This window comes from Actinopolymorpha rutila (genome assembly GCF_013407855.1).
Lineage (GTDB): Bacteria > Actinomycetota > Actinomycetes > Propionibacteriales > Actinopolymorphaceae > Actinopolymorpha > Actinopolymorpha rutila.
Window position 1 is genome coordinate 1,663,053 of record NZ_JACBZH010000001.1, and the last position, 55,819, is coordinate 1,718,871.

General features: G+C 72.0%; 58 protein-coding genes (2 of these 58 only partly in view). 32 read left to right on the forward strand and 26 right to left on the reverse strand.

The annotated features are described in order from the left end of the window. Positions 1-1,640: the 5' portion of a prolyl oligopeptidase family serine peptidase gene (locus tag F4554_RS07375; RefSeq protein WP_337795917.1), read on the reverse strand. It extends 505 nt beyond the left edge of the window; 1,640 of the gene's 2,145 nt are visible here — the first part of the coding sequence; its start codon is at positions 1,638-1,640; the stop codon falls past the left edge of the window. A 64-nt stretch (positions 1,641-1,704) separates the two neighbouring features. Here F4554_RS07375 and mshB point away from each other — a divergent pair, with 64 nt between their 5' ends. The 4 genes from mshB (at position 1,705) to F4554_RS07395 (ending at position 5,798) form a co-directional block, all read left to right on the forward strand. After that, positions 1,705-2,592 (forward strand): N-acetyl-1-D-myo-inositol-2-amino-2-deoxy-alpha-D-glucopyranoside deacetylase, encoded by an 888-nt coding sequence (mshB, locus tag F4554_RS07380; protein ID WP_179786698.1) that lies wholly within the window; start codon positions 1,705-1,707, stop codon positions 2,590-2,592. A 73-nt stretch (positions 2,593-2,665) separates the two neighbouring features. Continuing rightward, the gene (locus tag F4554_RS07385; protein WP_179786699.1) at positions 2,666-3,100 is read left to right on the forward strand and encodes a DUF6113 family protein; all 435 of its coding nucleotides are present in this window, start codon (positions 2,666-2,668) and stop codon (positions 3,098-3,100) included. Continuing rightward, positions 3,090-3,683 (forward strand): flavin reductase family protein, encoded by a 594-nt coding sequence (locus F4554_RS07390; RefSeq protein ID WP_337795918.1) that lies wholly within the window; start codon positions 3,090-3,092, stop codon positions 3,681-3,683. Before F4554_RS07385 ends, F4554_RS07390 begins: the two co-directional genes overlap by 11 nt. Before the next feature lie 369 nt (positions 3,684-4,052). After that, positions 4,053-5,798: a VanW family protein gene (locus F4554_RS07395; protein ID WP_179786700.1), complete on the forward strand. Its 1,746-nt coding sequence runs from the start codon at positions 4,053-4,055 to the stop codon at positions 5,796-5,798. Between the two features lie 37 nt (positions 5,799-5,835). Here the strand turns inward: F4554_RS07395 and F4554_RS07400 are convergent, their stop codons facing one another. Next, a complete protein-coding gene (locus F4554_RS07400) occupies positions 5,836-6,888 on the reverse strand; it encodes a GNAT family N-acetyltransferase (RefSeq protein ID WP_337795919.1) in 1,053 nt (350 codons plus the stop codon). A 79-nt stretch (positions 6,889-6,967) separates the two neighbouring features. On the opposite strand from F4554_RS07400, the gene fdxA reads away from it, so the two are divergent. The 3 genes from fdxA (at position 6,968) to F4554_RS07415 (ending at position 10,000) form a co-directional block, all read left to right on the forward strand. Continuing rightward, positions 6,968-7,294 (forward strand): ferredoxin, encoded by a 327-nt coding sequence (fdxA, locus tag F4554_RS07405; protein WP_092886814.1) that lies wholly within the window; start codon positions 6,968-6,970, stop codon positions 7,292-7,294. Positions 7,295-7,355: 61 nt separating this feature from the next. After that, positions 7,356-8,459 (forward strand): succinyldiaminopimelate transaminase, encoded by a 1,104-nt coding sequence (gene dapC, locus F4554_RS07410; RefSeq protein WP_179786702.1) that lies wholly within the window; start codon positions 7,356-7,358, stop codon positions 8,457-8,459. A 251-nt stretch (positions 8,460-8,710) separates the two neighbouring features. Next, positions 8,711-10,000, forward strand: coding sequence for a citrate synthase (locus tag F4554_RS07415; RefSeq protein WP_337795920.1), 1,290 nt, complete (start codon positions 8,711-8,713; stop codon positions 9,998-10,000). A 45-nt stretch (positions 10,001-10,045) separates the two neighbouring features. Here the strand turns inward: F4554_RS07415 and F4554_RS07420 are convergent, their stop codons facing one another. Continuing rightward, on the reverse strand, positions 10,046-11,248 hold the full coding sequence (locus F4554_RS07420) for a PrsW family intramembrane metalloprotease (protein WP_179786703.1): 1,203 nt from the start codon (positions 11,246-11,248) through the stop codon (positions 10,046-10,048). Between the two features lie 265 nt (positions 11,249-11,513). Here F4554_RS07420 and F4554_RS07425 point away from each other — a divergent pair, with 265 nt between their 5' ends. After that, positions 11,514-12,275, forward strand: a complete 762-nt coding sequence (locus F4554_RS07425) for a DUF308 domain-containing protein (protein ID WP_179786704.1) — start codon at positions 11,514-11,516, stop codon at positions 12,273-12,275. On the opposite strand, the gene F4554_RS07430 is transcribed toward F4554_RS07425, so the two are convergent. After that, a complete protein-coding gene (locus tag F4554_RS07430) occupies positions 12,255-13,181 on the reverse strand; it encodes a hypothetical protein (protein WP_179786705.1) in 927 nt (308 codons plus the stop codon). The genes F4554_RS07425 and F4554_RS07430 overlap by 21 nt on opposite strands. After that, positions 13,181-14,122, reverse strand: coding sequence for a 2,3,4,5-tetrahydropyridine-2,6-dicarboxylate N-succinyltransferase (gene dapD, locus F4554_RS07435; RefSeq protein WP_179786706.1), 942 nt, complete (start codon positions 14,120-14,122; stop codon positions 13,181-13,183). The genes F4554_RS07430 and dapD overlap by 1 nt, the downstream gene beginning before the upstream one ends. Positions 14,123-14,271: 149 nt before the next feature. Between dapD and dapE the strand changes: the two genes are divergently transcribed. Further along, complete coding sequence (gene dapE / locus F4554_RS07440) at positions 14,272-15,333, forward strand: succinyl-diaminopimelate desuccinylase (protein WP_179786707.1); 1,062 nt, start codon at positions 14,272-14,274, stop codon at positions 15,331-15,333. 177 nt (positions 15,334-15,510) lie between these two features. Then, on the forward strand, positions 15,511-16,398 hold the full coding sequence (locus F4554_RS07445) for an LOG family protein (protein ID WP_420360715.1): 888 nt from the start codon (positions 15,511-15,513) through the stop codon (positions 16,396-16,398). Positions 16,399-16,425: 27 nt separating this feature from the next. Here F4554_RS07445 and folP read toward each other — a convergent pair whose 3' ends face one another. Next, a complete protein-coding gene (gene folP, locus F4554_RS07450) occupies positions 16,426-17,298 on the reverse strand; it encodes a dihydropteroate synthase (RefSeq protein ID WP_238341236.1) in 873 nt (290 codons plus the stop codon). 178 nt (positions 17,299-17,476) lie between these two features. On the opposite strand from folP, the gene F4554_RS31455 reads away from it, so the two are divergent. From F4554_RS31455 to F4554_RS07470, 4 genes are read left to right on the forward strand one after another with little or no spacing between them, the layout of a single operon-like run. After that, a complete protein-coding gene (locus F4554_RS31455; RefSeq protein WP_202889185.1) occupies positions 17,477-17,932 on the forward strand; it encodes a DivIVA domain-containing protein in 456 nt (151 codons plus the stop codon). Between the two features lie 5 nt (positions 17,933-17,937). Then, positions 17,938-18,576 carry a DNA-3-methyladenine glycosylase I gene (locus F4554_RS07460; RefSeq protein ID WP_337795921.1) on the forward strand — a complete coding sequence of 213 codons (639 nt, stop codon included), beginning with the start codon at positions 17,938-17,940 and terminating at the stop codon, positions 18,574-18,576. 1 nt (position 18,577) lies between these two features. Next, the gene (locus tag F4554_RS07465; RefSeq protein ID WP_179786710.1) at positions 18,578-18,997 is read left to right on the forward strand and encodes a Rid family hydrolase; all 420 of its coding nucleotides are present in this window, start codon (positions 18,578-18,580) and stop codon (positions 18,995-18,997) included. Between the two features lie 2 nt (positions 18,998-18,999). Next, a complete protein-coding gene (locus F4554_RS07470) occupies positions 19,000-19,818 on the forward strand; it encodes a GNAT family N-acetyltransferase (protein WP_179786711.1) in 819 nt (272 codons plus the stop codon). Positions 19,819-19,872: 54 nt separating this feature from the next. Here the strand turns inward: F4554_RS07470 and F4554_RS07475 are convergent, their stop codons facing one another. Beyond that, positions 19,873-20,721 (reverse strand): enoyl-CoA hydratase-related protein, encoded by an 849-nt coding sequence (locus F4554_RS07475; protein ID WP_238341237.1) that lies wholly within the window; start codon positions 20,719-20,721, stop codon positions 19,873-19,875. Beyond that, a complete protein-coding gene (locus F4554_RS07480; RefSeq protein ID WP_179786712.1) occupies positions 20,718-21,557 on the reverse strand; it encodes a PaaX family transcriptional regulator in 840 nt (279 codons plus the stop codon). The genes F4554_RS07475 and F4554_RS07480 overlap by 4 nt, the downstream gene beginning before the upstream one ends. Before the next feature lie 278 nt (positions 21,558-21,835). Here F4554_RS07480 and F4554_RS07485 point away from each other — a divergent pair, with 278 nt between their 5' ends. After that, positions 21,836-22,003 (forward strand): DUF3117 domain-containing protein, encoded by a 168-nt coding sequence (locus F4554_RS07485; RefSeq protein WP_092656719.1) that lies wholly within the window; start codon positions 21,836-21,838, stop codon positions 22,001-22,003. A 326-nt stretch (positions 22,004-22,329) separates the two neighbouring features. Continuing rightward, positions 22,330-25,731 (forward strand): S8 family serine peptidase, encoded by a 3,402-nt coding sequence (locus tag F4554_RS07490; RefSeq protein ID WP_179786713.1) that lies wholly within the window; start codon positions 22,330-22,332, stop codon positions 25,729-25,731. Positions 25,732-26,005: 274 nt separating this feature from the next. Here F4554_RS07490 and glgA read toward each other — a convergent pair whose 3' ends face one another. Then, positions 26,006-27,163, reverse strand: coding sequence for a glycogen synthase (glgA, locus tag F4554_RS07495; RefSeq protein WP_179786714.1), 1,158 nt, complete (start codon positions 27,161-27,163; stop codon positions 26,006-26,008). 82 nt (positions 27,164-27,245) lie between these two features. Here glgA and F4554_RS07500 point away from each other — a divergent pair, with 82 nt between their 5' ends. Beyond that, positions 27,246-27,722 carry an MmcQ/YjbR family DNA-binding protein gene (locus F4554_RS07500; RefSeq protein ID WP_179786715.1) on the forward strand — a complete coding sequence of 159 codons (477 nt, stop codon included), beginning with the start codon at positions 27,246-27,248 and terminating at the stop codon, positions 27,720-27,722. Here F4554_RS07500 and F4554_RS07505 read toward each other — a convergent pair. Next, on the reverse strand, positions 27,695-28,240 hold the full coding sequence (locus F4554_RS07505) for a GNAT family N-acetyltransferase (RefSeq protein ID WP_179786716.1): 546 nt from the start codon (positions 28,238-28,240) through the stop codon (positions 27,695-27,697). The two genes, F4554_RS07500 and F4554_RS07505, sit on opposite strands and share 28 nt — an antisense overlap. A gap of 48 nt (positions 28,241-28,288) precedes the next feature. Here F4554_RS07505 and glgC point away from each other — a divergent pair, with 48 nt between their 5' ends. Beyond that, the gene (glgC, locus tag F4554_RS07510; protein ID WP_179786717.1) at positions 28,289-29,521 is read left to right on the forward strand and encodes a glucose-1-phosphate adenylyltransferase; all 1,233 of its coding nucleotides are present in this window, start codon (positions 28,289-28,291) and stop codon (positions 29,519-29,521) included. 17 nt (positions 29,522-29,538) lie between these two features. Here the strand turns inward: glgC and F4554_RS07515 are convergent, their stop codons facing one another. Continuing rightward, complete coding sequence (locus F4554_RS07515) at positions 29,539-30,165, reverse strand: O-methyltransferase (RefSeq protein WP_179786718.1); 627 nt, start codon at positions 30,163-30,165, stop codon at positions 29,539-29,541. Positions 30,166-30,634: 469 nt separating this feature from the next. Between F4554_RS07515 and sigE the strand changes: the two genes are divergently transcribed. From sigE to F4554_RS07540, 5 genes are all read left to right on the forward strand, one after another. Next, positions 30,635-31,330, forward strand: coding sequence for an RNA polymerase sigma factor SigE (sigE, locus tag F4554_RS07520; protein WP_238341238.1), 696 nt, complete (start codon positions 30,635-30,637; stop codon positions 31,328-31,330). After that, on the forward strand, positions 31,327-31,977 hold the full coding sequence (locus F4554_RS07525; RefSeq protein WP_202889187.1) for a zf-HC2 domain-containing protein: 651 nt from the start codon (positions 31,327-31,329) through the stop codon (positions 31,975-31,977). The genes sigE and F4554_RS07525 overlap by 4 nt, the downstream gene beginning before the upstream one ends. Before the next feature lie 4 nt (positions 31,978-31,981). After that, positions 31,982-33,148 (forward strand): sigma-E factor regulatory protein RseB domain-containing protein, encoded by a 1,167-nt coding sequence (locus F4554_RS07530; RefSeq protein WP_179786719.1) that lies wholly within the window; start codon positions 31,982-31,984, stop codon positions 33,146-33,148. A 58-nt stretch (positions 33,149-33,206) separates the two neighbouring features. After that, positions 33,207-34,766 (forward strand): S1C family serine protease, encoded by a 1,560-nt coding sequence (locus F4554_RS07535; RefSeq protein ID WP_202889188.1) that lies wholly within the window; start codon positions 33,207-33,209, stop codon positions 34,764-34,766. 128 nt (positions 34,767-34,894) lie between these two features. Next, positions 34,895-35,473, forward strand: a complete 579-nt coding sequence (locus tag F4554_RS07540) for a sec-independent translocase (RefSeq protein ID WP_179786720.1) — start codon at positions 34,895-34,897, stop codon at positions 35,471-35,473. A gap of 12 nt (positions 35,474-35,485) precedes the next feature. On the opposite strand, the gene F4554_RS07545 is transcribed toward F4554_RS07540, so the two are convergent. The 4 genes from F4554_RS07545 to F4554_RS07560 form a co-directional block, all read right to left on the reverse strand. Further along, a complete protein-coding gene (locus tag F4554_RS07545; RefSeq protein WP_179786721.1) occupies positions 35,486-36,640 on the reverse strand; it encodes an Mrp/NBP35 family ATP-binding protein in 1,155 nt (384 codons plus the stop codon). A gap of 9 nt (positions 36,641-36,649) precedes the next feature. Further along, entirely contained in the window at positions 36,650-37,282 is a 633-nt protein-coding gene (locus tag F4554_RS07550) for a DUF1003 domain-containing protein (RefSeq protein ID WP_202889731.1), read from the reverse strand. Between the two features lie 196 nt (positions 37,283-37,478). Next, positions 37,479-38,735 carry a magnesium transporter MgtE N-terminal domain-containing protein gene (locus F4554_RS07555; RefSeq protein ID WP_179786722.1) on the reverse strand — a complete coding sequence of 419 codons (1,257 nt, stop codon included), beginning with the start codon at positions 38,733-38,735 and terminating at the stop codon, positions 37,479-37,481. 82 nt (positions 38,736-38,817) lie between these two features. Continuing rightward, on the reverse strand, positions 38,818-39,471 hold the full coding sequence (locus tag F4554_RS07560) for a hypothetical protein (RefSeq protein WP_179786723.1): 654 nt from the start codon (positions 39,469-39,471) through the stop codon (positions 38,818-38,820). Positions 39,472-39,582: 111 nt separating this feature from the next. Between F4554_RS07560 and F4554_RS07565 the strand changes: the two genes are divergently transcribed. Further along, a complete protein-coding gene (locus tag F4554_RS07565) occupies positions 39,583-39,729 on the forward strand; it encodes a hypothetical protein (RefSeq protein ID WP_179786724.1) in 147 nt (48 codons plus the stop codon). A gap of 19 nt (positions 39,730-39,748) precedes the next feature. On the opposite strand, the gene corA is transcribed toward F4554_RS07565, so the two are convergent. Continuing rightward, on the reverse strand, positions 39,749-40,882 hold the full coding sequence (gene corA / locus F4554_RS07570) for a magnesium/cobalt transporter CorA (RefSeq protein WP_179786725.1): 1,134 nt from the start codon (positions 40,880-40,882) through the stop codon (positions 39,749-39,751). A gap of 501 nt (positions 40,883-41,383) precedes the next feature. Here corA and F4554_RS07575 point away from each other — a divergent pair. Both F4554_RS07575 and F4554_RS07580 read left to right on the forward strand, forming a co-directional pair. After that, positions 41,384-41,875: a YflT domain-containing protein gene (locus F4554_RS07575; RefSeq protein WP_179786726.1), complete on the forward strand. Its 492-nt coding sequence runs from the start codon at positions 41,384-41,386 to the stop codon at positions 41,873-41,875. Positions 41,876-41,882: 7 nt separating this feature from the next. Further along, positions 41,883-42,458 (forward strand): histidine phosphatase family protein, encoded by a 576-nt coding sequence (locus tag F4554_RS07580; protein ID WP_337795922.1) that lies wholly within the window; start codon positions 41,883-41,885, stop codon positions 42,456-42,458. A gap of 30 nt (positions 42,459-42,488) precedes the next feature. Here F4554_RS07580 and F4554_RS07585 read toward each other — a convergent pair whose 3' ends face one another. Together F4554_RS07585 and F4554_RS07590 are read right to left on the reverse strand one after the other, a co-directional pair. Beyond that, entirely contained in the window at positions 42,489-43,367 is an 879-nt protein-coding gene (locus tag F4554_RS07585) for an alpha/beta hydrolase (RefSeq protein WP_179786728.1), read from the reverse strand. 69 nt (positions 43,368-43,436) lie between these two features. Further along, the gene (locus F4554_RS07590; protein WP_179786729.1) at positions 43,437-43,844 is read right to left on the reverse strand and encodes an NUDIX hydrolase; all 408 of its coding nucleotides are present in this window, start codon (positions 43,842-43,844) and stop codon (positions 43,437-43,439) included. An 81-nt stretch (positions 43,845-43,925) separates the two neighbouring features. On the opposite strand from F4554_RS07590, the gene F4554_RS07595 reads away from it, so the two are divergent. The 4 genes from F4554_RS07595 to F4554_RS07610 all read left to right on the forward strand — a co-directional run bounded on the left by F4554_RS07595 (position 43,926) and on the right by F4554_RS07610 (position 47,045). Continuing rightward, the gene (locus tag F4554_RS07595; protein ID WP_179786730.1) at positions 43,926-44,561 is read left to right on the forward strand and encodes a DUF6758 family protein; all 636 of its coding nucleotides are present in this window, start codon (positions 43,926-43,928) and stop codon (positions 44,559-44,561) included. Positions 44,562-44,708: 147 nt separating this feature from the next. Beyond that, positions 44,709-45,590, forward strand: coding sequence for a PHP domain-containing protein (locus tag F4554_RS07600; protein WP_337795923.1), 882 nt, complete (start codon positions 44,709-44,711; stop codon positions 45,588-45,590). 74 nt (positions 45,591-45,664) lie between these two features. Further along, positions 45,665-46,660, forward strand: a complete 996-nt coding sequence (locus tag F4554_RS07605) for a RecB family exonuclease (protein ID WP_202889189.1) — start codon at positions 45,665-45,667, stop codon at positions 46,658-46,660. A 112-nt stretch (positions 46,661-46,772) separates the two neighbouring features. Further along, complete coding sequence (locus tag F4554_RS07610; RefSeq protein WP_179786731.1) at positions 46,773-47,045, forward strand: hypothetical protein; 273 nt, start codon at positions 46,773-46,775, stop codon at positions 47,043-47,045. Here F4554_RS07610 and F4554_RS07615 read toward each other — a convergent pair. Beyond that, entirely contained in the window at positions 47,034-47,924 is an 891-nt protein-coding gene (locus F4554_RS07615) for an alpha/beta fold hydrolase (RefSeq protein ID WP_179786732.1), read from the reverse strand. The two genes, F4554_RS07610 and F4554_RS07615, sit on opposite strands and share 12 nt — an antisense overlap. Before the next feature lie 131 nt (positions 47,925-48,055). Between F4554_RS07615 and F4554_RS07620 the strand changes: the two genes are divergently transcribed. Beyond that, positions 48,056-48,817 carry a L,D-transpeptidase gene (locus F4554_RS07620; RefSeq protein ID WP_179786733.1) on the forward strand — a complete coding sequence of 254 codons (762 nt, stop codon included), beginning with the start codon at positions 48,056-48,058 and terminating at the stop codon, positions 48,815-48,817. A gap of 7 nt (positions 48,818-48,824) precedes the next feature. Here the strand turns inward: F4554_RS07620 and F4554_RS07625 are convergent, their stop codons facing one another. Continuing rightward, positions 48,825-50,387: a DEAD/DEAH box helicase gene (locus F4554_RS07625; protein ID WP_179786734.1), complete on the reverse strand. Its 1,563-nt coding sequence runs from the start codon at positions 50,385-50,387 to the stop codon at positions 48,825-48,827. 378 nt (positions 50,388-50,765) lie between these two features. On the opposite strand from F4554_RS07625, the gene F4554_RS07630 reads away from it, so the two are divergent. Further along, positions 50,766-51,488, forward strand: a complete 723-nt coding sequence (locus F4554_RS07630; protein WP_179786735.1) for a ferritin-like fold-containing protein — start codon at positions 50,766-50,768, stop codon at positions 51,486-51,488. Between the two features lie 196 nt (positions 51,489-51,684). On the opposite strand, the gene F4554_RS07635 is transcribed toward F4554_RS07630, so the two are convergent. From F4554_RS07635 to F4554_RS07660, 6 genes are all read right to left on the reverse strand, one after another. Further along, entirely contained in the window at positions 51,685-51,948 is a 264-nt protein-coding gene (locus F4554_RS07635; RefSeq protein WP_179786736.1) for a GlsB/YeaQ/YmgE family stress response membrane protein, read from the reverse strand. 116 nt (positions 51,949-52,064) lie between these two features. Beyond that, the gene (locus F4554_RS07640) at positions 52,065-52,292 is read right to left on the reverse strand and encodes a DUF3107 family protein (RefSeq protein ID WP_179786737.1); all 228 of its coding nucleotides are present in this window, start codon (positions 52,290-52,292) and stop codon (positions 52,065-52,067) included. A 228-nt stretch (positions 52,293-52,520) separates the two neighbouring features. Then, positions 52,521-53,138: a TetR family transcriptional regulator gene (locus F4554_RS07645; protein WP_179786738.1), complete on the reverse strand. Its 618-nt coding sequence runs from the start codon at positions 53,136-53,138 to the stop codon at positions 52,521-52,523. A gap of 22 nt (positions 53,139-53,160) precedes the next feature. Beyond that, positions 53,161-53,337 (reverse strand): hypothetical protein, encoded by a 177-nt coding sequence (locus F4554_RS07650; protein WP_179786739.1) that lies wholly within the window; start codon positions 53,335-53,337, stop codon positions 53,161-53,163. 197 nt (positions 53,338-53,534) lie between these two features. Beyond that, positions 53,535-54,446 (reverse strand): non-homologous end-joining DNA ligase, encoded by a 912-nt coding sequence (gene ligD, locus F4554_RS07655; RefSeq protein ID WP_238341239.1) that lies wholly within the window; start codon positions 54,444-54,446, stop codon positions 53,535-53,537. Positions 54,447-54,640: 194 nt separating this feature from the next. Next, on the reverse strand, positions 54,641-55,819 hold the 3' portion of the coding sequence (locus F4554_RS07660) for an immune inhibitor A domain-containing protein (protein WP_179786741.1). It continues 1,134 nt past the right edge of the window; 1,179 of the gene's 2,313 nt are visible here — the last part of the coding sequence; its start codon lies beyond the right edge, outside the window; the stop codon is at positions 54,641-54,643.

Sequence of the window (55,819 nt, forward strand, 5' to 3'; positions counted from 1 at the left end):
AGCACCTCGCGTTCCCAGGCCGGCCCGCGGTTGGGTGTGCCGCGCCCGTCCGCGACGACGACACAGAACCCCTGGTCGGCGAGCCACTGGCTGGCGAGGAACGCAGCCCGAGCCGAGCGGACCCGCAACGCGTGCGGTCCGCCGTACGGGTCCAGCAGCAGCGGCAGCCGGCGCGAGCCCGGCGTGTGGTCGCGGGGGAAGAGGATGGCGGTCCGCAGCTCGCGGGGGCCCAGTCGGAGCAGTGTGGCGCCGGGGGTGAACGGCGGCCGCTCCTGCCGGGACTCGATCCGTCCCGCCTCGGCGCCGCCGCGCAGCACCCGGACGAGCGACCCGTCGTGGTCCAGCGACTGCGACACCAGCAGCACCGTGCCGCCGGACGCCCGGCCGAGGTGCACGCCCGGCTCGCGGGTCAGCGGCGTGACCGTGCCGTCCGGCCCGACCCGCACCACGTGCTGCTCGGTGGGTTCGGTGGTGGCCGAGACCAGGACCCCGTCGGTGTCGACGTCGAGCACCCCGCCCACCTGCAGGCCGGGCGGCGTCACCGGCTCGCCGTCGAACGCCAGCTGTCGGGTCTCGCCCGTGTCGACCGTGGTGAGCAGGCGCCCGTCGGGCAGCCAGCGCGGCGTACCGGAGACGATCTCGACCCACGCCGGGTCGCTGTCCTCGCGGATGGCGGCGGTCGCGCCGGTGGCCAGGTCGACGGTCAGCACCTGCGCGGACTTCTGGTCCCGGCTGAGCACGCGCAGCAGAGGCGGGCCGTACGACGTCCAGCTCACGTCGACGAGGTAGGGGTGGGCGGCGGCGTCCCAGCGGATCTCGCGGCGCTCGCCGGCGAGGTCGACCAGCCACAGCGAGACGTCGGCGTTGCCGGTGCCGGCCGCGGGGTACCGCACCGGGACCGGCGGCTGGTCCGGCTGGGCGGGGTTCGCGATGTGCCACTGCGGGACCGGCGCCTCGTCGTAGCGTTCGACCAGCAGCGACGTGCCGTCCGGTGCCCACCAGTAGCCGCGTACGCGGTCCATCTCCTCCGCTGCGACGAACTCCGCCACTCCCCAGGAGACGGTGGTCTCACCCGGCTCGGGCCCCACCAGCACACGCTCGGCCGGTGTCCCGCCTGTCGACGCGTGGGTGTCGACCAGCCGCAGACCTGCGTTGGAGGCGTACGCGACGTAGCGGCCGGTCGGGTCCGGGCGCGGGTCGACGACCGGCGCGACCGACGGGAGCTCGCGGACCTCCCCGCCGTCGAGGTCGGCCAGCCACAGCCGGGACGACAGCGCGAACGCGGCGTACCTGGCGTCGCGGTCGCAGGCGTACCCCACGATGCCCGCGGCGCCCTCCCGGGAACGCTCGCGGCGGGCGCGCTCGGCGGGCGAGAGGTCCTCCTGGCCGTCGGTGAGCAGGGCCGCGGGGTCGGCGACCCGGTGTTCGGCGCCGGAGGCGACGTCGTACGTCCACAGCTCGATGCCCCGGTCGGTGCCCGAGGGTGCGCGCAGGAACACGATCCGGCTGCCGTCCGGAGCGATCGTGAACGTACGCGGCGCGCCCAGGCTGAAGCGGAGGGTCCGGGCGTTCAGCCGGGGATAGGTCGGGGCGGAGGTGGCGCCCGCGGACTCGGCGGGGCGCGGCTGCGGTGTGGTCACGAAGGTCGATCCTGGCATGCCCGGACCTCGCGGCGCTGGGGGAGCCGGTCCGTATTGTTGCCCCATGGCAGACCGCAGAATCCTGCTCGTGCACGCGCATCCGGACGACGAGACCATCGGCAACGGCGTGACGATGGCGAAGTACGTCGCCGAGGGTGCTCAGGTCACCCTCGTCACCTGCACCAGGGGCGAGGAGGGGGAAGTACTCGTCCCCGAGCTCGCTCACCTGGCCGCCGACCGCGACGACACCCTCGGTGACCACCGGGAGAAGGAGATGGCCGCGGCCCTGGCCGAACTCGGCGTCACCGACCACCGCTGGCTCGGCGGCGTCGGCCGCTACCGCGACTCCGGCATGATCGGAACCTCCGCCAACGAGCGGCCAGAGTGCTTCTGGCGGGCCGACCTGTGCGAGGCCGCCGACCATCTGGTGGCGGTGATCCGCGAGGTTCGTCCGCAGGTCCTGGTCACCTACGACGAGTTCGGCGGGTACGGCCACCCCGACCACATCCAGGCCCATCGGGTGGCGACCTACGCGCACTTCCTGGCCGGGGCGCCGTCGTACCGTCGCGACCTCGGCGAGGCGTGGAGCATCCCGAAGGTCTACTGGGGAGCGATGCCGGAGTCGATGATGCGCGAGGGGCTGCGCCGGCTGCGCGACATGGGGGAGACGGCGTTCGAGGGCACGGACCCCGACGGTGAGCTGCCGCGGTCGTTCGTCCCCGACGAGCAGATCTCGGCCCGCATCGACGGCAACCACCACGTCGAGCGCAAGCTCGCCGCGATGCGGGCACACGCCACCCAGATCGCGGTCGACGGGCCGTTCTTCGCGCTGTCCAACAACCTCGGCAACCAGGTCTGGGGCACCGAGTGCTACCGCCTGGTGCACGGCCGCCCGGGCCCGTCCGACCCGGCCACCGGTCAGGAGAACGACCTGTTCGCCGGGGTGGCCTGATCCATCCGGCCGGCGCGATGCGGGGAGCCACGAGTCAGGCTTCCCACCTTGAGACATGGCCTAGGCTCCCCGCGTGACAGCACTTTCGCGGGCGGCCGGACTCGTCGCCGCCGCGGTCCTCGGCCTGGTGGCCGGCACCTGTGGCGTCGTCGTCTCCCGGGCGAACCTCACCGTGCTCGGGGTCCGGCTGCCCTACGGCATCGTGCTCGCGCTCGTGGTGGCCGCGCTGCTGTTCGCCCAGTGCAGGCTCCTCTTCGGCAAGGGCGGCGGCGTGGCCGCCGCCCTGGGCTGGGCCGTGCCGGTCGTGGCGGCGCTGTGGCCCCGGCCGGAGGGCGACGTCGTGCTCGCCGGCGACTGGTACGGCCTCGGTTTCGTCGTCGCCGGGTTGTTCCTGGTGGGTTGGCAGGTCCTGCGCAGGGGTGACCGCCGCGCCCGGACCGGCCAGGGCGGGCCGCGCAGCACGGGGACTACCGGGGGTTCGACGAGAAGAGGGGACCGTGACAGCTGACCATCAGTCCGTCCACCACGACCAGTCCGCCCACGACCAGCCTCACGACCACCCCGACGACCATCCGCTCGCGCCCGTCGCCGAGGCCGACTACCGGGCCGCGATGGCCAGGTTCGCCAGTGGCGTCACGATCGTCACCACCTGTCTGGACGGGGTGGACCACGCGATGACCGCCAGCGCGTTCACCTCCGTCTCGCTGTCCCCGCCACTGGTTCTCGTCTGCGTGGAGAAGATCGCCAGGTTCCACTCGGCCGTGCTGTCCGCCGGCACCTGGGGCGTGTCCGTGCTGACCGACGACCACCACCACGTGGCCACCCGGCTGGCGCACCGCGGACGTCCGCTGCGGGGCCAGCTCGACGGCATCCCCGTGCACCGCGGGCTCACCGGAGCGGCCCTGCTGTCGGCCGCCGCGGCCCGGCTGGAGTGCCGTACCGTCGCCGTCCACGACGGCGGTGACCACTCGATCGTGGTCGGTGAGGTCGTCGGCAGCGACACCCCGCCCGATCCCGCACCGGCGCTCGTCTACTACGCCGGTGGCTATCACGCCGTCAGCACCCGGACCGACCCAGATCTACAGGTCTGACTCCAGGTCTGGACCGACCGCGCGGAGCCGGACACCCGGACACACCGCCGCGAATCCCCTCGTTCCGCCCAGCTGTTACCCACCTCAATCGCCGCATCGCGGGCAACCCGTGCAAGGCACACGGACCGGAAACGCGCGGGGTCCGGTCCCGGCGGAGCGGGTCCACAGCCTCTACCCTTGGCGGAATTGTCACCGAGGGGCCCGTCTGCCGCGGGCCTTGGCCACGCATCACAGCAACGCGGAGGAGCCGTGCGAGACCCGGGCCAACCCGGTCAGCCGACGCCTGAGCCGACCCCCGAGCCGAATCCTGAGCCGACGGAGTACCCGTCGGCTGAGTCCGATACGCAGGCCGCACCGAGCCGCGGGCGCGTGATCGTGCTGGCGGCGGTAGGCGTCCTGGCCGTGCTCCTGGGCGGCTACGCCATCCTCGCGGTCACCCTCGGCGGCAGTGTCCCGCGCGGCACCTCCGTGGGCGGTGTCGACGTCAGCGGGCTCAGCCGCGACCAGGCCGGTCAGCGCCTGCGCGACCGCCTGGTTCCGAGGGCGGACGAGTCCTTCCGGGTCAGCGTGCGAGGGAAGACGTACTCCCTCAAGCCGGCCGAGGCGGGGCTCGGCCTCGACGTGCCCGCGACCGTGGACGCCGTCTACGTACCCCGGAGCCTGAACCCCGTCGAGGTCTCGAAGGCGCTCCGGGGTGGCGGTGAGGTCGCCCCCGTGCTCACCGTCGACCACACCAAGCTGTTCGCCGCGGTCGGCAGGCTCGCCAAGGAGGTCCGCAAGAACGGGAGCCCGGGCGGCATCACGTTCGCCGGCGGCACCGCGAAGGCTGCCGACCCGGTGGTGGGCTACCGGCTGGACATTGCCGCGGCGTCCGGCCGCATCGAGCAGGAGTTCCTGCGTACGAACGCACCGATCGAGCTGCCCGTGGCGGAGCAGAAGCCCAAGGTCGACCAGGCGGAGGTGCGGCGCGCCATGCGGGAGTTCGCCACCCCCGCGATGTCCGGTCCGGTGCGGGTGCGGGTCAACGGCAAGTCGTTCGAGGTGACGCCGGCCGAGGTCGGCGCCGCCCTGACGATGGTGCCCGACGGGGCCGGCCGGCTGACGCCCAGGCTCGACGCGGCTGCGTTCGAACGCGCGGTCGCCGACCGGCTGAAGATCGTGCAGATCGAGCCGAAGGACGCCTCGGTACGCATGTTCGCCGGCCGGCCGGCCGTCGTGCCCTCCACCCAGGGCCAGACCGTTCCGCCGGCCAGCCTCGCGCGTGCCGTGCTGGCCGCGCTGCCCAAGTCCGGGGCGGAGCGGGTCGCGACCGTCCGGACCAAGCCGGCCGACGCGAAGTTCACCACCAAGGCGGCGCAGGACCTCGGGGTGAAGCAGGTCGTCGGCGAGTTCACGACCTACTACCCGCACGCCGCCTACCGCAACACCAACATCGGCCAGGCCGGTCGGCTGATCGACAACCGGCTGATCAAGCCCGGTGAGACCTTCAGCCTGAACGGCATCCTCGGTGAGCGCACCGAGGCCAACGGCTTCGCCAAGGGGTTCGTGATCGTGGGCGGCCGGCTGCGTGAGGAACTCGGCGGCGGTGTCTCGCAGGTGGCCACCACGACGTACAACGCCGCCTTCTTCGCCGGCATGGAGGACGTCGAACACCGCCCGCACGCCTTCTACATAGACCGCTACCCGGTCGGTCGCGAGGCCACCGTCTACTGGGGCTACCTCGACCTGAAGTGGCGCAACAACACCCCGTACGGCGTGCTGGTCCAGGCGGTCAACAAGCAGAGCTCGCCCGGCACGAAGGGCAGCATCACTGTCCGGCTGTGGAGTACGAAGTACTGGACGGTGAAGGGGCAGACCTCGGCCCGGCACAACTTCCGCGAGCCGAAGGTCATCTTCGACGAGAAGAAGGGCTGCGTGCCCCAGGACGGCGTGCGTGGGTTCGACGTCGACGTCGTCCGCAAGCTCTACCGCGGCAGCACGCTGGAGAAGACCGAGACGGACCACGTGCGGTACAGCCCCGAGGACCGGGTCACCTGTGGACCCGCGCCGACCCCGACTCCAACACCGACGCCGAAACCGAAACCCAATTCGAAGCCGCCGGCCGCGGGCAACTGACCGGGCGGGCCGAACCGGCGGGGCTGCTCGCCCGCGGCTACTCCGCCGGCCCGTAGTAGCGGTACTGGTGGTCCAGCCGGAAGCCGAGCCGGTCGTACAGCCTCAGCGCGTCCGTGTTGTCGGCGGACACCTGGAGGTACGCCCAGTCCGCACCCAGGTCGCGGCCCCACGTGCCGAGCGCGGCCATCACGGCGCGGGCCAGGCCGCGGCGGCGGTACGCGGGGACGACCTCCACCGCGCTGACGCCGAGCCACCGGCCGGTCACGACACCGCGCCCGATCCCCACCAGGTCCTGCCCGGTCTCGCCGGGGTCGTTGGTCTCGCCCGCCATGCTCGCGGTGAGCCGGGCCAGGGCGACGTGGTGACCGCCGCCGAGCACCTTGCGGGCGGCCGGGCCCGAACGCCCGTACAGGTCCAGCCAGGCCTGGTCCGGTTCGCCGCCGAGCGTGACCTCCACCGCCGGCGCACCGGTGCGGGAGAGCACGTCGGCCAACGGCGCGACCCGTACGTCGGTGGTGTCGAAGCCGCGCTTGCCGCTGGCCCTGGGCTGCCAGCCCCGGGCGAGCAGCTCGCCCTCCAACGGCGTACCCACCACCACCTGGATCCGGGGCGGCAGGCCGGCGGCGGCGTAGAAGCCGGCCACCCTGCGCAGCGCGTCGTCCAGCGGGCAGCCCGGGTCGCCCGCGGGCACCACGGAGTTGGCCCGGCCGGTGAAGCCGCCCGCCTCCTGCAGCAGCCAGCCGCCGAGCCGCTCGGTCACGGTCGCGGGCCAGCCCCGCGCGGCGACCAGCGCCAGGGCCGCCCCGCTCTCGGGCGCGTCCTCGGCCGGCTCGGCCGGCTCGGCCGGCTGGGCGTTCGCAGGACCGCGCCGGGGGCGACGTGCGGGCGCGGCCGGGACCGGCTTGCCCGCCACCACGTCGTCCTCGGCCACCTCGACCAGTTCGCCGTCCCGGCGCCGCAGGGCCAGCCGCCCGCCGGCCCAGGACTCGAGCACACCCAGGACGTCGCCGTAGACCGTGCGGCCGTGCTCGACCCCGAGCCGGCGGCGGACGACGACCCGGTGGCCGACGTCAGCGGGGGACAGTGGCACCGTAAATGGACCCTTCGTTGTCACTGGTTGTACCGACCTGGCGATACTAGGAGGGTCAGTTCGACAGAGGAGGAACCCGGTGACCTACGTCATCGCACAGCCGTGTGTGGATCTCAAGGACAGGGCGTGTGTGGACGAATGCCCCGTCGACTGCATTTACGAGGGCAAGCGCATGCTCTACATCCACCCGGACGAGTGTGTCGACTGCGGCGCGTGTGAGCCGGTCTGCCCGGTCGAGGCGATCTTCTACGAGGACGACGTGCCCGACCAGTGGAAGGACTACTACGCCGCAAACGTCGACTTCTTCGACGATCTCGGCTCGCCTGGCGGCGCCGCCAAGACCGGGGTGATCGAGAAGGACCACCCGCTCGTCGCGGCCCTGCCGCCGCAGAGCACCGAGGAGTGACGACCGCGGGGGCTCCGCCAGGTGTGGTGGGGCCCCCGACGAGGCGAGCGAGAGGGGCACCGTGCGAAGTCCGCTCCCGGACTTTCCCTGGGATCGACTGATTCCCGACAAAGAACGCGCCGCCGCCCATCGGGACGGCATCGTCGACCTTTCCGTCGGCACTCCGGTCGATCCCACCCCGGAGGTCGTCCGCGCCGCCCTGAGCGACGCCGCCGACGCTCCGGGCTATCCGCAGACCTACGGCACTCCCAGGCTCCGGGAGGCCGCGGTCGGCTATCTGGAACGCCGCTTCGGCCTGTCCGGCCTCGACCCGGACGCCGTGCTGCCCACCGTGGGCTCGAAGGAGTTCGTCGCCTGGCTGCCGACCATGCTCGGCCTGGGCCCCGGCGACGTGGTGGTGATCCCGGCGACGGCCTACCCGACGTACGCCGTGGGTGCCCAGATCGCCGGCTGCACTGTCGTTCCGGCCGACTCGACGTTCGCGTTGGGGCCGGAGCAGGTCAAACTCGTGTGGCTCAACTCACCTTCCAACCCCACTGGGCGCATCCTGCCCGCCGCCCACCTGGCCAAGGTGGTCGCCTGGGCGCGGGAGCGCGACGTGCTCGTCGCCTCCGACGAGTGCTACGCGGAGTTCGGCTGGGAGGAACAGCCGGTGTCGGTCCTCGACCCGGAGGTGTGCGGCGGCAGCCACGCCAACCTGCTGGCCGTGCACTCGCTGTCCAAGCGGTCCAACCTCGCCGGCTACCGCGCGGGCTTCGTGACGGGCGATTCCGCTTGTGTGCAAGAGCTTCTGGGTGTCCGCAAGCATGCCGGGATGATGGTGCCGGCCCCTGTCCAGGCGGCGATGATCGCGGCCCTTTCCGACGACACCCACGTCGACGAGCAGCGGGCGAGGTACGCCGCCAGGCGCGAGGTGCTGCGGGAGGCGTTCACTGCCGCGGGGTTCGAGGTCGACCACTCCGAGGGGTCGTTGTACCTCTGGGCCACGCGTGGGGAGCCCTGCATGGACACCGTACGGTGGTGTGCGGAACTGGGCATTCTGGTCACCCCCGGTGATTTCTACGGAACGGCGGGTGTCCGGCATGTCCGGGTAGCGTTCACCGCGACTGACGAAAGGGTCACCGCCGCGGCGAGCCGTCTGCGGGGCACGCGCGATCGCGGGTGACCCGAGGTTTACCTCCCTCCCCAGCACCCTGGGAAGGGAGTCTGACAGCAAATGCGGAGGATGCCGACACGTGAGCCGAGCCGATCGGTGGCGGCTCGCGAGTCGTGGAGATGTGGGACGGGCGTCGTTCGTTGGGACGACAGTTGAGACGGGCGGCTTCGGGCGTCCCGTCGGGACGGCACGACCCGACTCCCTCCACGGCCGGTGTCGTCCCGAGCCGGGCCGAAAAGGGCAGGACGGAGGACACGAGCGTGACCGACAAACAATTCACGCTGAAGCACGCGAACGGTGAGGTCGAACTCCCGGTCGTGGCCGCGAGCGAAGGTGCTTCGGGCGTGGACATCTCGGCGCTGCTGAAGCAGACCGGGCATGTCACTCTCGACCCGGGTTATGTGAACACCGGGGCCTGCACGTCGGCCATCACCTACATCGACGGCGACGCCGGGATTCTGCGTTACCGCGGCTATCCGATCGCCGAGCTCGCGGAGAAGAGCAACTTCCTGGAGGTGTCGTACCTCCTCATCTACGGCGAACTCCCCACGCAGGCGCAGCACGACGAGTTCGCCGAGCAGATCCGCCGGCACACCCTGCTGGACGAGGACCTCAAGCGGTTCTTCGACGGCTTCCCCCGCGACGCGCACCCGATGCCGGTCCTGTCCTCGGCCGTGAGCGCGCTGTCGACCTTCTACCAGGACAACCTCGACCCCGCGGACGCCGAGTCGGTCGAGATCTCCACCGTCCGCCTGCTGGCCAAGCTGCCGACCATCGCGGCGTACGCGTACAAGAAGACCGTCGGGCAGCCGTACCTCTACCCCGACAACTCCCTCGGCTACGTCGAGAACTTCCTCCGGATGACCTTCGGGCTGCCGGCCGAGCCGTACGAGGTCGACCCCGCGGTGGCGGAGGCCCTCGACCTGCTGTTCATCCTGCACGCCGACCACGAGCAGAACTGCTCCACCTCGACCGTGCGGCTGGTGGGCTCCAGCGAGGCCAACCTGTTCGCGTCCATCTCCTCCGGCATCCACGCGCTGTCCGGCCCGCGGCACGGCGGTGCCAACTCCGCCGTCCTGTCGATGCTGGAGCAGATCGTCGCCGAGGGTGGTGACGTCTCGAAGTTCGTCGAACGCGTGAAGAGCCGGGAGAAGGGCGTCCGGCTGATGGGCTTCGGGCACCGGGTCTACAAGAACTACGACCCGCGCGCGGCGATCGTGAAGAAGACCGCCGACGACGTGCTCGACCGGCTGGGGAAGTCCGACCAGCTGCTGGAGATCGCCAAGCAGCTGGAGGAGGTCGCGCTCAACGACGACTACTTCGTCCAGCGCAAGCTCTACCCCAACGTCGACTTCTACACCGGCCTGATCTACCGCGCGATGGGCTTCCCGACCCAGATGTTCACGGTGCTGTTCGCGCTCGGCCGGCTGCCCGGCTGGATCGCCCAGTGGCGGGAGATGGTCATCGACCCGGCGAACAAGATCGGCCGGCCCCGGCAGGTCTACACCGGCGAGCGGGAGCGGTCCTTCGTCGGAATGCAGCAGCGGTAGGCGAGTCGGGCCACCCACTGGTCACGATCGACCGTCGAGCCACCATCAGGCGTCGGTCCGGTCCGGAGTCCGTTCCTCGGGCGACGGCGGGACCGGCGCCTGCGTGTTCGTGGAGCCGCCGGCGCGCAGGGACTGGTCCGGGGTCACGGTGACCGGTTCGGGGCCGGGCCGCTCGGGCTTCGCGGGGCCGGTGGGGCGACGGCGCAGGATGCCCAGCCAGATCACGCCGACCGCCACGAGCAGGACCAACCCCACCGCGCAGGTCACGGCGTACAGCTGGATCTGCACCGCCGACGGCCGGGGGACGAAACCCAGCGAGAGCAGCCGCGGCTGCCAGGTGGTTCCGGTGACGAGCAGGGCGAAGACGATCGCGACGCTGCGCAAGGAGTCCCACAACGCGTGCAGCAGGCCCACGCCGAGCAGCGTGAAGAGGATGCCGGTGGTCGGCCGCAGGCGGCGGCCGTGGGCGGCGGCGAAGATCGTCCCACCCAGCAGGGCGGTCCACAGCGCCTGGCCGACAGGCCCGACCGGGCCGCGGAGCAGTTCGGTCTCCACCACGGTGCGCACGGAGAGTCCGCTCACGTTCAGCAGCGCCTGCAGGCCGTAGCCGGCCGTCTCGCAGGCGCCGAAACCGAACCCGACCACGGCACCGAGCACCAGGCCGGACCGCAGCGTCCGGGTGGGCAGCCTGCGGGCGAGGTACAGCAGAACGAGAGCCTTGACGATCTCCTCGCCGAGCGCCACCCCGACGTACCCGAAGGCGTCCGGCGCCCGGAAGTAGCCGGCCAGGACGGACGCGCAGAGCAGGCCGAGCACTCCGCTGAGGACGTACGCCCGGACCAGCAGGGACAGGTCGAGACCTGGCACGGGCCTGCGTTCGTGCACCCATCGGGCATAGGTGAGCGGCCCGACGAACGCGCCCAGTATCACCACGACGGGCAACATCGGCGTGTCCCCGCTGCCCAGGGTGACGATGGCGGCGACCAGCCACAGGGCCAGCCCGAACAGCAGGAACCGTCCCCAGGCGTACGACGTCAGCCCGCGCCGCTGGCCCGGGGGCCGGCCGGGCAGCGCGGGCATCGGGCCGGGCGCGGTACCGGTGGTCGCGGGGGCGCCGGTGCCGGTGGGCGCGGTGGCGCCGCCGGGCACGGCAGGTTCGGTGGCTTCGACGGTGCCGGTGGGCTCGTCGGTACCGGATGGCTCGTCCGGCCCGGCCTGGCGCGGGGCCTGCCCGGTGACGTCGCTCATGGTGAGGTCTTCTCCATCGTGCCCGTCATCTATGCCTGGGCAGGCGCGGCGGACGGCCCCTCCGGGGGCTGCGCCGCCGCCGGCCGCCGGCACCCGCGCGAGTCCGGCCGAAGTGCCGGGAGTGCGGACTTCGGGTCGGCTGGGTACGACGCAGTCCAGATTCGTTCGGAGTCCATCCGGCGTCATCCGTCCGCGCCACCGCCCCCTGGTGTCGGCACGGTGCCGGTGCCCCGCACCGGCAGTCCGCTACCCAGGGAGGCGACCGATGTCCGGCAACCCGGCCAATCCCGGCACCGACGTCGTGGAGGAGGGGCCGCGGCCCCGACGGCCCCGACGGCCCGGCTCTGACAACGGCGCTGACAACGGTGCTGACTCCGGCTCGGACTCGCCGAGCGTGGCCCAGCCGTCCCGGAGGGCGCCGCGCCCCGGCGTGGAGACCTGGGCGCAGCTTGCCGCCCTCGGCGGTTGGACGCTGGTCTTCGGCGTGTTGGTGCTGGCGTGGCCGCGGCTACCGGTGGTGGATTTCCAGACGCTCGTCGGCGGCTGGTTCTTCGCCGTGGGCACCACCCGGCTGGCCGCGGCCATGCTGGCGACCAGGCGGGCCCGCCTGTCGGGGGAGACGGTGTACTCCGCTCTGCTCGGCGTACTTCTCGTCGCGTCCTCGGCTCTGTGCCTGCGCGGCCTGGTGACCACCGTGGTCCTGCTCGTCGTCCTGGTCGCGCTGCACTGGCTGCTGAGCGGCTTCGGCGAACTGATGGCGGCATTGGCCGGCCCGCCCGGCGGGCGCGGCTGGCAGTTCGTCGCCGGGCTGGTCGCGGTGGGCGTGGGGGTGGCGTTCCTGCTACTGCCGGACCTGTCGCTCTCGACCGTGGTGCCGATGACGGCGGTGAGTTCGCTCGGGGCGGCCTGGGTGCAGGTGGTGGCGGCGATCGCGATGCGACCGGTCACCGAGCGCGCGGGACCGGATCGGCAGGATGGGCCGGACGGGCCGCCCCGGTCGGCTCGGTCAGCCCGGTCGGCTCGGTGACCCCACGACGATGCGGACCCGGGTGGGTGCGGCTGCCTGGTCGGTGCGCCACCCGTCCTTGGAGCGGTCCGCAGTCCACGTGCGGCCGCCGTAGGAGATCGACGCGATCCCGAACCGCTTGGCGTAGGCGACCGACCATTGCGCGACCGACCAGCCGAACCTGCCTTCGCCGGTGCGTACAGGCACGTCCAGGACCAGCGCCGCGGTGTTCTTGACCGACAGGCCGTCGTTGCCGCCCTGGCCCACGGTCGCGCCGGTGACCCGCCCACGCTCGTTGCCGTAGGCCTTGGCGAGCTCGGCGGACAGGTCGGCGGTGGTGGTCGCGCCGCGCTGCTCGGTGGGCTGGAAGTCACACGAGAACGCGGCCGGTTTCTGGCCGGTCAGGGCGGAGGCCAGCACCCGGGCATTGGACTCGTGCTGGGAGTACGCACTGCCGTCGGCCGACAACTGGACCCGTTGTGCCGCCGCCGCGATGTCCATGCCGGTGTAGCCGGGCACCTTGACCAGCGCGGTGTAGAACCGCCCGGTGGCGTAGTAGGGGTCCTGGATCTGTTCGACCGTGCCCCAGCCCTGGCTCGGCCGCTGCTGGAACAGGCCCACCGAGTCCAGGTGGCCGTAGTCGATGTTGCGCAGGCCGGACTCCTGGTAGGCGGTGGCCAGTGCGATGCTCGCCGCCCGCGGCGGGAGGCCGCGGCGTACCGACACCGCGGAGATCAGCGCGGCGTTCTGCGCCTCCTCCAGCGGGAGCTCGGTCCGGATGCCGTTGGCGGTGGCGTGGCACGCCTCCACCAACGGCTGCCGGAAGAGGAACTCCGAGGCCAGCATCGCGCCGGCGACGACCAGGCCGCAGGCGATCGCCACGATGGCGGCGACCCTGGCGACCCGCTTCCGCCCGGTCGCGGGCATCAGCCGTTGGAGTGCAGCGCGGCGTTGAGCTCGACCCCTCCGGTGGTACGGGGGAGGGCCTCGAGCGCACCGGAGATGCTGTTGCGCCAGAAGAGCAGGCCCGGCGTACCGGACAGCTCCCGCGCCTTGACGATCTCGCCGTCGGGCATCTTCACCTTCGACCCGGTGGTGACGTAGCAGCCGGCCTCGACCACGCAGTCGTCACCGAGGGAGATGGCGACGCCGGCGTTCGCGCCCACCAGGCACCGCTTGCCGATGGAGACGACCTCGGTGCCGCCACCGGACAGCGTGCCCATGATCGACGCGCCGCCGCCGATGTCCGAGCCGTCCTCGACGATCACGCCCGCCGAGATGCGGCCCTCGACCATGGAGGCGCCGAGCGTGCCGGCGTTGTAGTTGACGAAGCCCTCGTGCATCACCGTGGTGCCCTCGGCCAGGTGGGCGCCCAGGCGTACCCGGTCGGCGTCGGCGATGCGCACCCCCGCCGGCAGCACGTAGTCGACCATCCGGGGGAACTTGTCCACGCCGTACACCGTGACCTCGCGCCCGGTGGCCCGCAGCCGCAGCCGGGTCTGCTCGAAGTCGTCCACCGCGCAGGGGCCCGCACTGGTCCACACCACGTTGGTCAGGACGCCGAAGATGCCGTCCAGGTTGGCCTCGCGTGGGCGGACCAGCCGGTGGGACAGCAGGTGCAGCCGGAGGTAGGCGTCGGCCGCGTCGGCGGGTGGGGAGTCGAGGTCGGGGAGGACGGTGCGGACGACGGTCCGGCGTACGCGCCGCGCGTCGTCCTCGTCCGCAAGGGCCGCGAGTTCGGCCGGTGGCTGGTCGTCACCGGGCCCCGGCGCGCCCAGGGCGGGCGCGGGGTACCAGGTGTCGAGGACCTTGCCGTCGTGGGTCGTCGTCGCGAGTCCGAAGCCCCAGGCACCAGGTGTGTTGGTCATGTGGTTCAGCCTGCCAGAGCCGGGCAAGCGGGCGAGCCCGGGTCCGACAAGTGCCGGACGGCTGGATTCGGGCATTTTCGTCGTACGACGGCACCTGTTGCGCCCCACCTCACCGGACGCGAGGCGCCTCTGCTGGCAGACTGCGGGCCATGCCGAGCCTGGATCTCCACAGCGACGTCGTCAGCCTCACCCGCGCCCTGGTCGACGTCGAGTCCGTGAGCGGGAACGAACGCACGCTCGCCGACGCGGTGGAGGCGGCGTTGTCCGGTCTGCCCCATCTGCAGACCCGGAGATTCGGCAACACCGTGGTCGCGCGGACATCGCTGTCCCGGGCCGAACGCGTCGTCGTCGCAGGTCACCTGGACACCGTGCCGGAGGCGGGCAACCTACCGTCCCGGCTCGTCGACGACCGCATCTACGGGCTCGGCGCCTGCGACATGAAGGGCGGGGTCGCGGTGGCGCTGCGGCTGGCCGCCACGGTGGCCGAGCCGGTGCGTGACGTGACGTACGTGTTCTACGACTGCGAGGAGATCGAGGCGGAGAAGAACGGCCTCGGCCAACTGGCGCGGACGCGGCCGGAGGAGCTGACCGCCGACTTCGCCGTCCTGATGGAGCCGTCCAGCGCGCAGGTGGAGGGCGGCTGCCAGGGGACGCTGCGGGCCGAGATCGTGCTGCCCGGCAAGCGCGCGCACAGCGCCCGGGCGTGGATGGGCGCCAACGCCATCCACGCGGCCGCGCCGGTGCTCGCCCGGCTGGCGGAGTACAAACCGCGCCAGGTCCCGGTCGACGGCCTCGTCTACCGCGAGGGGCTGAACGCCGTCGGGATCACCGGAGGCGTCGCCGGCAACGTGATCCCGGACGAGTGCCGGGTCACCGTCAACTACCGCTTCGCGCCGGACCGTTCGGAGGCGGCGGCGTTCGCCCACGTGCAGGAGACGTTCGCCGGGTACGTCGTGGAGTTGCGCGACTCCGCTCCGGCGGCGGCGCCGGGGCTGGACCGGCCGTCGGCCGCGGCGTTCGTCGAGGCGCTGGGGGTGGAGCCGCACCCGAAGTTCGGCTGGACCGACGTGGCGAGGTTCGCCGAGCTCGGCGTACCCGCCGTCAACTACGGGCCGGGAGAGTCCGCGCTCGCCCACACCCGCGACGAGTACGTCGAGGTCGCCGAACTCCACGCCTGCGAGGACCGCATGGGCGCCTGGCTTCGCGGCTGATTACCCGCTGATTCACCCGGCTGTCGGCCGCGCCGGTTACCCTTCGGTGCCATGTGGCCAGATCAGGACGACCCGTCCACCTCCGCGTCTTCGGCGCCATCGGTGTCTTCGGTGTCATCGACGTCATCGACGTCATCGGGACCGTCGGTCCGTACTCCCGGCGAACCGGCACCGGACGTGACGGACCCGTCCGCGGAAACCGCTTCCGCGAGGCGGACGCCGGAGAAGCAGCGGGGCCGGGTCGTCACGCGGCGTACCCAGGTGGAGTCCAGCACCACCGACCAGCGGCTGCTGGACACCCGCGGCCCCTCCGACTGGGTGCACACCGACCCCTGGCGGGTGCTGCGGATCCAGTCGGAGTTCGTCGAGGGCTTCGGCATGCTCGCCGAGCTCGGTTCGGCCATCAGCGTCTTCGGCAGCGCCCGCACCCGGGTCGAGGACCCGATGTACGCCATGGCCGAGCGGGTGGGCCGCGGCCTCACCGAGGCGGGTTACGCCGTCATCACCGGCGGCGGTCCGGGCGTGATGGAGGCCGCCAACAAGGGCGCCAGCCAGGCCGGCGGGGTCTCGGTCGGCCTGGGCATCGAGCTGCCGTTCGAGCAGGGCATGAATCCCTGGGTCGACGTCGGCATCAACTTCCGCTACTTCTTCGTCCGCAAGACGATGTTCGTGAAGTACGCCCAGGGTTTCGTCGTGCTGCCGGGCGGGTTCGGCACCTTCGACGAGCTGTTCGAGGCGCTGACGCTCATCCAGACGCGGAAGGTCACGTCGTTCCCGCTGGTGCTGATCGGTACGTCGTACTGGTCGGGGCTGCTGGCCTGGCTGCGCGACACCGTGCTCGCCGACGGCAAGATCAAGCCGGCCGACCTGGAGATGCTGCACCTCACCGACGACGCCGACGAGGCCGTCGAGTTCGTCGTCCAGGCGTCCCGGCGGCCGGTCGTGGACACCGGGAACGGCGCCGGGGGAGATACGGGTCCCGGTGCCGCTGGCAACGGCGGTACCGGCGGCAACGGCAGTGCTGGTGGGAACGGCGGGAACGGCGGGCCGGTCCCGCCCGACTGACCCGCAGGTCGCCTGGCGCGCGGCTCGTCAGGCCAGTCCGCGGCGAGGACGCGCGGGCGGCCGGTCGCCGCGGATGGACGCCACCAGGTCGAGCACCTGCCTGGTCTCGCGTACGTCATGGGCACGGAAGACGCGCGCGCCCTGCCACGCCGAGACGGCGGTCGCGGCCAGCGTCCCGGGCAACCGCTCGCCGACCGGCAGGTCCAGCGTCTCGCCGATGAAGTCCTTGCGGGACAACGCGACCAGGACGGGCCAGCCGGTGGCCACGAGTTCGTCCAGCCGGCGGGTGACCTCGAGGGAGTGCCAGGTGTTCTTGCCGAAGTCGTGGGTCGGGTCGACCACGATCCCGTCCCGGCGCACTCCCGCGGCGACCGCCCGCTCGGCCAGGTCGGTCACCCTGGCCACCACGTCGGCCACCACGTCGGCGTAGGCCACCCGGTGCGGGTCCGTACGCGGGGGCAGGCCACCGGTGTGCGAGCAGACCAGCCCGGTGCCGAACTCCGCGGCCACCTCGGGCAGCTCCGGATCGGCACCGGACCAGGTGTCGTTGATCAGGTCGGCGCCGGCCGCGCACAGCTCCCGGGCGACGGGCGCGCGCCAGGTGTCCACGCTGATCACCAGGCCGGGGTGGCGTGCCCGGACCTCGGCGACGAAGGGCGCGGTCCGGGCGAGTTCCTCGGCCACCCCCACCTCCGCGCCGTGGCCGGCCTTGACCCCGCCGATGTCGACGATGTCGGCGCCGTCGGCGACCACGGCCTCCACCCGGTCCAGGGCCGCGTTCTCGGCGAACGTCGCTCCCGCGTCGAAGAACGAGTCCGGCGTCCGGTTCACGATCGCCATCACGGCGTACTCCCCGGCGCCGAACTCCCGCCCGCCCAGCCGCAACATCCGCACCTCCATCGCCGGCATCTCGCCGGCCGGCCCACCACTGCCCGGGTCCCGGCTCGTCCGGGCGCCCGCTGAGTTTCCCAGCCTGGCAGGCCCGGCAGGGCGACGTCGCGCGGGCAGGGTTGCCGCGGCGGCGCGGCGGCGTCCCCTACCCACCGGCCCGGGGGTGGCGCATGGCACGATCAGGCGCATGACCTGGCTGTGGGTCGTCCTCGTCCTGGTCGTGCTCGGATCAACCGCCGCGGTGGCGGTCGGGCGCGGCGGCGCGATGGCGCGCGCTTATCCCGACCGACGTGAGGTCCGGCTGCCCGCCGACCGTCCGGTCAGCGCGAGCGACCTCGACGACGTGCGGTTCTCCGTCGTGCTGCGGGGCTACCGCATGGACGAGGTGGACGACGTGATCTCGCGGCTCGGCCGCGACCTCGCCGAGCGGGAGGAGCGGGTGGCCGTCCGCGAGCGGGAGGTCGCCGAACGCGAGCGCCGGCACCCCGGCCACCTGGACCAGGCCGAGGACCAGGCCGACGAGCCCGACGGCCCGGCCGGTCACCGGGCCGACGACCAGCCGAGAGCAGACCGGGCGAGAGCAGACCAGGGCGGCACCGAGCACCGGGTCCCCGGCGAGGGCCACGGGGCGGGCGAGCGGTGACCGCCGTGGCTGCGGTGACCGGTCCGGACGGGCTCGTGCGGTGTGCCTGGGCGACCTCCGCGCCCGACTACATCGCCTACCACGACCTCGAGTGGGGCCGGCCGATCCGTGACGACCGCGGGGTGTTCGAACGCATGACCCTGGAGGCGTTTCAGTCCGGGCTGTCCTGGCTGACGATTTTGCGCAAGCGACCGGCGTTTCGAGCCGCGTTCGCCGACTTCGACATCGCCGCCGTGGCCGGGTTCGACGACGCAGACGTACGCCGCCTGCTGGCCGACGCCGGGATCGTCCGCAACACCGCCAAGATCAACGCCGCCATCCGCAATGCCCGGGCGGCCCACGCCCTCGACGGCGGACTGGCGGCGCTGCTCTGGTCGTTCGCCCCTGATCCGGCGACCCGGCCCGCGCCCCGGACGCCCGCCGACGTGCCCGCGACCACGCCTGAGTCGACGGCCATGGCCAAGGCACTCAAACGTCACGGGTTCACCTTCGTCGGACCGACCACCTGCTACGCCCTGATGCAGGCGGCCGGCATGGTCGACGACCATCTGCTGGAGTGTGTGGCCCGTGGGTCCGCCGCTGGAGACGTGACCGCCGGAGACCTGTCCGCCGGGGCGAGCAGCGTGAAGCCGAGGGAGTGGTGAGGTGGCACGTCGACGAGTGGCGTCCGGGAACGAGCTCGAACGCGAGTACGGCTACAGCCGGGCGGTGTCGATCGGCAACCGCGTGTTGGTCGCCGGCACCGCACCGGTCTGGGAGGACGGCGAGGTCGACCCCGATCCCGGTGTGCAGGCGTTCCGCTGCATCGAGATCATCCTGACCGCGCTCGCCCAGGTGGGCGCGGGGCCCGAGCATGTCGTCCGCACCCGGATGTACGTCACCGACGCGGCCCACGCCGACGCGGTGGGCCGGGTGCACGGCAAGGTGTTCGGCGAGATCCGGCCGGTGACCTCGATGCTGGTCGTCGCCGGGCTCCTCGATCCGCGCTGGAAGGTCGAGATCGAGGCCGAGGCGATGTTGCTGAACGAACGCACCAAGTGGGGCCGGGTCCTCGGCGGCCACTGATCATGGCGCGCGCTCCCGGGCCCGGGCCAGGACCCGACGAGGAGTTCTCCCGGGCAGTCGAGGTGTTCGCGCGGGGCTACTCGTTCGTGCGCAGCGCGACCCATCCGTACCTCTGTGAACGCATGGAGGGAACGGACACCGCGTGGGTGCTCCGCGACGCGCCGAGGCGCGATCCGCGTCGATACCGTCGCGAGGAGTGGGTCGGCCACGGTCCCGGCGCGGCGGACCTCGACGAGTTGGCGCGTGCCCACGCGCGTACGGCCTTCGTGCTGTCGGTGATCCGCCGGCTCGACGAGCCGGACGGGCCGTTGCGCTCGGCGTACAGGTCCCGTGGCTTCCGGCTGCTCGGCGTCGAGCCACTGATGATCCACCGGCTCGGCCGGGTGCCGGCATCGCCTGCCGCGCGCACCGCCGAAGGGACGGTCGTGCGGATCACCCGGGTGACCACACCGGCGCTCGCCGAACGTCTGGGCACCGCGACGCGTCGTCGGCCTCTGGGACCGGACCGCCTCGCCGAGGACGGCCCGCAGCGTCAGTACGCCGCCCTCGCCGGCGGGGAGATCGTCGGCTGGGTCAGCAGTGTCGTCGTACGGCTCGCGGACGACTCGGTGGCCACCTGGTGCGCCGACATGTACGTCGTGGCTGAGCACCGGCGACGGGGCATCGCCCGCGCTCTGCTGGCGCGCCTGCTGCGCGACGACCGGAGGTACGCCTCCACCGCGTCGGTCCTCACCGCCAGCCGAGCCGGTACCGGGCTCTACCGGGGTGCCGGCTACGACCAGCTCGGTGAGTTGCTGCTGCTCCAGCCGCCGAAGCTCTGACGCGGAGCGCGGCCGGGAGGCACCGGGCGGGAGGTATCGGGCGCGAGAAATCGGTCAGCGGCCCTCGAACTCCGGCCGGCGCTTGGCGACGAACGCCGCCACCGCGTTGGCATGGTCGGCGGTGGCGCCGCAGCGCCGCATCATCGCGCCCTCGAACTCCAGCGCCTCGCCCAGCGAGCTGTGCGTGGCATACGCGAGGGCCTCGCGTACGGCCGCGTAGGCGACCGTCGGCCCGGCGGCGAGTTCGCGGGCCAGTGCGCCCGCCTCCCGCGCCAGGTCGGCCGCGGGAACCACCGACGTGGCCAGCCCGATGCGTTCGGCCTCCTCCGCCGCGATGGTGCGCGGCCGCATCAGCAGGTCCACCGCCCGGGCGTGCCCGACCAGCCGGGGGAGCGTCCACGAGGTGCCGGTGTCGCAGGACAGCCCGATCGCGGTGAACGCGAGGTTGAACCCCGCGGTGTCGGCCAGCACCCGGAAGTCGCAGGCGAAGGCCAGGGCGGCGCCGGCCCCGGCGGCCACGCCGTTGACCGCCGCGACCACCGGCTTGGGCATGGTCGCCAGGCCCTGCGCGATCGGGATGTAGTGCTCCGGAACGGTGGACCAGACCTCTTCCAGCGGACGGTCGCGCAGCGCGGCGACGTGCTCGCGAAGGTCCTGGCCGGCGCAGAAGGCCTTGTCGCCGGTACCGGTGAGCAGGACGCAGCGGACGGAGACGTCGCCCGCGGCAGCCACCACGGCGTCCCGCAGCGCCTCCTTGGTGGCCACGTCCAGGGAGTTCGCGGCGTTCGGGCGGTTCAGCGTGATCGTGGCCACGCCCGCCTCGACGGCGTACCGGACCGGCATGGCCTGCTCGGCCGGCGCCCCGGCCGGCGCGTCGGTGGGTGAGTCGGTCGGTGTGGTCATGTCGTTCCTCCGGTCTGGACGAGACAGGTGTCGACGAATCGGGTCGCGGCCGGGAGCAGCGCCGCGGCGTGGGTGTCGAAGTACGCCGCGGCCGCGTCGCCGGGCCAGTCGGCGGGAAGCAGGGCGCGCGGCAGGCCCGGGTCGGTGAACAGGAACTTCCGCCACTCGTGGACCAGCCGGCTACGGGCCGCGAACGCCAGCCGGTCGCCGTCCTCGCCCATCGTGACCTCCTCCGGGCCGTCGCCCTCCGTGGCAGTGGCCTCCGTGTCCGCCCAGGCGTGTGTCCGGGCGTCACGCAGCCACTGCTGGTACGCCGTACCCAACCTGGCCAGGTCGAAGGCCCGGGCGGCCAGTTCGGCCGGGTCGCCGAGATCACGAGCGGTGAAGCTGTCCGCGCCTACGCCGTCCGCCGCCAGCAGGGACACCGCCTCGCCCGACCGGCGCGGTGCCAGCCAGGTGTCGCCGCCGAGGCGGGCGTACCCGAGGAAGGCCAGGCCGGCGTGCAGGCGCTCGCGGAGGCTTCGGTCGGGTAGGTGGGGGAGGACCAGGAGGTGCCAGGACCCGTCCCACTCACTGCCGCCGGTGCGGTAGATGCGTCCGGCGGCCTCGTCGAGCCGGCGTACGGCCCGCTCGGTGAGTGCGTAGCCCGGCCCGCCCGGCGTCCGGACCGGCGTCAGCCAGCCCTGCCGGACCATCCGGGACACCGCGGTCCGCACTGCCGCGGCGCTGATCCCGAGCGGCGCCAGCAACTGGACCAGGGCGGCCACCGGCGCCCTGCCGCCACGTGACCGGAGGTGGTCGCCATAGAGGTCGAAAAGCGCCGAACGTGCCCGCATGGGCGAAGTCTGCCGGAAGAGCCACCGATCCGAGGCGCTCTCAGCGGCTCTGGGCAGCAACCAGGTGGCACAGCGTGGCGAACGGGCGGCACTCAGCGTCACCAGATGGCACCGAATGGCATCGTTCCGGTCACGCTGCGCGGGCCTACGGCGATCTTGACTTTCGGTGTCGATGCACGATGCGGGATAATGTCCCCGCGTAACGGCACGCTTCGGCGGCCTCGCACCCCTCGCGGTGTGGAGTCGTCGCGCACGAACGACACGAAAGGAGTGCGCGGATGGCGGCCATGAAGCCGCGGACGGGCGACGGACCGCTTGAGGTCACCAAGGAGGGGCGGGGCATCGTGATGCGCGTGCCACTCGAAGGTGGAGGGCGGCTCGTCGTCGAGCTCTCGGCCGACGAGGCCCGCGAGCTCGGTGACGCGCTCAAGTCGGTCGTGGGCTAGCTCGACCAGGACACCAGCACAGCCACACCAGCACCGCCGGCAAGCTCAGTCGGCACCGCCGGCAAAGCAACTGCCCCGGCCGGAACCACGGGTTCCGGCCGGGGCTTTCGCATGCCCGCCTTCCAGGCGGTTTCCGAACGTTTCGGCGAGAACGAAACAGTCGTGCATTTCCTTCCGGCGATGTCCTCGTTGTGACAGGATCGCGGCACTCGTTCGAGTTCTGCATCAGGTGACACGGGGGAAGGTCCACCACTTCAGATCTCGGGGGCGCCGTGGCTCGGCTCGGTGCCCCCGGCCCCCCGTGCCGTCAAGGGGGAGGTCTGTGCATGAGCGTTTCCAGACATCGCTTCCGGGCGCTGGCCGTTGGTGGCCTCGTGGCCGGCCTGGTCACGGCGATCGGTCCGGCCGGCTGGGCGGGGACGCCCGGCTCTCCGGGGCGGCCAGGCGACCGGCCGGCCCACCAGCGCGCGACCGGCGCCCGGGCCCGGCCCGTCTCGGTGACCCTGGTCACCGGCGATCGGGTCCTTCTCCCGAAGGCCGACGCCACCTCGGTGGCGATCGTGCCCGGAGAGGGCCGGAAGAAGATCAGGTTCTCGACCCGCCGGGTCGGCGGGCACCTTTACGTCATCCCGTCCGACGCGCTCGCCGCCCTCGGATCCGGCCGCCTCGACCGGCGGTTGTTCGACGTCACCGGCCTGGTCAGGTCCGGTTACGACGACGCCCACCGCGGCACCGTCCCGCTGATCGTCACCTACCCGGCTGCCTCCGCGCGGTCGGCCGGGGCTCAGCTCGCGGCCGCGGGTGCCCGGCAGGTGCGTACGCTGCCGGCCGTCGACGGTGCCGCGCTCACCGTGGACAAGAAGCGAGCCGGTCGGTTCTGGGCCGACGTGCAGCCGCGACCGGGTGCCCGGACGTTCGGGCCCGGCATCGCCAAGGTCTGGCTGGACGGCGTACATCATCCGGCTCTGGACCAGAGCGTGCCGCAGATCGGCGCGCCCGCCGCGTGGAAGGCCGGCTACACGGGCAAGGGCGTGACCGTCGGCGTTCTGGACACCGGCATCGACGCCACCCATCCCGACCTCGCCGGCCAGGTCAAGCTGGCCCGCAACTTCGCCGGCGGCCCGGCCGGTGACCAAGTTGGTCACGGCACCCACGTGGCGTCCATCATCGCGGGCACCGCGAAGGCCTCCAACGGCAAGTACAAGGGCGTCGCCTTCGACGCCAAGCTGCTCGACGGGAAGGTGTGCGTCGACGAAGGCTGCGAGGAGTCCGCGATCCTCGCCGGCATGCAGTGGGCCGCCGCGCAGAAGGCCACCGTCGTCAACATCAGTATCGGCGGGAGCGACACCCCGGGCGAGGACCCGCTGGAGTCGGCCGTCGGCACGCTGACCAGCCAGACCGGCACACTGTTCGTGATCGCCGCCGGCAACAGCGGGCCGGAGGACCACTCGATCGAGTCGCCGGGTTCCGCGGAGGCCGCGCTTACGGTCGGTGCCGTGGACAAGCAGGACAACCTCGCGGACTTCTCCAGCCGGGGCCCGCGCCTCGGTGACGGCGGGATCAAGCCGGACATCACCGCGCCCGGCGTCGACATCGTGGCCGCCAGGGCGGCCGGCACCGAGCTGGGTGACCCGGTGGGCGACAAGTACGTACGCCTGAGCGGGACCTCGATGGCGACCCCGCACGTGGCCGGAGCGGTCGCCCTGCTGGCTCAGCAGCACCCGACCTGGAAGGCGTCCCGGCTCAAGCCGGTGCTGACCTCCTCGGCGAAGTCCAACCCCGGCCTGTCCGTCTACGAACAGGGTTCGGGCCGGGTGGACGTGGCCAAGGCCATCACCCAGACGGTGCTCGGCGATCCCGTCAGCCTGTCGTTCGGCGTCGCGCGTTGGCCGCACGCCGACGACAAGCCGGTGACCAGGCAGGTCACCTACCGCAACACCGCCGAGAAGGCGGTCACCCTCGCCCTGAAGGTGGAGCTGACCAGTCCCGACGGGCGGCCCGCACCCGCCTCGGCGATGCGGCTGAGCGCCGCCTCGGTGACCGTTCCGGCCGGCGGGTCGGCCTCGGTGTCGGTCACCTCCGACACCCGGCACAACGGCCCGGACGGCGCGTACAGCGGGCGGCTGGTGGCCACCGGGCCGGCCGGCGTCTCGCTCGGCACGCCGCTCGGGGTGGAGAAGGAGGTCGAGAGCTACGACCTCACGATCAGGCACCGCGACCGGCAGGGCAAGGCGACCGCCGAAGCGTTCGACACGCTGGTCGGACTCGACAGCGACGCCTTCCTCAGCCCCGAACCCGGCGCCGACGGCAACGCGAAGATCAGGCTGCCGAAGGGGAAGTACGTACTGGAAGCCGACGTCACCAGCTTCGAGTCGTCGGACCCGACATGGGTCATGCTCGTCCAGCCCACCGTCACCCTGACCCGGAACACCACGATCGACGCCGACGCCCGCATCGGCCGGCGGGTGTCGACCACGGTGCATCGCTCGTCGGTACGCCCGGCACTGGTCGCGATCGCCTACGACCGCAGCGGACCGGTCGCGGGTATCAGCTCCTCGCTCTGGGCCGACTCCTTCGACGGTCTCTACACCGGCCAGCTCGGCCCCAAGGGTGCGGTCGCGGGGATGTCCTCCTCCCTTGGCAGCCAGTGGGCCGTCCCGGGCAAGGACGGCTACTTCACCAGCAGCCCGTACTTCTACGGGCTGCTGAACACCTTCCCCGGGCGGTTCTTCACCGGTTTCCGTCGCGCCGACGTGAAGGACAGCCAACTGGGCAAGGTCGTCTCCCGGTTCGCCCGCCAGCAGCCGGGACGCCAGGCCTCCCGGTACGTGTTCGGCGCGGCCGATCCCAGCGCGTCCAGCTCGTCGGCCGGCCTGATACTGGACCTGCCGAACCAGGTGACGAGCTACCTCGACCCCGGTCCGACGACCTGGTCCACCGAGTTCTCCGAGTTCGCCGTCGACCAGGACGGCTGGCCGGAGGACCAGACCCTGCTCGTCTCGCCCGATCGCAGCTACCGTGCGGGTGCTGAGTACCGGGAGCGGTGGAACTCCGCGGTGTTCGGGCCGACGCTCCCGAACGACTCGTGGGGCCCGTCCGTGGGGCGGTACGGCGACGACCTTCTGGTCAACCTCCCGGTGTACTCCGACGCCACCGACCACCTGGGCGGGTCCCTGGTGGACACCGCGCGGACCCGGCTCTACCGCGACGGGAACAAGATCGCCGAGTCGGCCGAGCCCGGCTACCTCGACGACTGGGTGACCGTGCCCCGGGCGAAGGCGGACTACCGGCTCGAGGTCACCGCGACCAGGCCGACGTACTCCAGGCTGTCCACGATGGTCGCCGCCACGTGGACCTTCTCCTCTCGGCACGCCGGTGACGCCGAGCACGGGGTTGCGTTGCCGCTGTCGGCGATCCGGTTCGCCCCGAGGCTGGACCAGCTCAACCAGGACCACCAGCACCGGGCGACCCTGGTCCCGGTGACCGTCACCCCGCAGGCGAGGTCGAACGCCGGCCGGACGAAGACCCTGACGGCCGGAGTCTCCTGGGACGACGGAAAGTCCTGGCGGCGGGCGCTGGTACGGCACGAGCGGGGCGACCGCTGGGTGGTCCTGGTGCCACCGGCGCAGCACCGGTCGGGCTACGTCTCGTTGCGGGCCAAAGCGGTCGACACGCAGGGCAACACCGCCGAGCTGACCGTGCACCACGCGTACGCCGTCGGGAAGTGACCCCAGCTCGCGGGAGCCGAATTCCACCGATTTTGATCCGGGTGGTTTCGGCTCCCGCGAGGGCGGGGTAGATGTGGCTGCGAGCGACGGAGACGACATCGACGCGGCGGAACGGACCACCCACCCCCGTACGCGCCATGTCGATCCGGATCGCCAGTGGAGACGCCCGGTGCCGCTCGACCCGGCGGCGAGCGGCATCGGGTCTCCTCAGCCGGACAGGCCGATCATGCGCCTGCTCCGGCTTTTTCTTGCGGCCGGCTTTCCGGTCAGCCGCTCAGCCGATCAGTGCGGCGTAGACCTCAGCGGTCCGCCGCGCCAGCGCGTCCCAGCCGTAGTCCTCGACCGCCCGGGCCCGTCCGGCCAGGCCCATCGCCGCGGCCCGGTCCGGATCGGCGACCAGCGTGTTGACCTTCTCCGCCAGGCCGCGTTCGAACGTGACCGGGTCGGCCTCGTCGTAGTCGACCAGCAGCCCGGTCCGGCAGTCCTGCACGACCTCGGGAATGCCCCCGACCGCGCTGGCGACGACGGCCGTCTCACACGCCATCGCCTCCAGGTTGACGATGCCCTGCGGTTCGTAGATCGACGGGCAGCAGAACACCGTGGCGTGGGTGAGCACCTGGATGACGTCCTCGCGCGGCAGCATCTCCTGCACCCACACCACTCCGTCGCGCTCGGCCCGCAGCCGGTCGACGGCGGCCGCGGACTCCGCGGCGAGCTCGGGGGTGTCCGGCGCGCCGGCGAGCAGCACGAGCTGGGCCTTCGGGTCGAAGTCGGCGGCCGCGCGCAGCAGGTGCGGGACCCCCTTCTGCCGGGTGATCCGCCCGACGAAGGCGACGCTCGGCCGGCCGGGGTCGATGCCCAGGCGGTCGACCACATCCGTACGCCGGTCGGGGGCGTACTGCACGGTGTCGATGCCGTTCGGGATCACTCGGACCAGGCCGGGGTCCACCCCCGGATAGCAGTCCAGCACGTCGGCCCGCATCGCCGCGCTGACCGCGATGATCGCGTCCGCGCTCTCGTAGGCCGACCGCTCCGCCCACGAGGAGAGCCGGTAGCCGCCGCCGAGCTGCTCCTCCTTCCACGGCCGGCGCGGCTCGAGGGAGTGCGCGGTGACCACGTGCGGTATGCCGTAGAGGAGTTTGGCGAGGTGGCCGGCCAGGTTGGCGTACCACGTGTGCGAGTGGACCACCTGCGCCCGCTCGACTCCGGCCGCCATCTCCAGGTTGGCCGCGAAGATCCGCAGAGCGGGATTGGCGCCGGCCAGACGCGGGTCGTCCTCGCTGTGCGCGACGGCGCCGTCGCGGGGGACACCCAGGCAGTGGACGTCGAGGTCGACCAGGGCACGCAGGGCCTGGCTGAGGTAGTCGACGTGGACGCCGGCGCCGCCGTAGACCTGGGGCGGAAACTCTCGGGTGAGCATCGCGACTCGCATGTCCGGACTCTACGACCCGTCCGCGCCGGGGCGAAGCCCTCGGTTGCCCGGTGACCGCGCCAGGCCGTGGCATCATCGGCGGATGACCCGGGATTACGGCAGTTCGCGCAGTGATCCGCGCAGTGATCCGCGTGGCGACCCGAACACCGAGCAACCGAGAGGCGACGACCACCTGGTGCGGCTGCGGGTGCTGTGCACCGCCCTGCCCGAGGTCACCGAACGCCCGAGCCACGGCGAGCCGACGTGGTTCGTGCGGGACAAGAAGGTGTTCGTGATGTACGCCGACCACCACCACGACGACCGGCTCGGGTTCTGGGCCGCGGCGCCGGAAGGTGTGCAGCGGCTGCTTGTCGAGGCCGAGCCGGACAGCTTCTTCCGACCGCCCTACGTCGGGCACCGCGGCTGGCTGGGGGTGTACCTCGACGTGGACGTCGACTGGGACCGCGTGGCCGAGATCGTGACGGACGCCTACCGGCAGATCGCCCCGAAGCGACTGGTCGCCGAACTCGACCGGTGGGAGGCCCAGAAGCCTCAGGACCCCGAGGTCGGCACCCAGTAACGCAACTTGCCGTTGCGTTCGTCCTCGAGCACGCCGCCGTTGCCCTCGATCACCTTTCGCGACCCTACGTTGTCGGTGTCGCAGGTGACCAGTACCGGGTCGATCCCGAGATGGCGGCTCGTCGGCAGCGCCGCCGCCAGCATCGCCGTCGCGTGTCCCCGGCGCCGGGCGCTGGGGCGTACGTCGTAACCGATGTGTCCGCCGACTTCGAGCAGGAACGGCGTCAGCCGGTGCCGGATCGCCAGCCTGCCGAGATACTCCTCGCCGTCGACGTACCACAGCGTCGTGGAGGGTACGAAGCCGTTCGGCCGCGGCGTCTCCTCCCGGCCGGCGGCACGCAGGTCCGCGACGTACGCCGCGAAGCCGTCCGGTGTCGACCACACCGCCGCGTACTCCCGGAACTCCCGTCCGATCATGGAGTTGTCCTCCACCGTGCCCCGCCCCTCGGTGAGGAACTCCTGCATGGCTTGGAGGAACGAGACCCGCACCGCGGGCGTGGGGGTGACCAGATCAGGCATGGCGCCCATTGTGACGCGTGCGTAATCGGTGAAGACTAGGGTGCCGGTATGGGTAAGGAACCGCGGGTACTCGGGATCGTATTGGCGGGCGGCGAGGGAAAGCGCCTGATGCCTTTGACAGCTGACCGCGCCAAACCCGCCGTGCCCTTCGGCGGCACCTACCGGCTCATCGACTTCGTACTCTCCAACCTCGTGAACGGTGGTATCCGCCGACTTTGCGTCCTGACGCAGTACAAGTCGCATTCGCTCGACCGGCACGTGTCGCTGACCTGGCGGATGTCGACCCTGCTCGGCAACTACGTCACGCCCGTTCCCGCACAGCAGCGCCTCGGGCCGCGGTGGTACCAGGGCAGCGCCGACGCGATCTTCCAGTCGCTGAACCTCATCTACGACGACCAGCCGGACTACGTCGTCGTCTTCGGCGCCGACCACGTCTACCGGATGGACGTCGAGCAGATGGTCGAGGCGCACATCGCCGGTGACGCGGGCGTCACGGTGGCCGGTATCCGGATGCCGCGCGACCAGGCCTCGGCGTTCGGCGTGATCGAGACCCACCCCGACGGGCGGTCGATCCGGGCGTTCCTGGAGAAGCCCGCGAACCCGCCCGGCCTGCCGGACAACCCGGACGAGACGTTCGTGTCGATGGGCAACTACGTCTTCACCACCGACGTGTTGCTGGACGCGTTGCGAATGGACGCCGACGACGAGGGCTCGGTCCACGACATGGGCGGGAGCATCATCCCGATGCTCACCGACAAGGGCGAGGCGCAGGTCTACGACTTCGCCGACAACGACGTGCCGGGAACGACCGACCGCGACCGCAGCTACTGGCGCGACGTCGGAACCCTCGACTCCTACCACGAGGCCCACATGGACCTCGTCTCGATCGAGCCGGTCTTCAACCTCTACAACACGCAGTGGCCGATCTTCACGAGCTTCCCGCAGCTGCCCGGCGCCAAGCTGGTCGAGGGCGGGCAGGCGACGGAGTCGATTCTGTCGATGGGCTCGATCATCGCGGGCGCACGGGTGGACCAGTCAGTCCTGTCGCCGGGTACCCGCATCCTGCGCGGTGCCGAGGTGAGCAGCGCGGTGATTCTCGACGGCACCGTCGTGGGTGAGGGAGCGGTGGTCCGGCGCGCCATCCTGGACAAGAACATCGTGGTGCCGGACGGAGCGCGGATCGGCGTCGACCCCGAACACGACCTGGCCCGCGGCTTCACCGTCACCGACAGCGGCATCACCGTGCTGGGCAAGGGCCGCCGGATCCTCGACAACCAGTGAGCGGGCCGCGAACCGGGTCAGGGGCGCTTGGTGGCGCAGAGGAGACCGTCGCCGACCGGCAGCAGCACCGGGACCACCCGCTCGTCGTCCAGGATCCGCTTGCCGAGCTCGCGGATCGTGACCGTCACCGGGTCACGCTGCGCCGGGTCGGCCACCCGGTCGTGCCACAGCGTGTTGTCGATGGCCACGACGCCGCCCGGCCGCAGGAGGCGCAGCGCCTCCTCGTAGTACTCGGCGTACTCGTTCTTGTCCCCGTCGCAGAAGACGAGGTCGTACGCGCCGTCGGTGAGCCGGGGGAGCACGTCCAGGGCGCGGCCGGTGATCAGCCGGGTGCGCTGGGAGGCGATCCCGGCGTCCTGGAACGACTCCCGCGCCAGCCGCTGGTGCTCGGCCTCGACGTCGACGCTGGTGAGCGTGCCGTCGGGGCGCATGCCGCGCAGCATCCAGATGCCGGAGACCCCGCAGCCGGTGCCGATCTCGACGACGGTCCGGGCGCGGAGCACGGAGGTGAGGAACCGCAGGGCCGCCCCGCCACCTTGTCCGATGGGACTCGCCCCGACCTCGGCGGCGCGTGCCCGGGCCTTCGCGAGCACGTCGTCCTCGGCGACGAAACCCTCGGCGTAGGCCCAGGTGTCGGGCTTCATCGTGGAGATAACTGCCTCCTTGGTGGCACGGCGCGCACGTCCGGGCGGCGCGTCGTTCGCAGAGATCCGGTCCGGGTGGAAGCCTAGCCCCCTCCCGTCCGGAATCTGTCTCCAACGCCTGGTCAGGACGGTTTTGGTCGTCGTTCGGTCGTCGTTCGGTCGCGGTTCGGTCGCGGTTCGGCGCGCCGGGGCGCATTCGGGTGGCGGTTGGTGACGACGGCGTGACCTGACGGACACATCCGACCGGCACCCTGAGTCCTGGTAAGGGACAAACCCTGAGGTTCCCGAAGCTAAGAAGGGGCTAAGACCAGGGGTGGATCCGAGGCGTTTTGGCCGACCCGCAGGGACAATGGGAGGGCACCGCCGGACCAGCGGCGGAGTGTCGCCCGCAGCGTGCGGGCCGACGACGGATGGACGATACCGCGGCGGGAGTGCCCCGGCGCCGGTGGAAGTTGGGGGAGGTGGTCCGATGGCCGACAATCTCGCGGGCACGGTGCCGGCAGAGACCTGGACGCCCCCGTCCTGGGACGAGATCGTCCGCACGCACTCCTCGCGGGTCTACCGGCTCGCGTACAGGCTGACGGGCAACCGGCACGACGCCGAGGACCTCACCCAGGAGGTCTTCGTCCGGGTCTTCCGGTCGCTGTCCACCTACACGCCCGGCACCTTCCAGGGCTGGCTCCACCGCATCACCACCAACCTCTTCCTCGACCTGGCCCGCCGCCGGCAGCGGATCCGCTTCGACGCGCTGCCCGACGACGCGCCCGAGCGGCTGCCCGGCTCGGAGCCCAGCCCGGCCCAGGCCTACGACGACCGCCACCTCGACGCCGACATCCAGGCCGCGCTGGAGGCGCTTCCCCCGGAGTTCCGGGCCGCCGTCGTCCTGTGTGACATCGAGGGCCTGTCGTACGAAGAGATCGCGGCGACGCTCGGCGTCAAGCTGGGCACGGTCCGTAGCCGGATCCACCGCGGCCGCTCGCAGCTGCGGGAGGCACTGGCCCACCGGATGCCGCCGCGCCGGCCCGAGCCGGGTGCACCCGCCACCGCTGCCGCTGCTGCGGCCTTCACTGGCTCCGACGTCCCGGACGTCACTTCCGCCGCCGGGTCCGCCGGCACGGCCGACACCGCCGAAAGGACGGTCACCGCCGAAAGGACGTCCTGGTGACCCACGACCGCGCCGTCCTGTCCGCACTGGTCGACGGGGAGCTCGACCACGAAGCCCGCGACCGGGCTCTCGCACACCTCGCCCACTGCACCGAGTGCCGCGACGCGGTGGACGCCGAACGCCGGGTCAAGTCACTGCTCTCCGGGATGTCCGCGCCCACAGCGTCGGCGTCCCTGGGGGACGGGCTGCTCGCGCTGGCCGAGCCGGCCGGTGCGTTCGGTGAGGACGCTTCCCGCCCGCTCCTCGGTCCCGGCGCGGGCGCGACCACGGGCGGCCTCGCTCGTACGCCGGTCCAGGCGGGCGTCCGGGTTCCGGTCCGAGTGGCGCGACCCGGCCCGTCCGCCGCACACCGTCCACCCGGCCAGCCCGGCACCCGCCGGCCACGTCGGGGCGGCCACCCGGCCGGGCGCGATCGGCGCCGGCTCACGGTCGGTGTGGCGGGGGCCGCGGCGATGGCGACGATGACGTTCGTGGTGGCGTTCGCCGCCGGTGGCCAGCCGAAGGGCCCGCCGGTGAGCGTGGTCCCGCCGGTGCAGCGGTACGCCGTCGACCACGCCGGCTCCGCGGCCGAGGTCCCGTTGTCCGATCCCGGTGCCGTGACCGCGTCCTTCGATCGGGGGCTCCTCGCGCCAACGGCCGGGCGGTGACGCCATGTCGATCCGTCCTTCGCGGCCGGGGTCACTGACGTTCCAGCCGTCGGCCACCGCTCTACGCCTGCTGGTGGTGGCGGTCCTCGCCGGCGTACTCCTCGCGAGCGCTGTGCCGGCCGGGTCCGCCGCCGGTGGTGCCCGTGGGGCGCGGGTTCCGCGGGTGGTCCCGCCCGGATCGCCGAGCGCACCCGACGATCCGCAGGCGGTGCGCCTGTTGCACCGCGCGGTGACGGCCGACCACACGGTCGCCTATCGAGGAACGCAGTTCGTGGCCGTCTGGTCGTCGGCTGCCGACAGCTCAGAACTCGTCGACGTCGCCAACCTCCCCGGCCGTGGGACCACCTTCGCCGGGCACGGCGACACCTCCACGGCCTTCGTGGACCGCTCGGCGGACGCGCGTTCGGACGGGTCGGTGGCCTCCGGTGACCATGTGGAGAGCCTCGGCCTGCTCACCGGCGGCTACCAGCTCCGGCTCGCGGCGCCCGGCCACTCCGCGGGGCGTACGACCGACGTGGTGGAGGCGGTCCGCGCCGACGGTGCTGTCGCGGCGCGGTTCTGGCTCGACCAGCGGACCGGCGTCCTGGTGCGCCGGGAGCTCTACGACCACGACGGCTCCCTGGTCCGGGCCAACGCGTTCGTCGACCTGGACTTCGGCGCGGCTCCCGCGGCCGGTGGATCGCGCGAGCAGCCCGCGCGGGCGACCTCGACGCCGGCCGCCGACGACGGACCGGTGGTGGCAGCGGCCGACTACCCCCGGCTGGCCGGGGAGGGCTGGAACTGCTGCGAACGCCGGCTGGGCTCCGGCCCCGCACTGCGAGACGTACGCCGGTCCGGCGACGGCGCGCGGCTGCACCTGTCCTACACCGACGGCCTGGTGAGCACGTCGGTGTTCGAGCAGCGAGGCGACCTGGACGAGGCGGGTATGCGCGGTTTCACCAGGCGTACGACGGATGCCGGTGACGTGTACGTGAAGTACGGCCTGTCGTCGTACGCCGTCTGGGCCGGCAACGGCCTGGTTTACACCGCGGTGTGCGATACGCCGCAGGGGCTGGATGCGGTGGTTGCGGCATTTCCCCGCGACCGGGTGACCACCACAGGACCTGGCCTGACGCAACGACTGGACCGAGGCGCCGCCAGGATGGTGTCCTGGTTGAATCCCTTCGACTGACGAGGTGTGGGGCGCGCCGGGCGCCTCGCGGGGTTCGACGAGGGAGGGGTGGGCCGGGATGACGGAGCGCAGCGAGGCGTACGAAGGCGGACGATCCGGCCCGGGAGCCCAGCCGCAGGCGCCCCGGTCCGAGCAGCCCCAGCGGTGGTCGGCGCACCTGTCCCAGCATGCCCAGCCGCCCTCCCCGCATTCCTCCCCCCAGTCCCAGCAGTCCTCGCAGCCGCCGCAGTCCTCGCAGCCGTCGCAGCAGCAGCCCCAGGCTCCCTCGCATTTCCCGCCCTCGCCGCAGTCCCGGGCCGCCGCGGCGCCGTGGTTCGCGCCGCCGCACCAGCAGCCGGGACCACCCGGCGTCCCGCCGCAGCGAACCACCCGGCTACCCGGCTACCCCACCGAGCGTCCCGACTTCGAACCCCCGCCGCCGTGGGCTCGCCCGGCTGCCCGTAACGGTGCGCACCGGGCGGAGCCGGCGTTCGCACCGTCTCCCGGTGACCCGGCGGGCCGCGACGGCGGTCGCGGACGGCTGCCGCGACGGAACGTCCTGATCGTGGTCGGCGTCGTCCTCGTCCTGCTCGCGGCGACGCTCGGCGCCACCGCGGGAGTGCTCGCCACGCTGCGCTGGGGGCCGGCGCTGATCACCAGCGACCCCCAGGCCCCGGACGACAACCTCGGCTCGAAGGGTTCGGCGTTCCCCAAGCCGGAGAGCGTCGCCAACGTGGCCAGGGCACTGCTGCCCAGCGTCGTGCAGATCTCGGTGACCGCCGCGCAGGGACGGGCCACCGGCTCCGGGTTCGTCCTCCGCGACGACGGCTACATCCTGACCAACAACCACGTGGTGGCACCGGCCTCCGGCGGCAACGGCATCAAGGTCACGACGAACGACGGCCAGGAGGCGACCGCGAGCGTGGTGGGCCGCAGCCCGGCGTACGACCTCGCGGTGATCCGGGTCAAGGGCATCCGCAACCTCAGGCCGGTGGCGCTCGGTGACTCCGACAAGGTGCGCGTGGGCGAGCCGGTGGTCGCGCTGGGCTCCCCGCTCGGCCTGGCCGGCACGGTCACCAGCGGCATCGTCAGCGCACGCAACCGTCCGGTCACCGCCGGCGGAGGCCAGAGCGAGATGTCGTTCATCAACGCGTTGCAGACCGACGCGGCGATCAACCCCGGCAACTCCGGCGGGCCGCTGGTCAACCTGCGCGCGGAGGTGGTCGGCGTCAACTCCGCGATCGCGACGATCAGCCAGCGCAGCCCGTTCAGCGGCAACGAGGAGCAGGGCAGCATCGGGCTGGGTTTCTCCATCCCGATCGACCAGGCCCGCCGCACCGCCGACCAGATCATCAAGACCGGCCACGCGGTGTATCCGGTGGTCGGCGCGGTCGTGGACGTCAACTTCCAGGGCCCGGGCGCCCGCCTCGGCGAGATCCAGCCGGGCAGCTCGGCCGCCAGGGCCGGCCTGCAGAAGGGCGACGTGGTGAAGGTCATCAACGGTCACAAGGTCACCGGGGCCGACGATCTGATCGTCCAGATCCGCAGCCACGTGCCCGGTCAGCGGGTGGAGCTGGTCTACGACCGGGGTGCCGACGAACACAAGGTGATCGTCACTCTCGGTCAGGAGACCGGCTGACCGTACGCCAGTCCGCACCCGGCTCCGATCGCCCGCTCCGGCCACCGGCGGGGAGGTGAGAATGGCCGGGCCTGGACCGGCCTGCCGGGCCCCGCGCGGAGATCAGCGAGGGAGGTTACTCTGGCTCCGTGTTCGACATCGGCGCTCCGGAGCTCATCGTCCTGGCGATCGCCGCGCTGTTCATCTTCGGGCCCGACCGGCTGCCCGACATAGCGCGGCAGGCCGCGCGCGGCATCCGGCAGGTACGGGGCATGGCGAACAACGCCCGCCGGGAGCTGTCCCGCGAGCTGGGGCCGGAGTTCGAGGATCTCGACATCGCCGACCTCAACCCCCGCAACTTCGTCCGCAAGCACGTTCTGTCCGGCTTGGACGAGGACGACCTGCGCATCGACCGTGACCTCGACCTGCGCGACGACCTGCGGGTGGACATGGACTCCCGGAGCAGCCGCAACGGGACGAGCAACGGTGCCGCCGACGACCACGACACCGACTCGACGAACGGTTACGACTCCGACCACGACTCCGACCGCGACTCGGACTCCGGCACTGACCCGGTGAACGGCTCCGTCCACGTCGACGACGCGGACGAAGCCGACGACCTGCGCAACGGATCCGGTCGGACCGACGCAGACCGGACCGAGGACGCGGACGGCGAGCCGGGCAGGCCGGCCGAACGCCGTCCGGTCTTCGACCTCGAGGCGACCTGAGCGCCGAGCGGGTCAGCGCGCGGTGGGGGTCAGCCCCAGCGACCGCCCCACCAGGCTCGGCCGGCGGTCGGCGAGCTGCTTCGCGAGCCCGCTGAGCACGTCCGACGCGGCCGCACCCGGGTCGTCGAGCACGACCGGGCGGCCGGTGTCGCCGCCGGTGCGCAACCGCGGGTCCAGCGGCACCTCCGCCAGCAGCGGCACGTCGTATCCGAACCGCTCGCTCAGGGTGGCCGCCACCCGCGTACCTCCGCCGGTGCCGAACACGTCGATCCGGTGGCTCGGTCCGCAGTGCGGGCACGGCAGCCAGGACATGTTCTCCACCACGCCGACGACCTTCTGGTTCAGCATGGAGGCGATCGTCCCGGCGCGTTCGGCCACCTCGGCGGCGGCCTCCTGCGGGGTGGTCACCACCACGACCTCGGCGTTGGCGAGCTGCTGGCCCACGGAGATGGCCATGTCACCGGTGCCCGGCGGCAGGTCGAGCAGCAGGACGTCCAGGTCGCCCCAGTAGACGTCGGACAGCATCTGGCCGAGAGCCCGGTCGAGCATCGGTCCGCGCCAGGCGACCACGTGCTGACGGCCGGGCTTGAGCATGCCGATGCTCATCACCTTCACGTCGTACGCCGGCACCGGCATGATCATCTCTTCGACCCGGGTGGGCCGCTGGTCGGCGATGCCCACCATGGCGGGGACGGAGTGGCCGTACACGTCGGCGTCCAGCAGCCCGACCTTCAGGCCCTGGGCGGCCATGGAGACCGCGAGGTTGACCGTCACCGACGACTTGCCGACACCACCCTTGCCGGAGGCGATGGCGTAGATGCGGGTGAGGGAGTCGGCGCGGGCGAAGGGGTTCTCCTTCGCCGGTGCGGTGCCACCTCCGCGCAGCCTGCCCTGCAGCTCCTGCCGCTGTTCGGCGCTCATCACGTCGAGGGTGACCGCGACGTCGCGCACGCCGGGCAGCGCGGACAGCGCCTTGGTGACGTCCCGGGTGAGCGTCTCGCGCATCGGGCAGCCCGCGACGGTCAGCAGGACGGTGACCTCCGCGGTGCCGTCGGGGCGTACCTGCACCGAGCGGACCATGCCGAGTTCGGTGATCGGCCGGCGGATCTCGGGGTCGAGGACGCCGCCGAGGGCAGCGTGGAGTTGTTCCTGGTTAGGCACCGTCATACCTCGATGCTACGGGCTGCCGTCCCGGCCGCCCCGACCCCGGGAGCGTGACGTACGCGACGTCTGCCCGCCCGCCGGCCCCGGCCGGGTGGCGGTGTCGGCACGCACGTGGTCGCCGTCGCCGTCGTTCTGGAGCTCCTCCAGGTCCGTGAGCAGCGAGCGCAGTTCCGAGCGCAGGAAGTCGCGGGTGGCCACCTCACCGACCGCGAGCCGCAGCGAGGCGACCTCGCGGGCGAGGAACTCGATGTCGGCGCGGGTGCGGACGTTCATGTCGCGGTCCTGGTCGTACTGCACGCGGTCGCGAGCCTCCTGGCGGTTCTGGGCCAGCAGGATGAGCGGTGCGGCGTACGACGCCTGGGTGGAGAAGAACAGGTTGAGCAGAATGAACGGGTACGGGTCCCACTGGAGGCCGAAGATCGCGACGAGGTTCAGCGTCACCCAGATGATCACGAAAACCGTCATGTACGCGATGAACCGGGCGGTCCCCATGAACCTCGCGAATGTCTCGGCGAACCGCCCGAACAGCTCCGGGTCGTAGTGGGGACGGAACGCCCGGGTGGGAGACCGGGGCGTGTCCAGCCGCCGGCGGTCCCGCCGTGCACCGCCCGACTCCCGGAAGCGGCGTTCGGCCTCGGTGCGCAGCTCCTCGTTGCGCTGCTCGGTCTCGCGCTGACGGTCGGACTCCCGCAGGCGTTCGCTCTCCTTGCGGCGCTCGTCGTCGCGGCGGCGTTCGCTGGCCCGCCGGCGTTCGAGCGCCCGGCGGCGTTCCAGTGCCCGCCGGCGCTCGGTGTCCCGAGCGTGTTCGGGCTCGCGGGGCTCGCGTGGCTCGCGTGGCTCCTCACCCGCCACGGGTCACCTCCGCGAACCGCTCGCGCCAGTCGTCTGGCAGAAGGTGGTCGAGCACGTCGTCGACGGTCACCGCGCCGAGCAGCCGGCCGGACTCGTCCACCACCGGCGCGGCGACCAGGTTGTACGTCGCGAGGTAGCTGGTGACCTCCTCCAGCGACGCCTCCGGCCACATGGCTTCCAGGTCGGTGTCGAGCACCCCGGAGATCAGGTCGGAGGGGCGTTCGCGGAGCAGCCGCTGGATGTGGGCGACGCCGAGCAGCCTGCCGGTCGGCGCCTCCAGCGGCGGGCGGCAGACGTAGATCATCGCCGCCAGGGCGGGCGTGAGCTCGGGGTTGCGCACCTGGGCGAGGGCGTCGGCGATCGTCGCGTCCGGAGGGAGTACGACCGGGCTGCTCGTCATCAGGCCGCCGGCGGTGTGTTCCTCGTACGTCAGCAGGCGCCGGACGTCCTCGGCCTCTTTCGGCTCCATCAGCCGCAGCAGGTGGTCCGCGGTCTCCTGGGGCAGCTCGGCCATCAGGTCGGCGGCGTCGTCGGGGGACATCTCCTCGATGACGTCGGCGGCGCGTTCGACGTCGAGCGCGCTGAGGATCTCCACCTGGTCGTCCTCGGGCAGCTCCTCCAGAACGTCGGCCAGGCGTTCGTCGGCCAGTGCCGCCGCCACCTCCGAACGCCGCTTGGGGGTCAGGTCGTGCAGAACCGCCGCCAGGTCTGGCGGGCGCATGCTCTCCAGCGTCGCCAGCAGGTGGGTGGCGCCCTGGGACTCCTCGACCAGGCCGAGCCCGGTGACCGCGTCCCAGTCGACGACCGACGTCTGACCGCGGCGTCCGAACCGCTTGCCCCGCTTGAGGATCGCGACCTTGGTCACCTGCCAGTCGCGGGCCCGGGACGCCTCGATCCCGAGATCGATGACGGTCACGTCCTCACCGGTCTCGCGCAGCGTCACGGTGCGGTCGAGAAGCTCCCCGAGGGCGAGCGTCTCGGTGGGCCGCTGCTGGAACCGGCGCATGTTGACCAGGCCGGTGGTGACGATCTGCCCGGCGTCCATGCTGATCACCCGGGTCATCGGGAGGAAGATCCGGCGCCGGCCGAGCACCTCGACCACCAGGCCGAGCACCCTCGGCGGCTGGTTGCGCGGACGGAGCATGACCACGACGTCGCGCGCCTTGCCCACCTGGTCACCACGCGGGTCGAAGACCACCGCCGAGGCCAGCTTCGCGACGAACACCCTGCTGGGGGTACCGCTCACCACTGGTCCTACCCCTTTCGTCGCCAGGGTCAGGCTAACGTCCCGGGCGCCTCGAGGAGAGCGAGGTGATGGGCGGGCGTGCTCAGGACAGTCGCGGGCGGTGGCGCGGGCGCTTGTGCACCACCCAGGGGAGCCTGCCGGTGGTGGTCGCGGGACTGCCGGGCGGGCTCGCGGCGGCCCGGTCGCCGGGCATTCTCCCGGGCTCCTCCAGCACCTCGCCGCTCGGTGTAAGCCGGACGATCACGGCGGTCCGTGCCCAGCGGGCGGGCAGCTCGGCGGCGTCGGTGGTGTTCAGCCGGTCACCGCGCAGCAGGCGTACGGCCTGGTCCCACTCGTCTGTGCCGGGCCGGAGGCGGTGTACGCCGGCGCGCCAGGTGACCAGCCGGGCGCCGGAGTCCTTGGAGCGGCAGGTCACGGTGGCCTCGGTGGCCTCGGCCAGCCCGGGCAGGGCCTGCTCCGGCCGTGCCGCCGGGTGTTCAGGGGTCCCCGCGGGCTCGGCCTGCTCGGTTGTCTCGGTCTGCCCAGTCGCCTCCGTCGCGTCGGCCACGACGTAGGCCGCGCCGTCGGACCAGACGTGCCACGCCGGGCGGGGCCGGTCCAGGCCGGCGTAGGCCAGCCACAGGACCGACGAGCGACGGCAGGCCTCCTCCACCAGCGCCGCGCGTACGGCCCGGTCGGCGTCGGCTCGCTCGGCGTCCGCCTGCCCGGCGTGCTCGGCCCGCTCGGCGTCACTCATGAGGTGAGATTCTCACACGCGCGCCCGGTGCCCACACCAAGCCGCGCGGCGATGAGTTCTGCCGGCCGGGCCTGTCCTACAGGGGACGACTACGACTGGAGGAACGCTGACATGTGTCCGCTGTGTATCGCCACCGTGGGGCTGATGGTCTCCGGTGCGGCGGCGTTCGTACGAAAGGTACGGGCCAGAAGTGAGCAGGAACGGCTCGACGCCGACCGGCGCGAGGGGGACCCCCAGGGCACCCCCGCGCCGGTGTGACGCGGGCCGGCCCCGCGGCTCACAGCCAGCCGTTGCGCTTGAAGTAGCGGTGCAGGCCGAAACAGATTCCCACGATGAGTGCCATCACCATGAAATAGCCGTAGCGCCAGTGGGTCTCGGGCATGAACTTGAAGTTCATGCCGTAGATCCCGGCGATCATCGTGGGCACCGCCAGGATCGCCACCCAGGCGGAGATCTTGCGCATGTCCTCGTTCTCGGCGACGGTGAGCTGCGCCAGGCCCGCCTGCAGGATCGAGGTGAGGAGTTCGTCGAACGCCGAGACCTGCTCCCGCACCCGGGCCAGGTGGTCCTCGACGTCGCGGAAGTACTCCCGGATCTCCGGCGCCACCAGCCGCACCGGGCGCTCGGCCAGCTGGCGCAGCGGACCGGCCAGTGGGGCGACCGCGCGCTTGAGCTCCAGCACCTCGCGCTTGAGCTGGTAGACGCGTTCGACGTTGCGGGCGCCGCGAGCGGAGAAGATCGAGATCTCCAGCTCGTCGATGTCGTCCTGGAGTCGGTCGACCACGGTGAGGTAATCGTCGACCACCCGGTCGGCGACGGCGTGCAGCACCGCGCTGGGCCCGTGCCGCAGGTGGTCGGGGTTGTCCTGGAGCTGGCGCCGCACCCGCCCCAGCTCGCTGTGGTCGCCGTGCCGGACGGTGACCACGAACTCCGGTCCGACGAACGCCATCAGCTCACCGGTCTCGACCACCTCGCTGGAGGCGGTGAACTCCTCGTGCGGGCAGTAACGCACCGTCTTGAACACCGCGAACAGCGAGTCGCCGTACCGCTCCAGCTTCGGCCGCTGGTGAGCGGTCACCGCGTCCTCCACGGCGAGCGCGTGCAGGTCGAACTCCTCGGCGATCCCGGCGAGCTGGTCGCCGGTCGGCTCGAACAGCCCGATCCAGACGAAGCCGCCGCCGTCGCGGGCGCGGCGTACCGCCTCGGTGTAGGAGGAGACGTCCTCCTGGCGCTTGCCGTCGCGGTAGAAGGCCCAGTCGACGACCGCCGTACGGGGGCTGTCGTTACGCGGGCCGCTCGGGTGGCCGTTCAGGTGGGAGTCGGGCCGGCGGCGGATGGCGCGCATCATCGCGCGGGCGCGGCGTCCGCCGAGAACGGCGTTGCGGTGGTCACGAACACCGGGCAGGGCCATGAGAGGCACCTCCTTGTCCCGAACTGGTCCCGAACCTGGTCCCGAACTGGGCCCGAACGGGTCGGCAAACGGACTCGTCCACCTGTGGTGGACGACGGACGTCCTCCGTGGCCGGGCTGCCGGGGCGGCGGGCCGGGTCGAACCGTGTCTAGCGCGACACGGTCGGCGGGCGACGGAGGACGCGGGTACTGCACGGACAGGCAGGTTTCACCCGGGCACCTCCTTCGCACCGAGCCCTCGCGAGGGCGGGACACCTCGAAGGTCGCACACAACTGCGTCCACAGCGCCCAGGACGAGCAAATTTGGACATTCACCAGTGTTCATGGCGACCGACGGACAGGGTATCAGCGGCAAACCCGATGACGGCGCGCATCCTCGAAGGATCGACGGGCATCCTCAGGGGAACGCGTGACCGGCGGAGGCGGAGCAGACTGGTCCCAGCGACAACCACCCCGGACCACCGGCCGAGGACGAGCAGCCCAGCGACGACGAGGGGTTCCCATGCGCACTACGCCGAGACCACTGCCGGAGTTGCCCACCGGCGTGCCCGTCGGGTCCTACCAGACCTACGCGGAGGCACAGCGGGCCGTCGACTTCCTGTCCGACAACAAGTTCCCGGTGGAGAACGTCTCCATCCTGGGCAACGACCTGCGGCTGGTCGAGCGGGTCACCGGCCGGCTGACCGAGGGGCGCGCGATCGGGGTCGGAGCCGCCGGCGGCGCCTGGTGGGGGCTGTTCGTCGGCATCCTGCTAAGCCTGTTCGCCCCGCGCGGCGCCAACACCATCCTGCTGCTCATCTTCGGCATCGTGATCGGCGTGATCTTCGGGATCATCTTCGGTTGGATCGGCTACCGCGCGACCGGCGGCCAGCGCGACTTCACCTCGATGACCCAGGTGGTCGCCGGGACGTACGACGTGATCTGCAAGGCCGACCATGCCGAGGACGCCCGGCAGCTGCTGGCCAGGCTCGCGCTCCAGCGGGGCGAGCTGTGAGGCGCGAGTGAGTGCCCACCAGCCAGAGCTGTGGCTGGCCAGACATGGCGAGACGGAGTGGAGCCGGGACGGACGTCATACGGGGAAGACCGACCTACCGCTGACCGAGGCGGGCGAGCGTGCCGCCTGGGCGCTGGGGGACCGGCTGGCCGGTACGTCGTTCGACCTGGTGGTCACCAGCCCGCTGGCGCGCGCCCGCGAGACCGCCCGACTGGCCGGCTTCGGTGACCGCGCGGTGGTCGAGCCGGACGTCCGGGAGTGGGACTACGGCGAGTACGAGGGGCGGACCACCCCCGACATCCGTACCGAGGTGCCGGGGTGGAGCGTGTGGAACGACCCGGTGCCCGGTGGGGAGTCCGCCGAGCAGGTCGGTGCCCGCGCCGACCGGGTGATCGACCGGATCCGGGAGGACGTGGCCGAGCGGGCGCTGATCGTCGCCCACGGGCACTTCCTGCGGGTGCTCGGCGCGCGCTGGCTGGGCCTCTCACCGCGCAACGGTGCGCACTTCCTGCTCGACGTGGCGACCGTCAGCGTGCTCGGCTGGGAACGCGAGACGCCGACGTTCGACCGCTGGAACTCCTGAACGGGCGAGCGGCCGTCCGGCCCTCCGGGCTCAGAGGTTCCAGGCGAGGAAACGGAGTTGCTCGGGCGCCATCCGGCGCCAGTAACCGACCGTGTGCGCGCCCGGCTGGAACCCGCCGGCCGGAGGCGGTGTCAGCCCGTTGACGAACTCCCGGGTCGCCGCCGCGAACGGGTCGTCGCGACCGCAGTCGACCCGCAGCCGGAGCCCGGCGAGTGGACGCTGGTCGGCGAACACGTTGTTGGCGGCGAAGTCGGTGGGCCCGTCGAACGCGCCGGGACGTACGTCCGCGTACTCCCGCCACAGCGCGGGACTGACGACGACCGCCGCCCCCACGAGGTCCGGTTGGGCCGCGGCGAACAGCAGGGCACCGAACCCGCCCATCGACCAGCCGATCAGGCCGATCCGATCCGTGCGCAGGCCGCGCTGGGCCAGCCGCGGAAGCAGTTCGGTGAGGAGCATCGCCTGCGGGTCGTCCCCGTTGCGGCGGCGGTGCCAGAACGTCGAGGCGCCGCCGTCGACGGACACCAGCGCGAACGGCGTCCGCCAGTCCGCCGCGTCCGCGGCCATGAATCGGTCCAGACCGAGCTCGTCGAACGGCGCGCGGTGGTCACCGCCACGCCCGTGGAGCGCGAGTACGACCGGCAGCGGGGCGTCGGTGGGGGAGCCGGGCGGATAGGCGACCGTCCAGGCGACCTGGGTGCCGGCCCGCGCCGCGGAGGTGAAGGTGCCGCTGAGCATCGGGCCCGGCGCGACGGCGGGAACAACGCCGTCCTCGCCGGTGAGTCCGAGCGCGGTGTGCATCATGGTCCGGCCGGGCACCAGCCTGGACTCGACCAGCCCGACGCCGGCGGCGGCCGCAGCGAGGGTTCCGATGCCCGCGGACAGGAGCGAGCGGCGACTCGGTGGCATGCGGACAATCGTGGCATGACCACTCAGACCGTGATCACCCAGGCAAACCAGACGCTCGGGCCGGGACGCTCAGGCCAGGATGTTCCAGCCGCGCAGCGCCTCCAGCAGGCCGGGCGTGGTGGGAAGCGCGGCGAGCTCGGCCGGGCTCACCCAGCGGGCGTCGGCCGCGTCGTCGCCCGCCCGTGGTGCCCCGCCTGGCGTGGCCGTCGTACACACGTAGTCGAGGATCAGGTAGGTGATCCCGCCCGGCCCGGGCCGCTCGACCGAGCCGAGCAGCCGCCCGGCGACGACGGACAGGCCGGTCTCCTCGGCCACCTCGCGCGCCACGGCGGCCGGCGCGGACTCACCCGGCTCGACCCGGCCGCCGGGCAGTGACCAGCGGCCGACGTCCGGCGGCCGGCCGCGGCGTACCACCAGCAGCCGGTGCTCCTCATCGCGGACGACCGCACCCACGCACAGCACCCGCCGCAGATCCATTCGGCCAGGCTATGGCGCCTGGCGTACGACACGTCCGAACGACCCTTGACGCGCGAAGCCGGAACGGGAACCGTCGTACCCATGAAGGGCGATCCCGTATGCCCGAGATGCCACCGGGGAGTCCGTGCGCCGTCGGCCTGGGCCGACCGGTGGACCTGCCCGGCGCACGGTGCGGTGCCTCCGCTGCAGCCGTTCGTCCAGCCCAGCGCCGATCTGGTGCGCTGGCTCGCCGCCCGGTCGCGGCTGCCGCTGTGGGTGCCGTGGCCGCTGCCGCACGCCTGGGTGATCACCGGCATCGGACACGCCGGTAGCGACGTCGAGGGGGTTCGCGCCACCGTCGTGGCCTGCTCGGGCCCGAACCCGTTGGGCGGCGCCGGCGAGCTCCTGCTGGTCGCGGAGGAGATGGGCGTCGGGCTCGGTGCGGCGTACGCCGGACTGGAGGGCACCGACCCCGGCGGGCGGGTCGGCCGGGGGACCCCCCAGGCGAAGGTCGAGGCCGACGGGCACCCGACGGCCCTGTGGCTGGCCGACGCACCGCCGGACCGCGCGGTCTACGTCGGCGAGTCGGCCGCGTCGTGGCTGTGGCTGGTCTTCCACCCCGACACCGCCGGCGCGCTGCTGCTGGAGCCGATCGAGCTGATGGACGTCCGCGCACTCGGCCACGAGGTCGACCTGCTGCCGTACGGCGCCCTCACGCCGAGGCTGCGCGACCCCTGACCGAACCTGACCGGCCGGGCGGTGGACCCCGGAGCCGGCCACACCCTAGGGTGTGCTGCACACCCTGGGTCTGACACGCCCGCACGATCCGCACTCCTCGCCCGCGCACACCGTCGTGAAGCCGGGCACCCGTCGGCTGGAGATCCGGTGCGTCTCATCGACCTGCACACCCACTCGAACTGCTCGGACGGAACCGACCCGCCGGCCGAACTCGTCCGGCGCGCGGCCGCTGCCGGGGTGGACGTCCTCGGGCTCACCGACCACGACACGTTCGCGGGCTGGGACGAGGCCCTGGCCGAGGCCAAGCGCCTGGGCGTGGGGCTGGTGCCCGGTGCGGAGGTGTCCTGCCGCCTGGGTGGGGTGAGCGTGCACATGCTGGCGTACCTCCCCGACCCCGACGACGCCGAGCTCGACCACACGCTCGAGCGGGTACGCGAGGGCCGCAACGCACGCGTGCCGCTCATCCTCGACCGGCTGCGCGAGCACGGCATCGACCTGACGCCCGAGGACGTCGCCGAACAGTCGCGGGCGGCCACCTCGCTCGGTCGCCCGCACGTCGCCGACGCGCTGGTCGCGCGAGGGTACGCACGGGACCGACGGGACGCCTTCGACAGGTGGCTGAGCGAGGGGAGGTCGGGGTACGTCACGCGGTACGCGCCGGACCCGGCCGAGGTGATCGGGCAGGTCCGAGCGGCCGGCGGTGTCTGCGTACTCGCCCATCCTCGTGGGCGTTCCAGCCACCGGGTTCTCACCGACGAGGTGATCGGTGACCTGGCCCGGGCCGGGCTGGCCGGCCTCGAGGTCGACCATCGCGACCACGCTCCGGAGGTGCGGGCGCGGTTGCGCGAACTCGCGGGCGAGCTGGACCTCGTGGTCACCGGTGCCAGCGACCATCACGGTGTCGGCAAGACCGACCACGACCTCGGATGCTTCAGCACCGGCGAGGAGGAGTTCGCCCGGCTGCTGGACCGCGCGCGGTCGGCGGCCGAGCGTTCCGGCCGGAAGACACCGGCGCCCTACCTTCCGTAGGCCCGGGGCCTGTTTGGCCCGCTCCCCGCCACTCCGGGACGCGTCCCGGGGGTGGGCCTTGGCAGGATGGCCGGATGAGCGCGATGGAGCAGCTGGGGTTCGACGCGATGCCGCGCCGGTTGTTCCGGGCGACACCGACCAGGTTGGTGACCTGGCTGGACTGCCCGCGCCGCTACCGGTTCACCTACCTCGACCGCCCCACGCCGCCGAAAGGTCCGCCGTGGGCACACAACAGCGTGGGCGCGGCCGTGCACACCGCACTGGCGGCCTGGTGGCGGCTTCCGGTGCCGGAGCGCACACCGGTGGCGGCCGCCCGGATCGCCTGGCGGGCCTGGATCGACGAGGGCTTCCGCGACGACGCCCAGAGCCAACGCTGGCGCATGCACGCGTGCCGGATGGTGGAGGACTACGTCGCGCACCTCGATCCGGCCGACGAGCCCGTCGGCGTCGAGCGCACCGTCGCCCTCACGACGGCCACGCTCGCGTTGTCCGGACGCGTGGACCGCGTCGACCTGCGTCCCGTCACGCACCACGGCTACCTCGACGAGGACGACGTGGACGCCCTGGACGCCGTCACTGATGTCGATGACAGCGACGGCGGCGAGCCCGAGGAGCCGAACGCCGGGAACCCGAACGTCGCCGCCGGTCACGACGACAGCGCCCTCGAACTCGTGGTGGTCGACTACAAGAGCGGCACCCGGGTGCTCACCACCGCCGACGCGCGAAGCTCGCTGGCACTCGCGGTCTACGCCGCCGCGACCGCCCGCACCCTGCGCAGGCCGTGCCGGAAGGTGGAGCTGCACCACCTCGCCTCGGGCACGGTCGTCGGCTGGGAGCACACCGAGGAGTCGCTGAGCCGTCACCTCCACCGGGCCGACCAGATGGGGGCGGAGGCGGCGCGGGCCGAGCAGGCGTTCGCACAGGGGCTGTCCGCGGCCGACCTCGACGAGGTGTTCCCGCCACGGCCGGGTCCGCTGTGCCAGTGGTGCGACTTCTCCGCGCACTGCCCGCAGGGACGCTCCGCCTATCCGACCCGGCGGCCGTGGGAAGCGCTGGACCCGAACGTCTAGGCCGCCGGGTGGCCGAGTCATGGGCACCCGGCCGAATCCCATGTGGGGAAGGTGCCGCGATTGTCATCGTGGCCCGCTCGCCCCGACGTAGTGCGGCACCTACGGTATGTACATGGATCTGCTTCGCCTGTTGACCACACCGCGCAAGTTGCTCGGCGGGGCGACGGTCGTGTTGTCGGCGCTGGCCGCGGTGTGGGTGTTCGGGCAGAACGACGGCAGGCTGCCGGCGGGCCTCGCACTTCTGCTGCCGGTCGTCATCCTCAGCGTCATGGCGTGGAAGCAACGGCGGCCCGGTCGCGGCTGGATCTACCTCTTCTTCGCGTGGGCGTTGGCCTTCGTGGCTTACGGCGCGTTGTTTCCCGGTGGGCTACGGCTACCCGGCTGACCCCGCCGTGTCGGGGTGGAGGGAGTTCCAGTACGCCGTGAGCACGTCCGCCGTGGCGTCGGGCCGGTCCACCGCGGGGGAGTGACCCGCACCGTCGATCTCGTGTACCGGCGCGCCGAGCCGGTCGGCCATTTCGCGTTGTACGGCAGGGCTCCACGCGTCGTCGTCGACGCCGAAGGCGACCATCGTGGGTACGCCGGTGCCGGCGAGTTCGGCCACCAGGTCTGGTGCCGCGACGAGCTGGCGGGTGAACTCGGTGAGCGAGACCGGGTTGTTGGCGCAGAACCTCCGGGCGAGAAATTCCTCGATGTGCGCGGGTTCCTCGGTTGCGCCGTTCCTGCGTTCGAGCTCGCGCTTGGCGGCGTACACCGCGGGCAGTCCCTGCGTGGGAATGGCTTCCACCATGAGGTCGAGCATCTGCGCCTGCCCACCGCCCAGCCCGGCCGGGCCGGAACCCAACAGGGTGATGGAGGCGAACGCTTCGGGCTTGACGAGCACCGCGGCCCGGGCGATCAGGCCGCCGAACGAGTGACCGACCAGGTGGACCGGGCCGGCATCCATCGCCTCGGCCATCGCGTACGCGTCCAGCCCGAGTTCGTAAAGGTCGTACGCCGACGGTTCGTCCGGTCCGGCGGTCTCGAACTGTCCGCGCTGGTCGACCGCCACCGCGCGTCGCCCGGTTCGGGCAAGCGCGGGCAGCAACGACAGAAAGTCCTCCTTGCTGCCGGTCCAGCCCGGAAGCAACAGGGCCGCCGAGCCGGGGGCGCCGGAACGCCGTGCGGCAGGCGTGGCATCAAGTACCGCGAACTCCCCCCGGGACGTGCCGAGCCACGCAGAGCGGACACCTGCGGGCAAGTCGAGGAACCTCGGCGTGCTCATGGAACGCCACGCTAGCGTTGCCGGAGTTCGGTGCTGCGACAGGGCGTGAAATTGCGCCACATAAACGCACTAGGATGGGCGCCCCGTGATCTTCGCGGAGTTCCCCGTTTCCTGTAAGGAGAGGTGCTGCCATGAGGCACGCCGCGTCGCGCGAGCGCCCGCGTCCGGGCACCCGGCTTCGTAGGTGGCGGCTGCTCGCGGCGGGCGGATCCGCACTTGTGGTTGCCGTTGCACTCCTCGGCGCTGTCGGCATGCTGCCTCTCGGGGATGTCCGCATGGTCGCCTCGGCCAAGAACTCCGTTCTGGACAACCGTTCCCGGCAGATCGCGGACCGTTCCCAGCGAGAATCCGCCGGAGAGCCGGCCGCGACCCCGCGGCCCACCGCATCTCCGTCGCCCAGCCGCACTCCTACCATCAAGCAGGCGCCGGCCGGCGTGGCCGACGCCACGGTGGCTCTGGACGCGGTGGCGGCGACCGTCGGCGACAAGATGCCCGCGGGCACCGGCAGCGGCAAGCGGATCGTCTACGCGCTCTCCGCCAACCACGTGTGGCTGGTCGACGCGGACAACACCGTGCACCGGTCCTATCTCGTGTCCGGTACGAAGTTCGGCCAGGTCTCACCGGGCACCTACCACGTGCTGCGCAAGCGCCGGCACACCACGAGCTACAACGGCCTTGACCGCATGCAGTACATGGTGACCTTCACCCACGGCCCGAACGCCGCGATCGGATTCCACGACATCCCGATCGTGATCTCCAGCGGCAAGGCGATCCAGACCCGGCTGCAGCTCGGCCAGTCGCTGTCGGACGGATGCGTACGACAGGACCCGCCCGACGCCAAGGCCCTGTGGGAGTTCGCGCCGGTGGGCACCACGGTCGTCGTCCTGCGCTAGTCCTGCCCTAGTCCTGCGCCGAGTCGGCGGTCGAGTCGGCGGTGCTCGGACCGCTCCCGTTGCCGCCACCGCTGCCACCGCGTCGGCGAGTGCGCGTACGACGTCGCCTGGGCGCGCTCGCTCCGGACTCGTCCCCACCGGAGTGCGCCGCCGGGGCGGACTGGTCGCGGCCCGCTTCGGGACCACCGCCGGTCGTGTCCGCGGGCTCGGCCACGCCGGCACCGTCACCGTGGTCGGCGACCACCACGCCGGCACGGGTGCGCCGACGCTGCCGGCTCCGCCGGGACCGCGGGCGGTCGCCGTGCTCCTCGTGCTCGTCGGACTGCCCGACCTCGGTCCTCCGGCCACGTCCGCCGTCGGCACCACCACCGGAGCGCCGTCGCTCCCGCGACCGTCCGCCCGGCTCGCGGCCGCGCTCGCGGTCGCCGGACCGGGTGTCGCCCTTCGGAGCGCCGACCCGGCCCGTCACCTCCTTCGGAATGCCGAGGTCGGTGAACAGGTGGTCGGAGGTGGAGTAGGTCTCCACCGGCTCCTCGAACGGCAGTCCGAGGGCGTTGTTGATCATCTTCCAGCGGGTCAGGTCGGCCCAGTCGACGAACGTCACCGCGATACCCGAGGCACCTGCGCGACCGGTCCGGCCGATGCGGTGGACGTAGGTCTTCTCGTCGTCGGGGCAGGTGTGGTTGATGACGTGGGTGACGCCCTCGACGTCGATGCCGCGCGCCGCGACGTCGGTGGCGACCAGGACGTCGACCATGCCCGAGCGGAAGCGTTCCAGCCCGCGCTCCCGGGCCACCTGGCCCAGGTCGCCGTGGATGGCGGCGACGGCGAACCCGCGGTCGGCCAGGTCGTCGGCCAGCCGCTGCGCCGCGCGCTTGGTCGTACAGAACAGCATCACCCGGCCGCAGCCCTCGGCCTGCAGGATCCGGGCGATCACCTCGGGCTTGTCGAGGTCGTGGCACCGGTAGACGAACTGCGCCGTGGCAGGGACGACCTGGCTCTCCTCGGCCGACTCGGCGCGGACGTTGATCGGGTGGCGCATGTGCCGCCGCGCCAACTGCACGATCGAACCGGGCATGGTGGCCGAGAACAGCATGGTCTGGCGCATCTCGTGCGTCTTGGCGATCAGCCGCTCGACGTCGGGCAGGAAGCCCAGGTCGAGCATGCGGTCGGCCTCGTCCAGCACCAGCAACTTGACGTGGGCCAGGTCGAGCGCCCTGCGGTCGGCGAGGTCGAGCAGCCGGCCGGGAGTGCCGACGACGACCTCCACGCCCTCGGCCAGCGCGTCGAGCTGGGGCTCGTAGGCAACCCCGCCGTAGACGGTGAGGATGCGGGCGGCACGCACGGACGCGGCGACCTTCAGGTCGGCGGTCACCTGAACCGCGAGCTCGCGGGTCGGGGCGACCACCAGCGCCTGGGGCTTGCCCGGCGCGTCCAGGTCGGCGAAGTCGCGGTCGGCGGGTACGACGATCCGCTGCAGCAGCGGGACCCCGAACGCCAGCGTCTTGCCCGTACCGGTCCGCGCCTGAGCGATCAGGTCGGCGCCGGTGAGCGCGATGGGAACCGCCATCTCCTGGATCGGGAAGGGTTCGGTGATCCCGACGTGCGCGAGGGCCTCGACGATGTCGGGCAGCGCGCCAAGTTCTTTGAAGGTCGTCAGAGCTTCTCGCCTCTTGGTTCGTCACACTCGGTGGTGTGCTGGATCTGGACTGTGCGCGTAGGGGTGGGGCTGCGACGTCCGCGCGGCGGCCAGCAGATGATCAATGGCTGCCGGGACGGCTCCCCGCCACCGTGAGTCTATCCGCCGTCCCGTCGGCCGCCTTTACCAGGCGGCCAGACCGCGCTCGCCGACACCGCTACGCGCTCCTGCTCCGCCCTGCCGGACGGGCGCGGATGCCCCGCTCACCCTTCGCCGCCTGATCCACGGGAAACGCCCTAAGCTCGGCGCATGAGCGAGAGTCAGGAGAGTTCGCCTGCCCGCACGTCGTCCGCCGGTGTCGCGGCCTACGACGATCCGGTCTACCGGCCCGCGGTGATCGACCTGCTCGGCGTGCTGGCGTACGGCGAGCTGACCGCCTTCGAACGCCTCGCGGACGACGCCACCCTGGCGCCCACGCTGGAGGACAAGGCGGAGCTGGCCGCCCTGGCGGTGACGGAGTTCCACCACTACGAACGCCTGCGCGACCGGCTGCGGGACCTCGGCGTCGAGCCGGTCTCGGCGATGCGGCCGTTCCAGGCGGCGCTGGACACCTTCCACCACCACACCGCGCCCGCCGACTGGCTGGAGGGACTGGTGAAGGCGTACGTCGGTGACGGCATCGCCACCGACTTCTACCGCGAGGTGGCCGCCTACGTCGACGCTGACACCCGCGCGCTGGTGCTGGAGGTGCTCGAGAACACCGGGCACGCGGTGTTCGTGGTGGATCGGGTCCGCAAGGCCATCGCGGAGGAGCCCCGGATCGGCGGCCGGCTCGCACTGTGGGGGCGGCGGCTGGTGGGGGAGGCGCTGTCGCAGGCCCAGCGGGTCGCCGCCGAACGCGACGTGCTCACCGCGCTGCTGGTCGGCGGGGTGGACCGCCCCGGCATGGACCTCGCGGCGATCGGCCGGATGTTCGCCCGGCTGACCGAGAAGCACGCCCAGCGGATGGCCACGCTCGGCCTGCAGGCCTAGGGCGCGGTCGGAGGACGAAACCTGGCGAGCGGGAAGGCGAAGGACGCGCCGGCCGGGCCTGGCGGGCCCGGACCTGCGCGTCCTGTCGTACGGCGTGGTTCGAGTGGCGCTGTGAGCTCAGTAGCGTCCCGAACCGGACTCGCTGAACCGTTGGGAACTCAGACGAGGATTCGTACGTACCTCATCTTGTGATGCATTACCTCCCGCGGCGGCTGGTCAGAGCCGACGCGATCGCCACGAAGATGGCGGCGAGGACGATGCTGATGATCCAGCGGATCCAGTCAGGACCAGACGTCGACGCGACACCCAGCGCGCCGGCGACCCAGTACCCGACCAGGACGCCGACGATGCCGCAGACAATGGTCAGCCAGATCGGGATGTTGTCCCGGTTGCTCGGAGCTACCCACTTCCCGAGCAGGCCGATGATGATGCCTGCGATCAGAAGGCCGATAAGGCTCATCTAGGTCACCTTCCATGGAGCTGCAAATGTGATCCCCCCGGGGCCCGTTCGGGCCCTGGGGCGGTGCTCCCTCGACCGAAGCCGTTCGTCCCCCGTGGGTGGCGTGGCCGATGGGGTTACATGGCGCCGAATCCGACGCGACGCTCCGACTCGGGACCGATCTCGACGTAGGCAAGCTTGGCGGCGGGAACGACGACACGGCGGCCTCGCTCGTCAGCCAGGCTGAGCAACCCGTCTTCGCCGTGGAGAGCCTTGCTCACCGCGGCTTCGACGGCCTCGGGACTGTCGTTGCTCTCCAACACGATCTCCCGAGGAGCGTGCTGGACACCGATCTTGACCTCCACGTGGTCGCCCTCTCTTCTTCGTCGTTTGTCCATGTGTCGGGGCGCTTTGTCGGTCGGTTGACCGCCGGTGCCCCAGTTCGGCGGCCTCTCACCCCCATGGTGCACCGGCGGGACGAGGCTAGCCGAGAACGTGCACTAAGTCGCGCAGGATCATCCCGCTTCGTCCCTTTGCCGCACCCGCCGTCGAGCGGGGCGAAACCGACGCCGTAGCGGTGCCGTTGTGGGTGGTCACTCGGCCCGGGGGAACCCCCGGATGCCCCGCCACGCGAGGGTGGTCAACAGTCTGGTGGCCTCGTCCCGGCCGATCGTGCCGTCCGAGGACAGCCACCACCGCGCGGTGACCTGGGCGGTGCCGGCGAGCCCGGCGGCCAGCAGGAGCGCCTGCTCCCTGGGGACCCCGGCGTCCTCCTGGATGACGTCGGCGATGGCGTCCGCGCACTGGTGGGCCACCCGGTCCACCCGCTCGCGGACGGCGGGCTCGCCGGTCAGGTCGGACTCGAACACCAGGCGGAACGTGCCGTCCTCGTCGCTCACGAAGTCGAGGTAGGCCCGCATCGTCGCCGCGACCCGCTGCTGGTTGTCGGTCGTGGAGGCCAAGGCGGTGCGTACGGCGTCCACCAGGCCGTCGCAGGTGGCGTCGAGCAGGGCGAGATACAGCTCGAGCTTGCTCGGGAAGTGCTGGTACAGCACGGGTTTGCTGACTCCCGCGCGGTCGGCGATGTCGTCCATCGCGGCGGCGTGGTAACCGACCGCGACGAAGACCTGGCGTGCCGCGTCGAGCAGTTGGGCACGTCGGGCCAGCCGGGGAAGTCGGCCGCCGCGCGGGCGGGCCTCGGACACGGTCACGTGCGCTCCTCAGTGCCTGCGGTCAGCGGTAGTCGTCGTCATCGAGGTCGACCTCGATGTGTTGTTCGACGAAGTCGGCCTCGGGGGCCTCGATGTCGGGCTCCTCCGACTCCTCGGCCGTCTCCTCGGCGTCGGCGGGCCCCTCCTCGCGGGAGGGCACCTCGACCTCGCCGTCGAAAGGTACCTCGGTCTCGGACATGGCCTGCCTCCTCATTCCATCCGTTCCATCCGTGCGCGAACCGGCCGCGACGCGGGCGGACCGAGCGTTCGAGTCCGGCGTACCCACCGCCTTCCTCCCGACAGTAACCCGACAGTAACCGCGAAGCCCCGTCGGCGGCAGCCCGAACCGCGCGAATCGGGCGAGTGCCCGCAACCACCCGCCTCCGCGCCGAGCGGTCAGGGCAGCCGCTGCTCCAGCGTGGACAGTTCGGCGAACAGGTCCCCCAACTCCTCCACCCGGTCGAGGACCTCCGCCGGCCCGAAGGACAGCGCGTCGGCCTCCTCGCAGCCCTCGACCTCCTCCCAGGTGAGCGGGGTGGAGACCGTGGGGGTCTCCCGCCCGCGCAGGGAGTACGCCGCGATGGTCGTCTTCGCGGGGTTGTTCTGGCTCCAGTCGAGCAGCACCTTGCCCGGCCGCAGGGACCTGCGCATCGAGGAGACCACCAGCTCGGGGTGGTCGTGGGCGAGCTTCCCGGCCAGCTCCTTGGCGTACGCCGAGGTCGTCTCCCCGGAGGTCTCGGCGATCGGGACGTAGAGCTGCATGCCCTTCCCGCCGGAGGTCTTGGCCCAGGCGCGCAGCCCGTCGGCGTCGAACAGGTCGCGCAGGAGCAGGGCCACCTCGCAGCACGCCACCAGGTCGGCCGGCGGGCCCGGGTCGAGGTCGACCACGAGCAGGTCCGGCCGCCGGACGCCGCCGCGCGGGCCGACCCGCCACTGCGGGACGTGCAGCTCCAGAGCGGCGAGGTTGGCCAGCCACACCAGCGTCGGCAGGTCGTCGGCGACGACGTACTCGACCTCCTCCCGGTCGCGGGTGCTGCCCGGAGAGGCGACGGTGACGGTGCGTACCCAGTCGGGGGTGCCGCGGGGGACGTTCTTCTCGAAGAACGGCTGCCCGCTCACTCCGTCCGGCCACCGCTTGCGGGTCAGCGGGCGGTCGGTGAGCCGGGGGAGCAGCGCCGGCGCGATCCGCGAGTAGTAGTCGAGGACCTCACCCTTGGTGAACCCGACCTCGGGGTAGAGCACCTTGTCGAGGTTGGACAGGGAGAGCACGTGCCCGTCGATGCGGACGCGGGTCGCCTTGTCTGCCATGGAGACCATCCTGCTCGGTCGCGGCGGGTTCGGCCAGGCGAGCCGCCCGCGGCGCGCCGCGGACACTCAGTGGGCAGACGCAGTGGGCAGACGCAGCGGGCCCCGCCACGACGTCTCGCGTGGCGGGGCCTGGTGGCCACCTCGGGTGACCCGGCCGGCCGACTGCCCGGCCGACCGGTTACCCGACTGCCTGGTTACCTGGTCGTCTGGTTCTTCTTGGTCAGCTTCTTCTTCGTGACCGGCTGTACGACCACGGTCATCTGCTGCTTGTCCGCGGACTGGCCGGTGATCCTCAGCTGAACGCCGTACCCCGCGACCTTCACGCTGTTGTTGGGCAGCGACGCGTCCCAGTAGTTGTTCGGCTTGGAGTCGTCGAACACCGTGATCGGCGACTGCTTCGGCACGTCCGCCATGGCGATCTGCACCCGGCGGCCGTTGCGCACCTCACGGCTCAGCGACAGCGGGTCGGTGGCCTCCGGCCCGAACGTCGCGTCGAAGGCCTGGGCGCGCAGGTTGAGGGTCGGGCCGTTGTCCCACCGGATGGGCTTCGGACGTGCGTCGACCGGCAGGATCAGGCCCTCGCCCGGGTGCTTGCTGGTGTTGTTGTCCTCCTGGCGTTCGTTCCAGTAGGTCACCAGCAGGCCGTTCTGGTAGGGGTAGTGCTCGACCCAGTCGGGCCGGGTGATGCCCCGGTTGAAGTTGTACGGCCCCGTCTTCAGGGTCTCGTCGTAGCCGACGTACTGGCGGTTCTCGGCGATGTAGTAGCTGCCCTTGTACGTCGTCACCGTGCCGTTGATGCGCTTCCAGCCGTTGGTGGCCCAGCCGTTGGTGCCGCCCTCCACGTTGTCGGCGAAGACGGTCGCGCCGGCCGCGGTGACCGCGATGTCGTCGAGCATCGGGCCGGCGTAGTGCAGCCCGCCGTCGGTGGCGTAGCGGAAGCGGAAGACGATCGACTTGCCGGCGTACTTCGACAGGTCGTACGACAGCGTGGTCCAGCCGTCGGACTTGCCGGTGACGGGGTCGGCGACCCGGCTCCAGTGGGTGCCACCGTCGGCGGAGACCTCCGCGTGCAGGAAGTCGTAGCCCTCCTCGATGTCGTACCACGCCTTGGCGGTCAGCGTCACCGGGCCGGACTTGCCGGTCAGGTTGATGGTCCGGCGCAGGGTGTTGTTGAGGTTGTCGTCGGCTCCACCCCACCACTCGTACGACCCGGAGTAGGGGTCGTTGTAGTGGTCGACGATCTCTTCCTTGGGCAGCGGGACGACCAGCGCCTGCGGGTTGCCGGTCTCCAGCTCGGCCGGGCCGAGCACGTTGGTGGAGGACTGGTTGGGGGAGGCGACGTCGTAGTCGACCCAGCCGAGCTGCAGCTTCTC

Coding starts and splice junctions, on each gene's coding strand:
- F4554_RS07505 (WP_179786716.1), bottom strand. CDS start 28,240: ATGCCTGATCTGGTCACCCCCACGCCCGCGGTGCGGGTCTCGTTCCTC.
- glgC (WP_179786717.1), top strand. CDS start 28,289: ATGGGTAAGGAACCGCGGGTACTCGGGATCGTATTGGCGGGCGGCGAG.
- dapD (WP_179786706.1), bottom strand. CDS start 14,122: ATGACCAACACACCTGGTGCCTGGGGCTTCGGACTCGCGACGACGACC.
- F4554_RS07475 (WP_238341237.1), bottom strand. CDS start 20,721: ATGACCACACCGACCGACTCACCCACCGACGCGCCGGCCGGGGCGCCG.
- F4554_RS07480 (WP_179786712.1), bottom strand. CDS start 21,557: ATGCGGGCACGTTCGGCGCTTTTCGACCTCTATGGCGACCACCTCCGG.
- F4554_RS07585 (WP_179786728.1), bottom strand. CDS start 43,367: ATGCCACCGAGTCGCCGCTCGCTCCTGTCCGCGGGCATCGGAACCCTC.
- corA (WP_179786725.1), bottom strand. CDS start 40,882: ATGGCCCTGCCCGGTGTTCGTGACCACCGCAACGCCGTTCTCGGCGGA.
- F4554_RS07630 (WP_179786735.1), top strand. CDS start 50,766: ATGAGCGAGAGTCAGGAGAGTTCGCCTGCCCGCACGTCGTCCGCCGGT.
- glgA (WP_179786714.1), bottom strand. CDS start 27,163: ATGCGAGTCGCGATGCTCACCCGAGAGTTTCCGCCCCAGGTCTACGGC.
- ligD (WP_238341239.1), bottom strand. CDS start 54,446: ATGGCAGACAAGGCGACCCGCGTCCGCATCGACGGGCACGTGCTCTCC.
- F4554_RS07575 (WP_179786726.1), top strand. CDS start 41,384: ATGCGCACTACGCCGAGACCACTGCCGGAGTTGCCCACCGGCGTGCCC.
- F4554_RS07425 (WP_179786704.1), top strand. CDS start 11,514: ATGTCCGGCAACCCGGCCAATCCCGGCACCGACGTCGTGGAGGAGGGG.
- F4554_RS07500 (WP_179786715.1), top strand. CDS start 27,246: ATGACCCGGGATTACGGCAGTTCGCGCAGTGATCCGCGCAGTGATCCG.
- F4554_RS07430 (WP_179786705.1), bottom strand. CDS start 13,181: ATGCCCGCGACCGGGCGGAAGCGGGTCGCCAGGGTCGCCGCCATCGTG.
- F4554_RS07530 (WP_179786719.1), top strand. CDS start 31,982: ATGTCGATCCGTCCTTCGCGGCCGGGGTCACTGACGTTCCAGCCGTCG.
- mshB (WP_179786698.1), top strand. CDS start 1,705: ATGGCAGACCGCAGAATCCTGCTCGTGCACGCGCATCCGGACGACGAG.
- F4554_RS07420 (WP_179786703.1), bottom strand. CDS start 11,248: ATGAGCGACGTCACCGGGCAGGCCCCGCGCCAGGCCGGGCCGGACGAG.
- F4554_RS07620 (WP_179786733.1), top strand. CDS start 48,056: ATGAGGCACGCCGCGTCGCGCGAGCGCCCGCGTCCGGGCACCCGGCTT.
- dapE (WP_179786707.1), top strand. CDS start 14,272: ATGCCGAGCCTGGATCTCCACAGCGACGTCGTCAGCCTCACCCGCGCC.
- F4554_RS07615 (WP_179786732.1), bottom strand. CDS start 47,924: ATGAGCACGCCGAGGTTCCTCGACTTGCCCGCAGGTGTCCGCTCTGCG.
- F4554_RS07515 (WP_179786718.1), bottom strand. CDS start 30,165: ATGAAGCCCGACACCTGGGCCTACGCCGAGGGTTTCGTCGCCGAGGAC.
- F4554_RS07590 (WP_179786729.1), bottom strand. CDS start 43,844: ATGGATCTGCGGCGGGTGCTGTGCGTGGGTGCGGTCGTCCGCGATGAG.
- F4554_RS07560 (WP_179786723.1), bottom strand. CDS start 39,471: ATGAGTGACGCCGAGCGGGCCGAGCACGCCGGGCAGGCGGACGCCGAG.
- F4554_RS07565 (WP_179786724.1), top strand. CDS start 39,583: ATGTGTCCGCTGTGTATCGCCACCGTGGGGCTGATGGTCTCCGGTGCG.
- F4554_RS07605 (WP_202889189.1), top strand. CDS start 45,665: ATGAGCGCGATGGAGCAGCTGGGGTTCGACGCGATGCCGCGCCGGTTG.
- F4554_RS07635 (WP_179786736.1), bottom strand. CDS start 51,948: ATGAGCCTTATCGGCCTTCTGATCGCAGGCATCATCATCGGCCTGCTC.
- F4554_RS07535 (WP_202889188.1), top strand. CDS start 33,207: ATGACGGAGCGCAGCGAGGCGTACGAAGGCGGACGATCCGGCCCGGGA.
- F4554_RS31455 (WP_202889185.1), top strand. CDS start 17,477: ATGACCTGGCTGTGGGTCGTCCTCGTCCTGGTCGTGCTCGGATCAACC.
- F4554_RS07490 (WP_179786713.1), top strand. CDS start 22,330: ATGAGCGTTTCCAGACATCGCTTCCGGGCGCTGGCCGTTGGTGGCCTC.
- F4554_RS07610 (WP_179786731.1), top strand. CDS start 46,773: ATGGATCTGCTTCGCCTGTTGACCACACCGCGCAAGTTGCTCGGCGGG.
- F4554_RS07545 (WP_179786721.1), bottom strand. CDS start 36,640: ATGACGGTGCCTAACCAGGAACAACTCCACGCTGCCCTCGGCGGCGTC.
- sigE (WP_238341238.1), top strand. CDS start 30,635: ATGGCCGACAATCTCGCGGGCACGGTGCCGGCAGAGACCTGGACGCCC.
- F4554_RS07625 (WP_179786734.1), bottom strand. CDS start 50,387: ATGGCGGTTCCCATCGCGCTCACCGGCGCCGACCTGATCGCTCAGGCG.
- F4554_RS07485 (WP_092656719.1), top strand. CDS start 21,836: ATGGCGGCCATGAAGCCGCGGACGGGCGACGGACCGCTTGAGGTCACC.
- F4554_RS07650 (WP_179786739.1), bottom strand. CDS start 53,337: ATGTCCGAGACCGAGGTACCTTTCGACGGCGAGGTCGAGGTGCCCTCC.
- F4554_RS07470 (WP_179786711.1), top strand. CDS start 19,000: ATGGCGCGCGCTCCCGGGCCCGGGCCAGGACCCGACGAGGAGTTCTCC.
- folP (WP_238341236.1), bottom strand. CDS start 17,298: ATGGAGGTGCGGATGTTGCGGCTGGGCGGGCGGGAGTTCGGCGCCGGG.
- F4554_RS07595 (WP_179786730.1), top strand. CDS start 43,926: ATGAAGGGCGATCCCGTATGCCCGAGATGCCACCGGGGAGTCCGTGCG.